The sequence below is a fragment of the Cyclobacterium qasimii M12-11B genome, assembly GCF_000427295.1.
In the GTDB taxonomy this organism is placed as follows: Bacteria; Bacteroidota; Bacteroidia; order Cytophagales; family Cyclobacteriaceae; genus Cyclobacterium; species Cyclobacterium qasimii.
In genome coordinates this window covers 1-57,671 of sequence record NZ_ATNM01000141.1, presented here as the reverse complement: position 1 = coordinate 57,671, position 57,671 = coordinate 1, and the positions used below count along the sequence as shown (strand labels likewise).

The 57,671-nt window shown below is 39.3% G+C and carries 41 protein-coding genes and 4 pseudogenes (1 of these 45 running past the window's edge); 18 read left to right on the top strand and 27 right to left on the bottom strand.

From position 1 onward, the window contains the following. The 8 genes and pseudogenes from ADICYQ_RS17970 to rpsT form a co-directional block, all read right to left on the bottom strand. Positions 1-192 (bottom strand): annotated as a pseudogene (locus ADICYQ_RS17970) (efflux RND transporter permease subunit) (it extends 2,909 nt beyond the left edge of the window). Positions 193-252: 60 nt separating this feature from the next. Beyond that, complete coding sequence (locus ADICYQ_RS17965; RefSeq protein WP_146947764.1) at positions 253-1,395, bottom strand: hypothetical protein; 1,143 nt, start codon at positions 1,393-1,395, stop codon at positions 253-255. Between the two features lie 382 nt (positions 1,396-1,777). Next, positions 1,778-3,342, bottom strand: a pseudogene (gene rny, locus ADICYQ_RS17960) (ribonuclease Y). Between the two features lie 71 nt (positions 3,343-3,413). Then, positions 3,414-3,698: a cell division protein ZapA gene (locus tag ADICYQ_RS17955; protein WP_040416997.1), complete on the bottom strand. Its 285-nt coding sequence runs from the start codon at positions 3,696-3,698 to the stop codon at positions 3,414-3,416. A 289-nt stretch (positions 3,699-3,987) separates the two neighbouring features. Next, entirely contained in the window at positions 3,988-6,399 is a 2,412-nt protein-coding gene (pheT, locus tag ADICYQ_RS17950; protein WP_020892771.1) for a phenylalanine--tRNA ligase subunit beta, read from the bottom strand. A gap of 54 nt (positions 6,400-6,453) precedes the next feature. After that, a complete protein-coding gene (locus tag ADICYQ_RS17945) occupies positions 6,454-7,071 on the bottom strand; it encodes a DUF1684 domain-containing protein (RefSeq protein WP_020892770.1) in 618 nt (205 codons plus the stop codon). A gap of 6 nt (positions 7,072-7,077) precedes the next feature. Continuing rightward, the gene (gene radC / locus ADICYQ_RS17940) at positions 7,078-7,773 is read right to left on the bottom strand and encodes a RadC family protein (protein ID WP_040417010.1); all 696 of its coding nucleotides are present in this window, start codon (positions 7,771-7,773) and stop codon (positions 7,078-7,080) included. Positions 7,774-7,948: 175 nt separating this feature from the next. Further along, on the bottom strand, positions 7,949-8,200 hold the full coding sequence (gene rpsT / locus ADICYQ_RS17935; RefSeq protein ID WP_020892768.1) for a 30S ribosomal protein S20: 252 nt from the start codon (positions 8,198-8,200) through the stop codon (positions 7,949-7,951). Positions 8,201-8,364: 164 nt separating this feature from the next. On the opposite strand from rpsT, the gene ADICYQ_RS17930 reads away from it, so the two are divergent. Then, positions 8,365-9,435 carry a zinc dependent phospholipase C family protein gene (locus ADICYQ_RS17930; protein WP_051160272.1) on the top strand — a complete coding sequence of 357 codons (1,071 nt, stop codon included), beginning with the start codon at positions 8,365-8,367 and terminating at the stop codon, positions 9,433-9,435. Here ADICYQ_RS17930 and ADICYQ_RS17925 read toward each other — a convergent pair. Both ADICYQ_RS17925 and ettA read right to left on the bottom strand, forming a co-directional pair. After that, on the bottom strand, positions 9,326-10,657 hold the full coding sequence (locus ADICYQ_RS17925) for a pyridoxal phosphate-dependent aminotransferase (RefSeq protein WP_020892767.1): 1,332 nt from the start codon (positions 10,655-10,657) through the stop codon (positions 9,326-9,328). The two genes, ADICYQ_RS17930 and ADICYQ_RS17925, sit on opposite strands and share 110 nt — an antisense overlap. Before the next feature lie 366 nt (positions 10,658-11,023). Continuing rightward, positions 11,024-12,702: pseudogene (ettA, locus tag ADICYQ_RS17920) on the bottom strand (energy-dependent translational throttle protein EttA). A 129-nt stretch (positions 12,703-12,831) separates the two neighbouring features. Here ettA and ADICYQ_RS17915 point away from each other — a divergent pair. Next, positions 12,832-14,082, top strand: coding sequence for a DUF349 domain-containing protein (locus tag ADICYQ_RS17915; protein ID WP_020892765.1), 1,251 nt, complete (start codon positions 12,832-12,834; stop codon positions 14,080-14,082). Positions 14,083-14,158: 76 nt separating this feature from the next. Further along, positions 14,159-14,380 carry a DUF2795 domain-containing protein gene (locus ADICYQ_RS17910; RefSeq protein ID WP_010855875.1) on the top strand — a complete coding sequence of 74 codons (222 nt, stop codon included), beginning with the start codon at positions 14,159-14,161 and terminating at the stop codon, positions 14,378-14,380. A 43-nt stretch (positions 14,381-14,423) separates the two neighbouring features. On the opposite strand, the gene ADICYQ_RS17905 is transcribed toward ADICYQ_RS17910, so the two are convergent. From ADICYQ_RS17905 to ADICYQ_RS17885, 5 genes are all read right to left on the bottom strand, one after another. Further along, on the bottom strand, positions 14,424-15,167 hold the full coding sequence (locus ADICYQ_RS17905; protein WP_020892764.1) for a LytR/AlgR family response regulator transcription factor: 744 nt from the start codon (positions 15,165-15,167) through the stop codon (positions 14,424-14,426). Further along, on the bottom strand, positions 15,164-16,207 hold the full coding sequence (locus ADICYQ_RS26245; RefSeq protein ID WP_020892763.1) for a sensor histidine kinase: 1,044 nt from the start codon (positions 16,205-16,207) through the stop codon (positions 15,164-15,166). Before ADICYQ_RS26245 ends, ADICYQ_RS17905 begins: the two co-directional genes overlap by 4 nt. Before the next feature lie 13 nt (positions 16,208-16,220). Continuing rightward, positions 16,221-16,958, bottom strand: coding sequence for a LiaF transmembrane domain-containing protein (locus ADICYQ_RS17895; protein WP_020892762.1), 738 nt, complete (start codon positions 16,956-16,958; stop codon positions 16,221-16,223). A 119-nt stretch (positions 16,959-17,077) separates the two neighbouring features. Further along, positions 17,078-17,764: a 2-C-methyl-D-erythritol 4-phosphate cytidylyltransferase gene (locus ADICYQ_RS17890; RefSeq protein WP_020892761.1), complete on the bottom strand. Its 687-nt coding sequence runs from the start codon at positions 17,762-17,764 to the stop codon at positions 17,078-17,080. 8 nt (positions 17,765-17,772) lie between these two features. After that, on the bottom strand, positions 17,773-18,423 hold the full coding sequence (locus ADICYQ_RS17885) for a metal-dependent transcriptional regulator (protein WP_020892760.1): 651 nt from the start codon (positions 18,421-18,423) through the stop codon (positions 17,773-17,775). A 203-nt stretch (positions 18,424-18,626) separates the two neighbouring features. On the opposite strand from ADICYQ_RS17885, the gene ADICYQ_RS17880 reads away from it, so the two are divergent. After that, positions 18,627-19,445 (top strand): ZIP family metal transporter, encoded by an 819-nt coding sequence (locus ADICYQ_RS17880; protein ID WP_020892759.1) that lies wholly within the window; start codon positions 18,627-18,629, stop codon positions 19,443-19,445. Between the two features lie 6 nt (positions 19,446-19,451). Here ADICYQ_RS17880 and ADICYQ_RS17875 read toward each other — a convergent pair whose 3' ends face one another. From ADICYQ_RS17875 to ADICYQ_RS17835, 9 genes and pseudogenes are all read right to left on the bottom strand, one after another. Next, positions 19,452-20,435: a 2-hydroxyacid dehydrogenase gene (locus ADICYQ_RS17875; RefSeq protein WP_020892758.1), complete on the bottom strand. Its 984-nt coding sequence runs from the start codon at positions 20,433-20,435 to the stop codon at positions 19,452-19,454. 76 nt (positions 20,436-20,511) lie between these two features. Further along, positions 20,512-21,579 carry a M42 family metallopeptidase gene (locus tag ADICYQ_RS17870; protein WP_020892757.1) on the bottom strand — a complete coding sequence of 356 codons (1,068 nt, stop codon included), beginning with the start codon at positions 21,577-21,579 and terminating at the stop codon, positions 20,512-20,514. A 227-nt stretch (positions 21,580-21,806) separates the two neighbouring features. Continuing rightward, entirely contained in the window at positions 21,807-22,676 is an 870-nt protein-coding gene (locus tag ADICYQ_RS17865; RefSeq protein ID WP_020892756.1) for a DUF2911 domain-containing protein, read from the bottom strand. Positions 22,677-22,761: 85 nt separating this feature from the next. After that, the gene (locus ADICYQ_RS17860; RefSeq protein ID WP_020892755.1) at positions 22,762-24,390 is read right to left on the bottom strand and encodes a long-chain fatty acid--CoA ligase; all 1,629 of its coding nucleotides are present in this window, start codon (positions 24,388-24,390) and stop codon (positions 22,762-22,764) included. A gap of 577 nt (positions 24,391-24,967) precedes the next feature. After that, positions 24,968-25,395, bottom strand: a pseudogene (locus tag ADICYQ_RS30400) (DUF3995 domain-containing protein). 44 nt (positions 25,396-25,439) lie between these two features. Then, positions 25,440-26,387 carry a polysaccharide deacetylase family protein gene (locus ADICYQ_RS17850; RefSeq protein WP_040416994.1) on the bottom strand — a complete coding sequence of 316 codons (948 nt, stop codon included), beginning with the start codon at positions 26,385-26,387 and terminating at the stop codon, positions 25,440-25,442. A gap of 142 nt (positions 26,388-26,529) precedes the next feature. Beyond that, positions 26,530-27,462: an alpha/beta fold hydrolase gene (locus ADICYQ_RS17845; RefSeq protein WP_020892750.1), complete on the bottom strand. Its 933-nt coding sequence runs from the start codon at positions 27,460-27,462 to the stop codon at positions 26,530-26,532. A gap of 27 nt (positions 27,463-27,489) precedes the next feature. Beyond that, complete coding sequence (locus tag ADICYQ_RS17840) at positions 27,490-28,353, bottom strand: SDR family oxidoreductase (RefSeq protein ID WP_020892749.1); 864 nt, start codon at positions 28,351-28,353, stop codon at positions 27,490-27,492. A 56-nt stretch (positions 28,354-28,409) separates the two neighbouring features. Beyond that, entirely contained in the window at positions 28,410-28,961 is a 552-nt protein-coding gene (locus ADICYQ_RS17835; protein WP_020892748.1) for a TetR/AcrR family transcriptional regulator, read from the bottom strand. A gap of 107 nt (positions 28,962-29,068) precedes the next feature. Here ADICYQ_RS17835 and ADICYQ_RS17830 point away from each other — a divergent pair, with 107 nt between their 5' ends. Then, a complete protein-coding gene (locus ADICYQ_RS17830; protein WP_146947756.1) occupies positions 29,069-30,142 on the top strand; it encodes a BF3164 family lipoprotein in 1,074 nt (357 codons plus the stop codon). 30 nt (positions 30,143-30,172) lie between these two features. On the opposite strand, the gene ADICYQ_RS17825 is transcribed toward ADICYQ_RS17830, so the two are convergent. From ADICYQ_RS17825 to ADICYQ_RS17810, 3 genes are all read right to left on the bottom strand, one after another. After that, complete coding sequence (locus tag ADICYQ_RS17825; protein ID WP_020892746.1) at positions 30,173-31,303, bottom strand: serine hydrolase domain-containing protein; 1,131 nt, start codon at positions 31,301-31,303, stop codon at positions 30,173-30,175. A gap of 797 nt (positions 31,304-32,100) precedes the next feature. Continuing rightward, entirely contained in the window at positions 32,101-32,406 is a 306-nt protein-coding gene (locus ADICYQ_RS17815) for an EthD family reductase (RefSeq protein WP_020892744.1), read from the bottom strand. 240 nt (positions 32,407-32,646) lie between these two features. Beyond that, positions 32,647-33,843: a glycoside hydrolase family 183 protein gene (locus ADICYQ_RS17810; RefSeq protein WP_020892743.1), complete on the bottom strand. Its 1,197-nt coding sequence runs from the start codon at positions 33,841-33,843 to the stop codon at positions 32,647-32,649. Between the two features lie 407 nt (positions 33,844-34,250). Between ADICYQ_RS17810 and ADICYQ_RS17805 the strand changes: the two genes are divergently transcribed. From ADICYQ_RS17805 to ADICYQ_RS17745, 13 genes are all read left to right on the top strand, one after another. Then, entirely contained in the window at positions 34,251-34,877 is a 627-nt protein-coding gene (locus ADICYQ_RS17805) for an RNA polymerase sigma factor (protein ID WP_040416991.1), read from the top strand. 37 nt (positions 34,878-34,914) lie between these two features. Further along, positions 34,915-35,238 (top strand): hypothetical protein, encoded by a 324-nt coding sequence (locus tag ADICYQ_RS17800; protein WP_040416990.1) that lies wholly within the window; start codon positions 34,915-34,917, stop codon positions 35,236-35,238. After that, complete coding sequence (locus ADICYQ_RS17795; RefSeq protein WP_020892740.1) at positions 35,238-35,954, top strand: FecR family protein; 717 nt, start codon at positions 35,238-35,240, stop codon at positions 35,952-35,954. The genes ADICYQ_RS17800 and ADICYQ_RS17795 overlap by 1 nt, the downstream gene beginning before the upstream one ends. A gap of 149 nt (positions 35,955-36,103) precedes the next feature. Beyond that, positions 36,104-38,392: a SusC/RagA family TonB-linked outer membrane protein gene (locus ADICYQ_RS17790; protein WP_081652389.1), complete on the top strand. Its 2,289-nt coding sequence runs from the start codon at positions 36,104-36,106 to the stop codon at positions 38,390-38,392. Positions 38,393-38,430: 38 nt separating this feature from the next. Then, complete coding sequence (locus ADICYQ_RS17785) at positions 38,431-39,648, top strand: SusC/RagA family TonB-linked outer membrane protein (RefSeq protein ID WP_040416989.1); 1,218 nt, start codon at positions 38,431-38,433, stop codon at positions 39,646-39,648. A gap of 18 nt (positions 39,649-39,666) precedes the next feature. Then, positions 39,667-41,448: a RagB/SusD family nutrient uptake outer membrane protein gene (locus ADICYQ_RS17780; protein ID WP_020892737.1), complete on the top strand. Its 1,782-nt coding sequence runs from the start codon at positions 39,667-39,669 to the stop codon at positions 41,446-41,448. A 37-nt stretch (positions 41,449-41,485) separates the two neighbouring features. Further along, positions 41,486-44,509 carry a SusC/RagA family TonB-linked outer membrane protein gene (locus ADICYQ_RS17775; RefSeq protein ID WP_161625616.1) on the top strand — a complete coding sequence of 1,008 codons (3,024 nt, stop codon included), beginning with the start codon at positions 41,486-41,488 and terminating at the stop codon, positions 44,507-44,509. Positions 44,510-44,527: 18 nt separating this feature from the next. Then, positions 44,528-46,234 (top strand): RagB/SusD family nutrient uptake outer membrane protein, encoded by a 1,707-nt coding sequence (locus ADICYQ_RS17770; protein WP_020892735.1) that lies wholly within the window; start codon positions 44,528-44,530, stop codon positions 46,232-46,234. 26 nt (positions 46,235-46,260) lie between these two features. Further along, positions 46,261-47,325, top strand: coding sequence for a BT_3987 domain-containing protein (locus ADICYQ_RS17765; protein WP_146947753.1), 1,065 nt, complete (start codon positions 46,261-46,263; stop codon positions 47,323-47,325). A 593-nt stretch (positions 47,326-47,918) separates the two neighbouring features. After that, positions 47,919-50,366: a BACON domain-containing protein gene (locus ADICYQ_RS17760; RefSeq protein WP_020892732.1), complete on the top strand. Its 2,448-nt coding sequence runs from the start codon at positions 47,919-47,921 to the stop codon at positions 50,364-50,366. Between the two features lie 212 nt (positions 50,367-50,578). Beyond that, positions 50,579-53,065: a right-handed parallel beta-helix repeat-containing protein gene (locus ADICYQ_RS17755; protein WP_020892731.1), complete on the top strand. Its 2,487-nt coding sequence runs from the start codon at positions 50,579-50,581 to the stop codon at positions 53,063-53,065. 92 nt (positions 53,066-53,157) lie between these two features. After that, complete coding sequence (locus ADICYQ_RS17750; protein WP_020892730.1) at positions 53,158-54,858, top strand: right-handed parallel beta-helix repeat-containing protein; 1,701 nt, start codon at positions 53,158-53,160, stop codon at positions 54,856-54,858. Between the two features lie 277 nt (positions 54,859-55,135). Continuing rightward, positions 55,136-57,532, top strand: a complete 2,397-nt coding sequence (locus ADICYQ_RS17745; protein ID WP_146947752.1) for an exo-rhamnogalacturonan lyase family protein — start codon at positions 55,136-55,138, stop codon at positions 57,530-57,532. Positions 57,533-57,671: the final 139 nt, after the last annotated feature.

Here is a 57,671-nt window from a genome sequence, read left to right as displayed (position 1 = left end):
GGTAAAAGCGCCCTCTAAAGGAGAAGTGCCCAATTTCTCCACCAGTTCAGGCGATGCATTACGAACACCATAACTGATATTTAATATGGGCTCCTTTTCTGGAGGATTGAGATCCACAGACAGTTTGGGTATCAATGCGATCCCTATGATTGAGGCCACAAAAAAGAGGATAACTAATCGAAAAGGTGTCATTTAAATCCTTTATGTAAAGTACCTATTAAATAAATATGCGCCATTTGGTCATGAATACTATTACCCAATTTCATAAAAATAATATACCACATGATCCTTTTCTACTTCAACTAGAGGTTGGTTAATGTCTCTATTAGCAAAAAGATAACCTCCTTTAAATCTAAAGCGGATGTTATTTTGCCCTTCCCATAATATTTTATTCCCTTTTAAAATTTGATAATAAGGGACCTTGTATTCTTTTACCAAGGCCATAAAATCCTCTCCACCCAATAAATTTTGCGGCAATGCATCTACTTTGTCCTGCGGTGCCGCCCCCAAATACCCAGTAAGCAAATAGCCGTTGGATGCTGAAAAGTGAAAATATTCAGATCCCGCCAAATCGTTGAAAACACCATTCCCTAAACCTTCCACTGGAAATGGCTTAACCTGAACATATTTATCAGAGGGTTTTAAAGCCACCTGACCAAGCAATTTTAACTCGGGAAAAGAATATTTGTAAATTTCAGGAGAATTGGAAAATAACAAATACAATTCATCTCCCATCACAATTGAATGAGGTGCCGGTTCCTTGTATTTGCCCGGATGCTGAATAATTTGTGATTCCTTAGGAATGTATTGTTCTGCTATTACTTCTTTCTTGTCGAGGTCATACACTGTAAGGAAAGGATGGCGAGCAAGGTAATCTTCATGTGCATAAAGATCTTCAGAAGCTTTTTCAGGGTACTTATTAGAAAATAATTTATCACCTACAAGATGTGTTGCCTGTCCACTTCCTAAAGAGTTGGTGAAAATATTAAATAGATCTTCTTTCCTTAATAGATTAAATTGTAAATCATAAGTATAAATACCACCAGAGTAGGGGAAAATCAAGAGTTTATCTTTACCATAGTAATTTGCGGCATAAAAATAATTGCCAAAACTATCTTTACCATCCGATGATAGATTTTTGCTTAGAATTATGTCACCATCTTTATTAATACGTAAGAATTCTTTTCTTTGGGGATCATACATCAAGTATTCAGACCTGTCCGGCTTGATATCCACAATGTTTAAGTTTCCGAGATAATCTACGACCAGACTATCTGTTACTATAAATGGCGGTACATCATTTTGTTCTACACTCTTCTCGTTACCTGAGGAGCAAGCCAACTGGGTACAGATCAGTAAAAGCAGCGTAAAATATAGAAGTATGAAATGTCTCATGATTATTGATCCTGAAGGGTTCATAAACTCCTAGACAATAGAATCAGGTCAAAAATGCTGACTGATCAAAGATTCCTTGCCTAGACAACCAAGTCTTGGCCCCCAAACTGTTGATTGGATAAGACTTTTGTCCAACAATATCATCCTAAGCCAAAATAGGTTAGGGTAATTCTATTAAAACTAAAAAATAATTTCAAAATCAAAAATAATAGCCTACTTATAAATATGAAATCTATTATAGGCGAAAAGCAACTTATAAAACTCCCCCTTCAAGCCGAAAGAGGCTGTTATGCTATTGGAACAATGAGGTCAAAAAAAAGGGCAATTATCCTAAACGAATAATTGCCCTTTAAACAATCTTAATTTTATTAATTATCAGCTATTACTTGGCGTAATTCACTGACCTCATTTCTCTAATTACAGTAATCTTTATTTGTCCAGGATACTGCATTTCTTTTTCGATTTTTTGAGATATCTCAAAAGACAAATTACCTGCAGTAGTGTCGCTTACATTGTCAGCATCTACCATTACGCGCAATTCTCTACCAGCCTGCATCGCAAAACACTTATTTACTCCTTCAAAACTTAAAGCAAGTTCTTCAAGGTCTTTAAGCCTTTTGATATAGCTATCCATAATTTCCCTACGTGCTCCAGGACGTGAACCAGATATAGCATCACAAGCCTGAACAATAGGCGATAACATAGACGTCATTTCTATCTCATCATGGTGAGCACCTATAGCATTGATAACTTCAGGATGCTCTTTGTATTTTTTCGCAAGCTCCATACCTAAAATTGCATGAGGCAATTCTGCTTCTTCAGGGTATACCTTGCCAATATCGTGAAGCAAACCTGCCCTTTTCGCCATCTTGGCATTAAAGCCCATTTCAGCAGCCATGGTAGCACACAACTTGGCCACTTCTCTGGAGTGTTGCAAAAGGTTCTGACCATAGGAAGACCTGAAACGCATCCTTCCAACCATCTTGATTAGTTCTGGGTGCAATCCATGGATACCAAGGTCAATACATGTTCTTTCTCCAATTTCGATGATTTCCTCATCAATATTCTTTTCGGTTTTTGCGACCACTTCTTCAATTCGTGCTGGATGGATCCTTCCATCTTGAACCAAACGATGTAGTGACAGTCTTGCGATTTCTCTTCTTACAGGGTCAAAACCAGAAATTATAATCGCTTCAGGTGTGTCATCAACGACAATTTCTACTCCTGTAGCAGCTTCTAGTGCTCTGATATTTCTTCCTTCTCTACCGATGATCTTACCTTTGACATCATCACTTTCAATATTAAACACAGACACACAGTTCTCTATTGCATGCTCAGTTGCTGTTCTCTGTATGGTATCCAAAACAATTTTCTTGGCTTGTTTGGTAGCACTTAGCTTGGCTTGATCCAGGATATCCTTGATATGTGATGAAGCCTTGGTTGCTGCTTCATCTTTAAGCATTTCTACCAACTGCTCTCTGGCTTCTTCTCTAGTGAGTAGCGCTACCTTCTCAAGGTCAGTTATGCGTTGGTGGGTTACCTTATCAAGCTCATCTTTACGCACTTGAACGGCATGCAATTGGGCATTGAGATTTTCTTTTTTACTGTCCAACTCAGCTTCTTTACGCTTGATTTGCTCCATTTCCTTGGAAAGGATCTGCTCACGTTGCTTAAGTTTATTCTCATTGGTAATAAGAATGTTTTCTTTTTCCCTACTTCCTCTTCAAAATCTGTTTTCAGCTTAAGGTATTTTTCTTTGGCCTCAAGTATCTTGTCTTTCTTTACGCCCTCTGCTGTTATCTCCGCTTCACGGACTAGGCTTCTGGCTTTTTCGCGAGCCTCATCCTCAATTTTCTTACTATTATTTTTAATAATTAATCCTGCCAGGACCGCCCCGATCAAAACGCCTAAAGCGCCGGATAATATAATGTATATTGAAATTCCCATAGATATATTTGAGTTTATCTACCGGATAGAATGGGTAACTGCGTTGTTGGGACGAAATAAACTACAATACATCAAAGCAATGACTCAAGATTTTGGTTGACATGTTGAAGCACTTGCTTTACATGTTCACTGCCTTCGGTATGGTCATCCTTTATTTCAAGGAATTCCACCATGCAATCGAAAGCCACCATTGCCAGTAAATCCTGGCGATCTTCCAGACCAAACTCCTCTCTGTACTTTTTTATCTTATCGTTAATTAACTTGCCTACCCGTCTGATTCGGGCTTCCTCATCGGTTTTCACTTTCATGGGATATTCTCTATCCCCAATCTTAATTCTTATAGAAAGTGTATCCATATTATTCAGACAGGTAAGTAATAATTTTATCGATTTCTTTTATATAGTCATCAATTCTCCCCTTCAATTCAGCAGACGCTTTATTTTCTACCGGTATGTTTCTTACAATTTTACTAATTTTAATTTGATTTTTAAAATCTTCGAGAGCTTCTTCCTGGTCGAATAGTTTCTTTTGATAGACTAATAGTTGATTTTTGAGGGCAGTATTTTCCTGTTCAAGTAATTTTACTTTTTTTCTACCTGTTCAGATAGGGTTTCTAATTTTTGAAGCTCCTCGTAAACCTTCATATTATTTCCTGATCAAAGCACCGGCATTTTTCTCAAAGGTGTGCATTAATTTCCCCATGGTTTTGTCTATAACCTTGTCTGTTAGCGTTTGTTGGTTGTCTTGAAGGTAAAAACTCAAAGCATACGCTTTCTTTCCTTCCTCCAATTTATCCCCTTTGTACATGTCAAAGACATTTATTCTTTTCAACAATTTACCACCAGCTTTTGTGGCCATTTGTCGGATCTGATCAAAAGTGATCTCCTGATCAATAACTAGAGACAAATCCCTTCTAACCTCAGGAAATTTTGATATTTCTTGAAATTTCCCCTGAGATTTGGCCAGTTTGCTGAGTCTTTCCCAATCAAGTTCCGCAAAATACACTTCTTGCTTCACATCAGCTAACTTACAAACGTCAGGAGCAAGAAGGCCTATGCTCCCTAAAGGCTTGTTATTTACCATTAATTCTAAGCCGAATGAATAAGGACTAGATTCCACAACGTTAACATCGGGCTGTGGAATATTTAGCTTCGTCAACAAACCCTCTACTATGGCATAAATATCTGTAAAGGTTACTGGCTTCACGGTACCCATCCAATTTTCACGGGTAGCATTTCCTGTTAGGAAGAAGGATAATCTTTTCCCTTCATCATAACCTTCGGAAGCTTTAGCATATACCGATCCAAACTCATACAATTTCAAATCCTTCTGCCTCCTATTGATATTGTGAGCCAAAACCTCCAGCCCCGTAAACAGTAAGCTTTGACGAAGTACTCCTAGATCCTCACTTAGCTTATTTAAAATAATGACATCCTTTTCTTTATCCAAAAACGATGCTTTTTCCGCATATTCTGATTTTGTTAGAGAGTTGGTCAATATTTCACTATAGCCTATGCCAGCAAGCATTTCTGAGACCCTGTATTGTAACTTATTGGTGTCTTTGTCAGGATGCTCAGCAAGGAAATCTGCCTGATAATTGTCTTTTAGAGGGATGGATTCAAACCCATAAATTCGCAGAATCTCCTCTATGATGTCTGCCTCTCTGGTCACATCTACCCTATAAGGCTTTACAATGGCGACAAAGCCAGAATCAGTCTCATTGGTTACCTTAATTTCTAAGGATTCGAGTATTTGTTTAATTCGCTCCTTACCAATTTCTTGTCCGATCAATCGATCGACATGTCGATAACTGACAGGGATTTCGAAATCTGCAACAGGCTCCGGATAGAGGTCAACAATCGGCGAACTAACAATAGCTCCTGTTAGCTCCTTGATGAGTAACGCAGCCATTTTCAATGCGAAAACAGGCATGTTTGGATCTGTTCCTCTTTCAAAGCGAAAGGAGGCATCTGTTTTAATCCCATGAAATTGAGCTCCCTTCCTGACTACATCAGTACCGAAACAAGCACTTTCCAGGAATATTGTAGTTGTTTGGTCACTTACCCCGGAATCAAGTCCTCCAAGTGTTCCAGCAATACAAAGCCCTTCCGAATTGTCGCAAATCATCAATTCTTCTCCAGACAGTGTTCTTTCTTTACCATCCAAAGTGACGAATTTCGTCCCCGCAGGCAATCTTTTAACCTGGATCTCATCTCCTTGAATCTTTGCGGCATCAAAGGCATGAAGTGGTTGACCAAGGTCATGTAGAATAAAATTCGTAATGTCTACCACATTATTGATGGGTTCCAATCCGATAGCTTTTATGTAATCCTGAAGCCATTTTGGTGATGGAGCTACTTTTACATTACTGAGAGTCAGCCCAGAGTACCTGGGACAATCTTGACTATCTGCTACGCTAACTTTAATTGTCCTGTCTGAGTTATCTACTTTAAAAGCCTCTACATCTGTCAGAACAAGGTCCTTGTTTAAAAGTGCCTTTAAATCTCTGGCTACTCCCAAATGCGATGCTGCGTCGGCACGGTTTGGAGTTAAACCAATCTCTAGTACTTCTATTTCTTTAATATCAAACAATTGAGCTACTCCACTTCCATTGGGAAGCTCGGTATCTAAAACCAAAATACCTTCATGACCTGTTCCAAGACCGAGTTCATCTTCGGCACAGATCATTCCTAGAGAAACCTCTCCTCTAATTTTGGCTTTTTTAATTTCAAATGATTCTCCAGATGAAGGATATAAAGTGGCACCTACTGTTGCCACGGGTACCTTTTGACCTTTAGCCACATTTGATGCCCCGCAAACAATAGGGACTATTTCAGTCCCTATATCCACTGTGGTAAGGCTAAGTTTATCTGCATTGGGATGAGGCTCACAGCTCAACACTTCCCCAACTACTATGCCCTTAAGGCTTCCTTTTACTGATTCGTATATCGATATTCCTTCTACTTCTAAGCCTCCTGCAGTAAGCAGGTCGCCAATTTCTTTAGTGGACTGATCGAATGGTATATAATCTTTGAGTCGATTGATCGAAATTTTCATTATTACGGTTTTGACTAAGATACAAATTTACAATAAATGACCTCTACTGAAAGATTATTTTTCGTAATTTTTCTCCCCTGCTCTAATGGGGATATCCAAAATATTTTCTCTAGGCGGGATGGGGCAGGCAAAATCGGGATTATAAGCACAATAAGGGTTATATGCGAGGTTAAAATCAATTGTAATAGAGGAAGACCCATCTTGGCGCAGATTGATATATCTACCACCACCATACGTTTCCTCAGTACTAGTCCCATCAGCAAATGCTAAAAAAAAGTTTCTCAAATCAACTTCATCCTCAGCTTGCAACAATAAAAGTTTGATCGTTTCACCATTGAATTCAAATTCTACAAAAGAATGTCTGATGTATCTTTCCAAGGTGCCGTCTGACATTGGAATTTCCACCATTCTTTTTCTAGGAACCGGCACAAGTCTCCCCCTCACTTTAAAAGAAGGATCGATCGGAAAAAAATCCAGTGAATCAAGTGCTTTCTTTTGCTCTTCCTCTAAAGGAGAATCAATATTAAACTTCAAAAACTTAAACTGACGCTCTCTTTCTGCAGCAATATTTTCAATATATAGTTCAGGATCGGTTGTACCAGTAAAGGTATACATCAGAGAACCAAGGACTACCGCCCCTACTAAGGCCAGCAATAGGTATTTTTTATTCATAGTAATTTAGATCATGCTTTCATCCGCAAAGCTAAAATAGCCAACATCTGTGAAAATCACATGATCTAATACCGGAAGCTCTAAATTTTTACCAACCAGGCAAAGTCTTTTAGTAAGACTTATATCAGCAGAAGAAGGCTTTAAATTCCCTGAAGGGTGATTATGCACCAAAATAATAGCGCTTGCTAAATATTCCATCCCAAATTTAAAAATCAATTTAGGATCTGCTATTGTGGCAGAGGTTCCACCTTGGCTAATCAATTGCTTTTTGATGACCACATTGCTACGGTTTAAAAATAAAACGTAGAAATACTCCACTGCCTCATCGAGCAATTCTGGTCGCATAAGCGCATATACATCTGCCGAAGAGGTGATTTTTGCTTTCTTCTGAGGTTCAGCTCCCTTCCTTCTTCTGCCAAGCTCTAAAGCACTTACTATGCTTATGGCCTTGGCTTCTCCTATGCCCTTAAATTTCTTTAAATCATTTACAGACAACCTGGCCAATTGAGCCAAATCATTGTTTACACTTTGTAAAATGTACTTAGAAAGGTCTACCGCACTGAGATTTCGGGAACCGGAACCTATCAAGATGGCGATTAATTCCGCATCTGTAAGCTGGGCTTTACCTCGTAACAATAATTTCTCTCGGGGTCGATCTTCCTCAGCTAGGGCAGATATCCTGATTGATCTGTAATCATCCATAGGCAAAAAACGAATAGATTCAGTTGACAAAAAAACTTCGAAATCGGAAATATTGGCAATCGTCAAACCCTAAACACTTGATTAAGTAGGGAGTACCACTAAAAATAAGAAAAAAATGGGCATAAAAAAAACCCTGCTAAAAAGCAGGGTTTAAATGTTTTATACAAACAGACTCTTATAGAGCGTTAACAAACTTGGTCAATTTAGACTTTTTGTTCGCAGCGTTGTTCTTGTGAAGAACGTTTTTCTTTGCCAGTCTGTCCAACATGGATGTAACCTGGTTTAAAAGTTCCTGAGCTTCCGCCTTGTCTTCAGTGTTTTTCAATCTTTTGATGAAAGTCCTGGTGGTTTTGGCCTGGTACCTGTTTCTTAACCTTTTGGCTTCATTTGCACGAATTCTCTTTAAAGCCGACTTGTGATTTGCCATATTATATATAATTAACTTTTCCTTTTTTGCTTCTATTGGATCGCAAATTTAGCTGATTTATTTTTAATTGCAAAACAATTAATCAAATATGCCCAAATAGAAGGTTTCGAAATCTACATTTTTTTCACTATTTTAAGTTTGTGTTAGTGCATTATTCATTGAAGATGAGACCAATACTATTTTTATTCCTTTTTCTAAGCAGTAGCTCCCATGAGCTTTCAGCCTGGGGTTTTTATGCCCACCGGTTGATCAACAAGCAGGCGGTCTACTCACTTCCTCCTGAATTAATGGTTTTTTTCAAACCACACCTGGGCTACCTTTCTGATAAGGCCGTCAACCCCGACAGGAGAAGGTATGCCGTCAAAGGCGAAGCTGAGAAACATTATATAGACTTAGACATCTATGGTGACAGTGCTGTCTACAAACTTCCCCGATTCTGGTCAGAAGCCAAAGCACTACATGGGGAAGACAGCTTGAGAAAACACGGAATTTCGCCTTGGAGCACTTACCAAACATTTCAAAACCTTATTTACGCCTTTGAAAGAAAAGATGCACAAGCAATTCTTAGATTAGCCGCGGACCTTGGCCATTATTTGGGAGACATCAATGTACCCCTTCACAGTACAAAAAATTACAATGGTCAATTTTCAGGTCAATATGGAATTCATGGTTTTTGGGAAAGCAGGCTTCCTGAATTGTATGCAAGCGAATATGATTTCTTTGTGGGCAAGGCGAATTACCTTGATTTCCCACAGAACGAAATTTGGAAGGCGATAGAAACTGCCCATTATGCGTTGGACTCGGTCTTTGGCTTCGAGGAGTCCCTGACAAGGGCGTTTCCTGAAGATAAAAAATACAGTTATGAAGACAGGGGAGGCATTACCACCAGGGTTTATTCCAGAGAATTCAGCAATGCTTATCACCAAAAGCTAGGCGGACAGGTAGAGCGTCAAATGAGAAATACAATAAAGCTGATTGCCGATTTTTGGTACAGTGCCTGGATTTTGGCAGGTCAACCAGCACTTGAAAACCTGGATCCCGACAGGATCCAGGTACCCAATGAAAAGGACAGTATCTACATCCCAAATGATTCTTTACAGCACATCAGGGAACACCGAACTTATTTTATTTTTCCAGAATCACTTTTTTGGAGGAATTCAGGTAAGCCTTTATACTTCTTGCAAGCCTTTCGAAAGTATTGCGAAAGACGTCCTCGTTTTCTTCCAGTAGGGTAACTCTAAACCCTCTCAAATCAGAGCAAAACGAACTTACAGGAACAACACAAATCTTCTCAGAGGCTAGCAAATTATAAACAAACCTTTTATCATTAGGCATATCCTTTTCTTCAAGCCACTTGGCAAGATGCACTTTTATCGCCTTGTCCTCCACAGGAAGGAATTGATCTTCGTCTAGTACACCCTCATCAAAAATGACGGTGTTGTAAAATGCACCTTTCGTTTTGTTGAATTTAATACCTTCAACATTTCCCAAAACCTCTTCCATAATCCTACTTCTGGTACCTATGGCGGCATTGGCTGTAACCCTGTATTCTTTATAGGCAGGGTGACTCATAATCTTAGGTATGGCCAGCTGAGGCAAAGTGGTGGAACACACCTCTATCATTTTGGCATTTTCCAGCGTGGTACATAACTTCGTAAATTCTTCGGAAGTATGTTTATTATAAAACTCCATCCAACCGCACCTCGAACCAGGCCATGGGAATTCTTTAGAAATCCCTTTCAATGAAATGCCTGGCAGGTCATCTCCGAGAATTTCAGCAAGACTAATGGCTTCATAGCCATTGTAAGTGATGTTTTGATAAATTTCGTCTGCAATCAGAAGTAGATTAAACTCTCTGGCAATCTCAACAAAACGATCCAATACTTCCCTAGGGTAAACCATCCCGGTAGGATTGTCCGGATTAATGATCAGGATACCCACTACGGAGGTATTGTATTTCACCTTGTTGTATAAATCTTCCATATCAGGATACCAGTTATTGTCTGGATCCAATTTATAGGTAAGTGGTGCAGAGTTGGCATGTGCCGCCTCAGCTGAACTGTGGGTAGAGTAAGCTGGTGAAGGACCAATGATCCTGGCTGTGGGGGTAAGAAACTGGTACAGCTTGGCAATACCATCTCCTAAGCCATTAAAGAACAAGATGTCTTCAGCACCAATCTTAACGCCGCCTTTCTCATTGTTTAAATCAGCAAGAAATCTCCGGGTGGCCGGCATGCCTTTGCTGTCGGCATAGCCATAGCTGTGGTCGTCCTGTACGAGTTCGGAAACGATTTCCTTCATCCAGGCTGGAATGGTATTGTTCTTCTGTATAGGATCCCCTATATTCTCCCAGGTAATGTCATACCCGAGTTCTTCGATCAGTCTTGCCTTTTTGACAATTCCTCTGATCTCGTAATTCAATTCTTCGGCGCCTGGGCGCAATAGCAATTGTCTCATCATATTCAAACGCGATGCTGGCTTTAAAACACAAATAAACAAAAAAGGGAAATAAACTGAACGATATTTCGAAAAAAGGAGGCCTTATAAGTTTAATCTTTTATTTGTAACTGAACATTGACTCCAAAACCCACCATTCAGCCAGTTGGTATTAAGCCATATCTACCCCTTAACTGCTTTCATACCCCTACTGACTAAAATCAAATTATAAAACCTCCCTACTCTTCTTTGTCGAAAATTAGGCATTCTACTTCTTAATAAAACAAATTCCTACCCTACATCTGATCCAATACCAACTGGGTGTAAACAAAAAAATCCCTTTGCCACGTTAAAACGCAACAAAGGGAAAAGACTAGTTAATGGTACTTATTTAAGTTTTTTGTATTTAATCCTTTTGGGCATTACATCACCTAAACGCTTTTTCTTGTTTTCTTCGTAATCCGAGAAATTCCCTTCAAACCAATAAACATTACTATCACCTTCAAATGCGAGGATATGCGTACAAATCCTATCCAGGAACCATCTGTCGTGAGAAATAACAACAGCACAACCCCCAAAATTCTCCAAGGCTTCTTCCAAGGCCCTAAGGGTATTGACATCCAAGTCATTGGTAGGTTCATCCAATAACAAAAGGTTTCCACCTTTTTCAAGGTCATGGCCAGGTGAACACGATTTCTTTCACCACCTGATAGTACACCAACTTTTTTCCCTTGGTCAGATCCTCCAAAATTAAAACGACTTACATAAGCCCTTGAATTCACTTCTTTGTTACCAAGTTGTACATATTCATTGCCTTCGGAAATGGTTTCATATACCGTTTTATCTGGCAACAGGGTATCATGCTCCTGATCCACGTAAGCGATCTCTACCGTTTCTCCAATTTCAAAATGACCAGCATCTGGTTTTTCCTCTCCAGTGATAAGATTGAAAAGTGTAGATTTACCTGCACCATTTGGCCCAATCACACCTACTATACCTCCTTGAGGCAGAGAAAAGGTAAGGTCGTCAAATAACAATTTGTCTCCAAAAGCTTTTGAAACACCTTTTACCTCAATCACTTTACTGCCCAATCTTGGACCTGGCGGAATGTACAATTCAAGTTTGGATTCCTTTTCTACGGCGTCTTGACCCACGAGTTTGTCATAGGCATTTAACCTTGCCTTGCCTTTAGATTGCTTGGCTTTAGGAGACATCCGGATCCATTCCAACTCTCTTTCAAGTGTCTTCTGTCTTTTAGATTCTGTCTTCTCTTCCTTCTTTAACCGGTCTTGTTTTTGTTCCAACCAGCTGGAATAATTCCCTTTCCAGGGAATTCCTTCTCCTCTATCCAATTCAAGGATCCATCCTGCAACATTATCCAAGAAATAACGATCGTGAGTTACTGCTATCACAGTACCTTTATAATTCTTAAGGTGTTCTTCCAGCCATAGTACTGATTCCGCATCCAGGTGATTGGTAGGCTCATCAAGCAACAATACATCTGGTTCCTGTAAGAGCAAACGGCAAAGTGCCACCCTTCTTTTTTCACCACCTGACAAGTTTTCTACCATTGCTTCAGCAGGAGGAAGACGTAAGGCATCCATGGCTTTTTCCAGCATGGTTTCCAATTCCCAAGCATTCGCGGCATCTAGTTTTTCCTGAACATCACCCTGCTTATCGATCAATTTTTGCATGGCATCTGGGTCATCCATTAGACCCGGGTCCATGAATTTCTCATTGATTTCCTCGAATTCTTTAAGCAAATTAACTGTTTCACTTACAGCCTCTTCGACAACTTCTTTCACTGTTTTGGTAGGATCCAATACTGGTTCTTGCTCCAACATCCCTACTGAATAGCCAGCGGACCATACTACCTCTCCCTGAAATTCAGTTTCCATTCCCGCAATAATTTTAAGCAAGGAACTTTTTCCTGAACCATTGAGTCCAAGCACACCGATTTTAGCACCATAAAAAAACGAAAGATAGATATCTTTAAGTACTCTTTTCTGCGGAGGGTACACTTTTGAAACTCCCGCCATAGAAAAAATTATTTTTTCATTACTCATGGTTTATTTCCGTTTAATTTAAGCGGTAAAGATGGTAAAAAATCAGCTTTCTTAGGATAAATGGAGCATATTTAATTAATTTGCAGAAATCCATACCACCACTAAATATTTACAACCAATCTTTTAATCATGACTGAGCATCCATTTGGATATATAATAGAAGGAAAAATTTATCTGAAAGGCTTTTTAGGCCAGGAAGACCGTGTGATAGGAGAGGTAAAAGAAGATGAAGCTTCCACCTTCCGTTATTTCGAAGATAGATTTGAGGCGGTAAAGCAAAAGGTAGAAAAACTTAAAAGCGACATTGAGGAAAACCAGAATAAAGGTTCTTTTCTAATGAAGCTTATTCACCTTAAGTCCTCCTTATTGACTTTTGATGGTTTAGGGGATTTTCCTGCCTTAATAAAAGAACTTGAAGGCCAGGAAGCAATTTTAGAAGAAATCATTCAATCCAACAGGCATAAAAACCTGGAGATAAAAAAAGAGCTCCTCGAAGAAGCGGAGACTTATAAAGAAAGTACCGACTGGAAAGAAACATCGGAGATTTTCAAGGAGCTAAAGCTTAAATGGTTAAAAACCGGGCCAGTAGAAAAAGAATTGGAAGAAGAGATTAACGAAAAATTCCAAGACATTCTAGACGTTTTCTACGGCAATCGTAAGAATTATTTTGATGGTTTGGCTTTGCAGGCAGAACAAAACATTAAAGTTTACGAAAACCTTTTAGAGCAAGCGAGAGAAGCGCACGACATGGCTGATGTAAAGACAGCCTTTGAAATCAGTAAGAAGATTCAAAAAGAATGGAAAGTTTCAGGCAGGGTTCCTGCTTCAAAACGCCAGCCCATTTGGGATGAATTCTCCAAACTAAATAATCGTATTTTTAGCAAATTCAAAAGAATGAGCCAAAGTATCCCGACCATTAGCCCGGGACTTATGATTAAAAAAATAGATAAATGGTCTGAAGAAATGAGGCAGATGTCAAAAGGTGAGGTTGATGAGTACAAAGTCAATCACGCTAAAAAGCTGCAAGCCGAATGGAAAAAACTTCCTCCAAAAAAACCGAGGAATGCACAACAAAGTATTGGCACTTTCGTATTCTTTTCAGAAATCATTTTCGAAAAATCATTTCTTGACAATCTCTGCCACTCTAAATATGAGGGATTCGCTGAAAAAACTGATTCTGAGCAGAATACTTTAAAAGTAAATTTATTAAAAGACCTTATCGCCAGGGATCAGCGAGAGCTTATTACTGTTACGGAAAATGCTGAAAACTTCAGAAGTCAGGAAGGGGAATTTGATCATATTATGCGAAAAAAGATCGGTGCCCACAAGAGAAAAGTTGATGTGAAAAACAGCATTTTAAAAGAACTTACAAACAATTAATCCGTAAATGTTTTAGTTTAAGAAAGTATTTCTATTTTTGCACCCCTTTAAGGGGATCTTTAAATTTGTGTAGATTATGTATTGGACTTTAGAACTTGCCTCCTATTTGGAAGACGCTCCGTGGCCAGCCACCAAGGATGAGTTAATTGATTTTGCTATTCGCTCTGGAGCACCTTTAGAGGTTGTCGAAAACCTCCAAGAGCTTGAAGATGATGGTGAACCTTACGAAAATATTGAGGAAATATGGCCTGACTACCCAACAAAAGACGATTTCTTCTTTAATGAAGACGAATATTAAGCACTAAGCCTTCTCTTTTAAAAGTGAAGGCTTTTTTCGCTACTTATATCCGTAAAGCCTTTTTTAGCTTCACCATTCCTTTTTTACTGACAGGTAATTGGGCACCATCTTTAAGAAAAATCAGATAGTTTTCTTTTTGATAGGGCTCTATTTTACTTATCGTTGAGATATTTACCAAATGAGACCGGTGAATGCGTATGAAAGCTTGCGGATCAAGCATTTTTTCGTAGTAAGCCATCGTTCCTAGTTTCAGGTAAGACTTCCCATCCGAATTGATCTTAACATAATCACCATCGGCGCTAAAGGAAGCTATATTAGAGGCATTTAACACTTCTATTTTATTCCCAGTCTTTACAACGACTCTTTTTAAAAACCCTTCCTTAGGAATGTCTTCTCTTACTTTCGACATTTTAGATTGGGTAACTGATCCATTATCCTCATCAATGCTCACCCGCTGAATGGCCTGAGCCAGCCTGTCTTTGGAAAATGGTTTTAACAAGTAGTCTATAGCCTGCAGCTCAAAAGCCTTTATGGCATAGGTATCATAGGCGGTGGTAAAGATTACTTTGGGAGGATTTTCCAATAGCTCCAATAACTCAAAGCCTGTGATTTTAGGCATTTCTATATCCAAAAATATCAGGTCAGGTTTAAGCTCCCCTATCCCCTTGAAGGCCTCAAACCCATCATTGAACTTACCCAATACCTCGATATCAGGAAAATCATTTAAATAATCCTGAAGTAAATCCTGGGCCAAAGGCTCATCATCAATAATCAAACAACGTATCATTGTGGTTGTGGTATCTTTAAAGTGGCTGTAAACTGCCCGTTAGTTTCCTGGTGTGTGAGTAAATCTTTCCTGCCAAAAATAAGAAATAACCTTCGCTGAAGACTTTCCAGACCAAAGCCAGTTCCAGATGCATTGCCTGAATTGTCATCACAAGGATTTAGCACGGTTATTAAAAGGTCATTGCCTTCCTGGCTGACATCAATTCGTATCAAGATATCTCCCGTCACCCCATAAAGCCCATGTTTTACCGCATTTTCCACCAGTGCTTGCACCATTAATGACGGTAATTTCAAGGTGGAAGCTTTCTCTGGTAAATTGATCTCATAATTTAAGCGGTGCCCAAACCTGATTTTCTCCAATTTCAGGTATTGACCAATAATCTTCATTTCTTTTTCAACGGGTTCCCATTTTTTAGGATCCATTTTGAGGTTATCTCTATAAAAATCCGCTAAGCCCTGAACCATCTCACGGGCTTTCTCTGGGTTTCTTACCAATAAGGCATTGATAGAGTTAAGGCTGTTGAAAAGAAAATGAGGCTGCATTTGTTGACGCAAGTAATGAAGTTCGGCATCAGTAGACAATTTCTGACGAGACTCCTCTTGCTGAAGCCTATTGAAATCTTTTGTACTGGACTTATTTGATAAAACAGTAAACCCTATCAAGTGAAACAACAAGGTAGCTACGGTCACCCTTATAAGCATAGAGGCCTTGAATAAGGCAAGCGCCTCAGGATAGTCCAACCAATTAGCTTCCCATAGCAGTTGATTGAGAAAGGTAAGTAGGCAAGCTATAATAAGTGCAAATAAAATCGTCGGCCAGCTTTTAATCTTTCCAACAGGATAATAATTCAACATTAGCTTGATTAGAATGGCCCCTATTCCAAAGGTAATCGTGCTCAAAATCGCATCAGCAATGCTCCATTCCATATTACCTTGCCAATAGAAAGTGCTTCCAAAGGCTCCTGCAAAAACCATGAAAAGAAAAATCACATGATCCCCCAAATTATCATTGATCATAAAGGATTCATGTGACTTTTCCATAGGGTCCTAAATTTTAGTAAGTAGAGATCTCTATCCCTCCAAATATTACTGATCCTGTAAGAATCAATCTCTTTTCGATATTTTGAACGCTTCCATGCTGGGTATATCTTTTGTCATCTATACCTGCTGCCAAATTACTCACTCCGATCTGAACATCCCAATGCGGGGGCACGATCAATTTCAACCCGCCAAAAGCTACAGACACCTTCAATACCGCCTGCCCTTGAATGTCGGCATGCATTAAATCTATATTTGAGCCGCCAAAAACAGTGGTTATTTCTCCACCTTTAAAGTCTTTTGACATCACCTTACGCTTTACTCCTGTAAGAAAAGCATCTACTTTGATATAATTGATACTGTCCTGACCAAAAACACCTGCACCATCTGCCATGCTTTTGTCAAAACCCTTTTCCCACCCTTCCATATTGAAGGCTTTGTTCCTGTTTTTCTTGACAATAATGTACAAACCTAATATAATTAAGCCTATGGGAAGCAACAAAGGTCCCATGTGAAAGGGTAGAAACATCATGTCTCTTAACAGAAAAAAACCTCCTATTAAAATCAAAACCACGGAACCTGTGTTCTGAAACCTGTTCTTATAACCTGTAAAAATCCCAATAGCAATTAAAATCATCGGCCAGGAGAAAATCCAGTACGGGATAAAAAAGCCCAATTGCTTTAACAATAGTAATGACCCAATGACTAAAATTATTACACCTAGTGCAAAATTTCCGTTTCTTTTTCCATTCATGGTATATGTATTTATTTGATGGATTAAAGGTAGGGTTACAGCTATTCAATAAATAGACCCGTTCGACTAATGAAAAAACTTTGCCGATAAACGACCTGATTTTCCTGTTAATCAGCTTTTCATTTACGATTTAATAGATAGTTGGCATAATCCAAGTCTTCCGGAGTTGTTAACTTGATGTTTTCCTGGTTTCCAGCAATCAAATGTACTTCCCAGCCCATGTTTTCATAAACTGTAGCATCATCAGTAAAAAAGGGTTCTTCATCAGATAGGAAAGCAGCTTTTATTTTTTTTAACTGAAAAGTCTGTGGCGTTTGTACAAGTCTGAATGCATCCCTGTTTTTAAACTGGGAGATTCCATTGGTATCCACCTTTCTAATGGAGTCTTTTAGTGGTACTACGGCAATGGCACTTCCGTAAAGGTCAGCTTCTGCAAAACTTTCCTGGATCACCTCCTCAGAAACAAAGGGGCGCACACCATCATGAATGGCCACCAAACCATTTTCTTCAGCAATGCTGTTGAGTCCATTTTTAACAGAGTTAAACCTACTAGAACCACCTTCTACCAACCTATGCGACACATTAAAAGCATGTTTTTCGCACAAGTCCTCCCAATACTTAAACTGGCTTTCTGGCAATACTAAAATCAGGTGTATTGCAGCGTCATGCGCTTTAAATTTATTCAAAGTATGCATCAATACGGGCAATCCACCGATGGGTAAAAATTGTTTGGGTATCTCTCCCCCCATCCTCACTCCTGCTCCTCCGGCTACTATAATGGCATATTTTTCATTTCGCTTTACCATAGTTGCTATCAACTTACCAAAAGTTTAGAACATACCAATGCAGACAGCACTTCCGTCTTGCCTCCATAGGCGACCTTCATGTTCTTGTCATACGCTTCAACTTTCAGAATTTCCACTTCCACCCCCAGCGCCAATCCTTTGCTGTTGAGGTACTTTAAAAATTCATCCGTCGTTTTGCTTAAAGCCTTTAAAGTCACCAATTCGTTTGGTTGGCAATCTGATAGCAACCTGAACTTCTGCGTAGCAAACTCCCCGCTACTATTTGGAATCGGTGAACCGTGAGGATCCCTCTCAGGAAAACCTAAAATCTCATCCATCCTATCAAAAAATGCAACAGATTGAATATGCTCCAATTGCTCCGCTATTTCATGTACCTCTTCCCATCCAAACCCCATCTTCTCAACCAAATACATTTCTGTAAGCCTGTGCTTTCTGATGATCATTGCCGCCATCTTCCTGCCTTTTGCTGTGATTTTAAGCGGTTTGTATTTTTCATACTCCAGTAAACCCATTCCGGCTAACTTCTTAACCATACTGTTTACCGACGGAAGGCTGACTTCTAGCGCCTGGGCTATACTTGTTGTATTAACGTCATCAGTCGCTATGGCTTGATTAAAAATCACTTTCAGGTAATTCTCTATAGATTGGCTATTGGTCATTGCTGTAGTATTTCATAACAAAGATAAAAAAATATTGAAATAAATTTGTTAGTCAAATCTAACTATTTAAATTTGCCATGGCTAAACAAAAACTGAACTAAACGAAACAAAATTAGTTATTAGTGATACCCATAAGGTTAAGGTATGATCAAGGACACAGTTAACCTGTTGCAGCCAAAAATCTTTTTAAAATAAAAAATATAATGTTTGATACCATTGTTGACTACTTAAGTAGTATTTCTCCAGCTTACGCTGCATTACTAGCAACCACATTTACCTGGTTTGTCACGGCTGTTGGTGCCGGATTCGTGTTTTTCTTCAAGAAAATAAACCGAACGGTAATGGATGTCATGATGGGTTTTACAGGTGGTGTGATGGTTGCCGCAAGCTTTTGGAGTCTTTTAGCTCCGGCCATCAATATGAGTGAGGGAGAGAATTTTGTCAAAGTAATGCCTGCAGCCCTTGGTTTTCTTGGCGGTGCAGTATTTATTTTTATTCTTGACAAGATTTTACCTCACCTCCATGTAAATTTCAAGAAAGTAGAGGGTATAAAAACGCCTTGGCAAAAAACAACGCTCCTGGTCCTTGCCATAACGATGCACAATATTCCCGAAGGACTGGCCATAGGCGTATTGTTTGGCGGTGCCGCCGCAGGCATGCCCGAAGCCTCCATCGCAGGAGCAGTGATCCTGGCGATAGGTATAGGCTTACAAAATCTTCCTGAAGGAGTTGCAGTGGCTGTACCACTCAGGAGAATGGGGATGAGCAGGAGAAAGAGCTTTATGTTGGGACAATCTTCTGCCTTGGTGGAGCCAATTGCAGGTGTCCTCGGTGCTGTAGCCGTCACTATTTTCACCCCTATTTTGCCCTACGCTTTGGCCTTCGCTGCCGGGGCCATGATCTTCGTAGTAATAGAAGAAGTGGTGCCTGAATCTCAGCAAGGAGGCAACACCGATTTGGCCACTATGGGCTTCATCGGTGGCTTTATCATCATGATGGTTTTGGACGTAGCCCTCGGTTAAACCTGACTATTTGCCTTGCCGCACCTCTGGGTTAACTGGATATGGCAAAGGATCTCCTTTCAGTCCTGCAATGATATTTTCAACTGCACAGGTAGACATCTTGTCCCTTGTTTCCTTTGTTGCAGAGCCAATATGTGGAAAGACAACTGCATTCTCCATTTCCAACAAGGGGTTATCTTTGGACATCGGCTCAGGATTTGTCACATCCAATCCTGCTCCCCAAATGATTTGTTGTTGTAAGGCTTCGATAAGTTCATCTTCCTTGTGTACGCCTCCACGGGCAGTATTGATAAATATAGCTGAAGGTTTCATTTTTTTAAACTGCTCCATTCCAAACATGCCTTTTGTTTCGGAAGTAAGGGCTGTATGGACAGAGACCACATCACTCCCGGCCAAAAGCTCATCCATGCTTACCTTCTTTGCTCCAAGTTCCTTCTCCGCTTCAGCATTGGTGGTTCTGTTGTGGTAGAGAATTTTCATGCCCCAAGACTGGGTTACTATTTTTGCAAGCTCTGTCCCTATCCTTCCCAATCCAACAATTCCGAGGGTTTTCCCTGCCAAATCAATTCCCAAGTCTTGGGTAGGTTGTTGGGAAGCACCCCATTCCCCTTGTTTTATTTTATTATGAAGATAAAGTGCTTTTCTGGCTACAGTTAACATCAATAACAAAGCCGTTTCAGCGGTAGCCTTATTTAAAACATTTGGCGTATTCCCCACAGGAACGCCATTCTCTGTGGCAGCTTTTATATCGATACCATCAAAGCCTACAGAATGAAGTGCTACTACTTTAAGGTGTTTACATTCTCTAAAAAAATCAGCATCCAGACCTGCCTGACCTACACTTAAAAAAGCATCATGTCCTTTGCAAAACTGAATGGCTTGGCCCCTATCCAGTATCGGTTTTTCCTTCCACACAGTATAGGCAATACCTGCCTCATCAAGCAATTTAAAACCTATTTCTGGGATAACTTTATTTATAAAAACTTTCATAAATTTTATTTTTGGCACCTTAATAAGGTGTACGTAAAATTAATAATGGCAGGACAATGCCCGCCATTATTGGTCATTATTTAATATACCTAAAGTCAAATTTCTGGTCAAAATCCTTTAAAAAGGCAAGCATTAAGCCAATCACATTTTCGATATCTTCCTTACTAGCCGTTTCTACAGTAGTATGCATGTATTTTAGCGGTAAAGAGATCAAGGCCGCTGGTACACCACCATTAGAGTATGCAAAGGCATCTGTATCAGTACCAGTACTTCTTGAAGAAGCTGATCTTTGAAAAGGTATTTCTTCTTTTCTGGCACTGGCAATGATTAAATCCAATAATTTTTTATGTACCGCAGCACCACACGTTAAAACAGGACCTTTTCCAGCAGTGTAATCACCACTGGCGATTTTACTGTACATGGGAGCAGTAGTATCATGGCAAACGTCTGTAATAATGGCTACGTCAGGTTTGATTCGGGCAGCTATCATTTCTGCACCCCTTAAGCCTATTTCTTCCTGCACAGCATTGACGATATAAAGGCCAAATGGCAATTTGACATTCTCTTCCTTCAACATCCTGGCAACTTCTGCAATCATATAACCCCCAATGCGGTTATCAAGGGCACGACCAGAATAAAACTTTTTATTCAATTCGGTCAACTCATCCTGAAACGTAATGACACAACCTACATGAACACCCATTTCGAGTACTTCATCCTTTGATCTAGCCCCTATATCAATGAATATATTATCCATTTTAGGCGTTTCTTCCTTTGCCTTGTCCCTAACATGAATGGCTGGCCAGCCAAAAACGCCTGGCACTACTCCTTTGTCTGTATGGATATTGACACGCATAGAGGGGGCGATCATATGATCTGACCCACCATTCCTAATCACATAAATGTATCCTTCGGGGGTAATGTAGTTGACAAACCAACTGATTTCATCCGCATGTGCTTCTATAACAACCTTGAATTCTGCTTCCGGATTGATGACACCAACAGCTGATCCATAAGGATCCGTGAAATAATCATCGACAAAAGGCTTGATGTAATCCAACCAAATCTGCTGACCTGATGCTTCAAAGCCTGTTGGTGATGCATTGTTAAGGTATTTGTAAAGAAATTTCTCGTTAGTATCCATATCTAGATTAAATTGTATTGCATTCTTAGTCACAAAATGGCTGCCAATAAAGCCTTTACTGAACATAATTCAGACAAAGCCATTTAGCAGCTTGCATTGGGATAAAGTTACAAACAAGATTGTTAGGGTAAAAATGGTACTCGCATCAATCTTAAGTAGAAGGTCAATATTTCTTTCATAATGTCCGATATGCTATTCACAAACTATTTGACAATAGATTGTTGTGATCAGTTGCCGCTCAATTCCTTTACACGTAAATATTCTGTTTCCATTTGATTTATTTCATTGAACCTATCCTCTTTCCTTTTTAGAAGTGCTATTGCCTGGCTAATTTCTTCTAATGCAAGGTCATAAAGTTTAAGGCTTTCGTAAACACCTATCTTTATACTACTAAACCATTCACTTTCTTTATCAAGATCCTTGGCTTTTTCTGCCAGTTTCAAGGCATCGCCTAAATCTATTCCCCGATAAGCCAAATAAGCAGCAGCACCAGCGTAATTGTCAGCCACTTTATTTTTCCCCGTCAGTAACTCCTCCTGGATCAATTTATAAATAATGGCATTGGTAGTTGTTTCAATAGTGAAGCTGATTTGTGTATTAGCCCATGAAAGGTACAGCGCTGCATCATGTTGGTTCAATTCCATATCGAAATTTAAAGTCTCATAAAAACGACTCGTTTCATTGGGGATTACCACAAATCTGGCAACATCCTGATTGTAGTCATAGTCAAAACTCCCATAAAGCGTGGTGTCTGAATTGATTATCACTACCCATTCATCTGGGTTGGGAATGGTTAAAATAGCGTAATGCCCTGGAGCTACTTTTTGACCTCCAATTTTAACCTCTTTGTCAAACCTGATTTTCGTGGCATTCCCTGCTCCGGTTCGCCAGACCTGATCCCAAGGAACCAAGCCTCCAAAAATTTCTCGTTTTCTGACTGAAGGTCTTTCGTATTCAATTGCTATCCGTGTGTTTCCCACCACTTGAGAAATGCTTCCTTTGGGGCTAAAGGATGGGAAATTAAAATCTACACCTTGCCCTCTTACTTGAAAGCCAGCAAAAATCAGTAATGTCGCAACAATAATATTTCGCATCATTTTGGGGATTGATTGTAAATAAAAGTGAAGGCTATTGGCTGTACTGATTTTGAATTGATTCCATCACAAATTGCATCCAATGGGTTTAAGCAAGTTTTCCTTCAGCAAAAAGCCTTCTGATTTCTTTCTTGTCAAACTTCCCTGTGCTGGTTTTTGGCACTTCATTGATAAAAACAAATGCTTTAGGAATCTGGTACTTCACAAAGTCCCTTGATAAAAACGCAATTAATTCTTCCTCCAAAACCTTATCATTCTCGTCCATCAAAACGATAGCAGCCAATGGTACTTCAACCCATTTATCGTCTGGAATCCCTATAACCGCGGCTTCCCTAATTTTAGGATGTGCCATTATTGCTGATTCTAGTGCCACGCTGGAGATCCATTCTCCTCCACTTTTTATCAGGTCTTTGATTCTATCCTTAATTTCCATGTACCCACCTTCATTAATAGTGCTCACATCGCCTGTTTTAAACCAGCCATCTCTTGTGAAGTTTTCATGGTTATTTGTTTTAAAATAAGCGCTAACGATCCAAGCGCCTCTTGTTTGTAGCTCCCCAATGGAATTACCATCATTTGGAGCAACTTCCCCATCCTCTGCAACCACCCTTAACTCAACACCAGGAAGTGGGATTCCCTGATTGGCTCGAACGGCAACTTTTTCTTCGTAAGATAAAAAGTCATGTTTTGGCTGAAGCCGACTGACTGTTGCCAATGGAGAGGTCTCGGTCATTCCCCAGACTTGAACGCCTTTTATTCCGAAATCTTTATCAAATGCCTTAATAAGACTTTTTGTTAGTGCAGATCCACCAACAAGGTATTCCTCGAGTGCTAATTTTTCTTTCGGCGGATTCATTTTCAAAGCATGATAAACCCCTAACCAAATGGTAGGAACCCCATTGGCCTTATTTACTTTTTCCTCCAAAAGGATAGCAATGATTTCTTCAGGTTTTAGATTAGATGAAGGCATCACCATATCTGAGCCAGACAACAAACAGCTGTAAGGCAAACCCCAGGCCATCACATGAAATTGAGGTATAATTAGTAAGACAATGTCTCTACTGCTGAAATTAAAAGCATTAGGTGCCGTAATAGCAGATGCGTGGAGATAGGTGGACCTATGCGAATACAAAACCCCTTTTGGCAAACCTGTGGTGCCACTTGTATAACAAATGCAGCAAGCGTCATTTTCATTGATTTCAGGCCATTCAATATCCTGGGATTGCTCTGCTAACAAATCCTCGTAATGCAAGGTATTTGGCAAGGTTGTCTTAAAATCTTCAGGTGCATTTAATAGGACATAGCATTCTACTGTTTCGAGTAATGGTGCTATTGTCTCTAGTAAATGGGCCAGTGTTGCATCCACAAAAATCACCTTGTCTTCAGAGTTATTGATAATGTACTCCGTTTGGTTGTCAGACAATCGAATGTTTATTGGATGGCAAATCGCTCCTATTCCAGATATCCCATAATACAACTCTACATGTGCGCCATGATTCCATGCAAAGGTACCTACCATATCCCCTTTTGTGATTCCTAATTTATGAATCAAGGCATTGGCTAACTGTTTACTCCTATCGTACATGTCACCGAAAAGGTATTCATGACGTGCTCCATCTGGTAAATAAGAGATTATTTTTTTATGTCTATAGACACTGTTTCCGTACTCAAGAATAGTATTTGTCGTGAGTGGATAATTCATCATTAAGCCTTCCATTCTTAAATATTTTGGGTTTTATGTTATTAACTATTCTACTTTTTAACGAATATTCCCATAGCTTCCCGCTGAAACCTACTCAAAAGAAGCGAACCGAATCTCCACCACTATGCATTGGTAATAATGGGCTTTGGATGGATCGAGTTGTATCTGCCTCACTTTTGAAAAAATACGCAATCCAATAAATGGCATATATGAGTGAAATACCATAGGAGCTTTGGTACGGGAACGCAATAAATTCACTACGTTTCAAAATTATTTGGGTTAAAGTTAAAATCTATTTTAGGCATCTTGCATCAAACACTTAATCCTAAGGATCAATATAGTTGTACTTTCAGCCTAACATCTTCAATACTAATCTACTGATTTTTTGAAGGGCACAAAATCATTTGAGGATACATGGCATTAAAAACACCTAATATGGCAAGTTGGTTATCCAAATAGCATCACTGCCCTTAGGGCAAAACTACGCCGGAATGGTTTACAACTTAACTACTTTTGAATTAACCCGATAAAGGCATTTGGTTTTCACTTATAAAAACACTTCTTCAACATCGAAAATTTGAGGTGAAAAATATTAGCGAGTCATCCATTGTAGGAAAACTCCCACAGCTCCAATAAACAAACATAGGGGAGAGAAAAAGTTGAGGTCCAATTTTCCAAATGCGGTGTTTTTAATTTTTTTGAAAAACCCCACATATTTGAAATCGCCTATTGCTCTTAAAATAAATATCCCCGGAATGATCCATCCCCCGTAGGTCAATACCCAATTAGGAACTGAAGTTGTACGAATCCAGATTTCAATAAATAAAAAAATCCAAAAAAGCTTAAGCCAAGCCCAACAATTGCACTGTCAATTGTTTTCGGATTCAATACCTTTTCTCCACTTTCAGTGGTTGGCAAGGTTTTCTCAAAACCCCATGTCCCACCAAAAGCCCAGGAAAAATGAATAATCCCAAGAACTGTAAGAATAGCAAATAGTACTATTGAGCCTATTGAATACATGCATTTACAAATTAAATCTACTTACAAAGTTTCGGTATTAGCTTTTACTTGTCTTTCTGCTCTAATATCTCATTATAAAGCTTTGTAATGCTTTCGGTGGAAGGTTCTTTTCTCATATTTCCCACCTGTTCTTCGTGCGTAGCCTGCCACCGGTACAACCAGGAGGCACCCCATTTTTTATAATAATTTTCCTTTTGCTGGTAAACCTTATCCGTCATTGCTTCTTCCAGACTTATGAATTCATACCCTCTCTTTTTTAACTCATTTATTAATTGAGGAAGGTAATCTGCATTCAGTTTAGTGTCGTGGCATAAATAGATTTGATTGACAGTACGCTGATAGTCCTTAAAAGCCAGGTCCTCAAAAAATTCAAAATAAGCCAAGGTTGTCCTCAAATACTCCTCTCCGATCTCTTTTGCTTTTTCAACCTCACCTTTGTTTAGGAAATCTTCATAAACAAAATTGAACATCCAGTCCACGCTCTCAACTGTATAGGGAGTAATGGTGTACCCATTACCTTTTAAGAAGTTTCTTACTTGCACATGTTGGACGGAATCTTCGCCTAAATCATTGAATGGAAACCTAAAGTATTGAAGGCTCTTATTGTGTTTTTTAACAAGTTGTCGTGTGATGGCTTCCCCATTCATAATTTCACTAGCGTAGGCATCTACCCCCGTGGTGGAATACCGGGAATGACTAAATGAATGATTGCCTAAGGTTATGTATTCCTTTTGGGCCCAATCGTTTAGCAGTCCAAAATTCCTGGTTATGGAATCTGTTGAATATACACGTGCCTCGTTAATAAAAATGGCAATGGGTATTTCTAGGGAATCCAATTTTTGCATGAGAACAGATTGGAAGCCATCTTTTTCGAACCTGCGGGTGTTTGGTACATCATCAATGGTGATAGAAACCTTTTTTTGACAATTCGCCAACTGGCAAATCATCAAAAAACCCGTTAACAATAAGTATCTCAAATTCAATTTATCCATCCATTTTAGTTACATGCTAAGTTCTTATTAATTTATTAGAATTAGGCCATTTCAATAAGGCTTTGATTTATTTTTTTTAATGAATGTTCTCATGGTCACTTTCCTTTCCATAAGTAGTTCTCTATAAATCACGTTCAACGGACTAAATACCATTCTCTGAATTTATGAACTTTAAGACTTCATTGGCGACTGTCTCCGGCACTTCAAGTTGAGGAGAATGGGAAGCATTTTCTATTAATTTCAGTTCTGATTTTGGAATGCTGTCCCTGTAGTATTCGGCAACGTTAAATTTGACCACCCCATCATGTTTTCCCCATAAAACCAATGTATTGGCTTTTATAGTCTGAACCTCATTTTTCAAATCAAAATACTTCCCACTCTTAATTGAAGGAATTAAAGTACCATCCACAAAATCCTTACTGTTGTTTATCTGTTCTATCATGTAATTTGCTATTGGTCCAGGAATTTCAGGAACCTGATAAAACACACGGCTAAGGACGGCATTTAATTCATCTATACTCTCAATTTCTTTTCCAAAGCCTCCATAAACGATGTGTTCATCTAAGGTAATACCTGCAGCATTCAACAAAATCAAGTTGCTCACATCCTCCGGATACTTAACAGCATAAGCAGCTGCCGTATGTCCGCCCATAGAGTTACCTATAAGATTGAAGTTAGAAACGCCTATTTCTTCTAAAAACGATCTTAAGAAGGTAGCTTGACCGTCTATTGAATAGTCAAGCCCTTGTTGTCTTTCATTTTCGCCATGCCCCGCTAAGTCGGGCAAAATCAAATGATAGTCATCGGTCAAGAACTTTGCAGTTTGCAAGAAACTGCTTTTGTCATCTCCCATCCCATGAAGCAAAACCAAATCTGGTTTATTGCCGGCCTCGTTCTCGTAATAGTATACCGTATAGCCATTTACCTCTACCGTTTTCTTTTCCAGGTTGGCTGAATTGGCATAACTTGCGTTCGTTTGATCCACCAGAATTTCTGGAAAAAAGAAAAATACTATTGCCCCAGATGCAAATATCAAAAGCACTACTACAGCGATTATTTTAAAGATCTTTTTCATGATTAGTCCTTGTTTAAGTTCCTTTTGTTATAAAAAGTATTCTTTTACCTGTTTCACCAATTTACCCCCATCAGGGTCTGCTTGCGTTTTTAATTGGCACAAATTTTCAGCCCATTCAGAAGTCCGTATGCGCAATGGCGGATTGTCAGAAGTAGCTACCTGCAATATTATCCTCGCAACTTCCACACTTTCCTGGAAAAGAGGTAAACTTTCACTTTTTGATCGATTTTGTGAACCCTCTATGTATTTTTTAAAAATAGGAGCATATTCGCCAGAAGCCATTTCTCCCTTTTCATTGGTTGTTTTAACAATGGCATTATTCATAAATTCAGTCGAGATTCCACCCGGCTCAACTAGCGAAAACTTTATATTAAAAGGGTCTGAAAGATAGGAAGCTAGCGCTTCGGTAAAACCTTCAACTGCAAACTTGGCACCACAATACAGTTCGTTGAATGGCTGACCAACAAGTCCTCCCACGGAGGTTATGTTTATTATATGGCCTGACCTTTTCTCTCTCATTATGGGCAATACAGCTTTGGTCACTCTGATCACTCCTGTATAATTAACATCTGTTACCCAATCAATTTCCTCTTGAGAAGTCGCTTCCAAAGTTTTGGCAAATCCTGCCCCTGCATTGTTTATTAACACATCTATTTGCCCGTCTTTTTTTACGATATACTTTATAGCTTGGTCTATAGAATCCATATCTGAAACATCAAGCTGCAGTAACTCTACATCTAAATTGCCTTTTTCCACTCTTTCCTTTAACGCATCTGCTTTCGCCAGATTTCTCATTGTAGCATATACCTTAAAACCTTGTTCTGCAAATAAGATAGCAGTATCTAAACCTACTCCTGTTGAAGTTCCTGTAATTAATACGTCCTTTTTCATTGTTATAATTATTTAACTGGAATGAATATTCATTCCAAATCTTTGATAAAAAAATTTTATTCTTTTATGGCGTCCCAAACCATGCGCATTTGATTGCTAAGGGAAGCGTTTATTTTTCCAGATTGAGCAAAATACCATCTTAGATAAGACATTATCGCTCCACCTATGAAAATAAAGATTTCATCTATTTCAATTTGTTTAATGATTCGCTCTTTTTGCCCTTTAACCACCAATTCATAGACCGCTTTATAGGAATTCTCCCCTGTGATCTTACTTTCGTTAGTAATGATAGGAGAGGCTTGCAATTGTTCCATAAACCTAAAGTAGATGGGCTTTTCTAAGAAAAATTGGATAATTGCTGAAAAGTAATTTTCAAATTGTGTCTTAATTGGCTGATCATTGTCAAAAGGTGCAAACACCGACTTTTCCTCCCCCTTGATCTTCACATATATCTCATTTATTAAAATTTCTTTGTTAGGGAAATAGTTATAAATTGTGCCCATCCCTGTCCCTGCCGCTTTGGCAATTGCTGACATAGGTGTATTGTGAACTCCTTTTTCTGTAAGTAGCTTTAACGCTGATGACAATATGGCCTCTTTTTTATTCACTGTACAAATGTAAGCAATTTGGAATGAATATTCCAAATTGCTTACCTGTTTTTATTAATCCCCCAGATTATTTTTTTAAAATTAAGGTAAAAACTATATATTTAGGCATGAACAGAATTATTCTATTCCCATTTCTATTGGTATTAAGTTCTTGTGAGACAGAAACAAAGAACCTTTCCTACAGAATTATCCAAGAGAAGGATTTCAAAGTAATTCCCATTACTTCAGAAAAATATTATTTCGAAGAAATCATCAATCCTTCTAATATTGGCTTAGTTGACAACAAGATTCTGATCTCTGAAGCATGGAGAGTTCCTGAGGAACATCCCCGAATCCATATTATCAATTCCAAAGATTGGACTTATGATAAACCAAAGGGGAAACATGGTGAAGGTCCTTTAGAATTGATTGATGCTAGCTTGTTTTATAAAGGAGAAAATGCTGATACTTTTTGGACCTATTCGATGAATAGAAGGAAATTGGTCGAATATTCGATGTCAGACCCTACACTTCTTGGGAAAAGTGAATGGAAAATGACTGAGCCAATGATGGATCTTATGTTTTTTACACAGGCTTCTGACAGCAGTTTTCTAGGAATATCGGAAGCGAATAAAAACAGAATTCTGGAATTTGATAAAGATGGAAATAAAATCGGAGGATATGGAGATTGGGAGAAGGTAAAGGATAGACCTGATCTGAATGATCATCAATTGGCAGAATTAAACGGTAGTTTTTTTAAAGGAAATGCTGATGAAGGACTTTTTATTAGAGTGGGAATATACAGGGATAGGCTTATAATTTTTGACAACCGGGACAAATCCTTTATCATCATAGATGGGCCAGATCTAGAGTTTCCACCGTTTGAACTAGTTGACGCAGGTGGCTTTGAGCGGTTGTACCTAGGCTGGGATCGCCTTTATCGCTATAGAGATGCTGTTGTCACTAAAAGCTACATTTTTGCATTGTACGGCGGAGTAAGCCAATCTGAATACAACAAAACGTCGGTTATGGCTGAGCAAATATGGGTTTTTGATCACAGGGGACAGCCACTCTGGAATTTAAAGCTGGATAGATCACTCATCAATTTTGTTATTAATGAAGATACGAATGAAATTTATGGATTGACTACTGATGAAGATCCTGGTATTGCGGTTTTTAATATCCCTAATGATTTGTTGTAACACAAAAAACAGCTAAAAGGGCTGTCCAACCTATTTCCTATTACTTACTGGAGCAGACTCATCTACTCCAATGGTATTCATTAAACCTGGGGCCAAGCTTATGACATTGTTGATGAATTCGCCCAAGGCAGAAATATTAGAAAGAATGACTACCCCATTTTTAGCTTTCACATCTATAATCATGGAAGAAGTATAGCCACCCGTTCCTCCATTGTGTCGATTCCATACATCTCCCGACTCCATCTGAAAGACACTCCAACCTAAAGCCATAGAATAATTCTCATTTACCTCAAAAAAAGCAGTTCTTGAAAGGGCCAATTCTTGGTTTACACTGTCAAATTGTGCTAGTGCAAATTTTGATAAATCATTGGCGGTGGATAAAACGCCACCGGCCCCCATAAGCACAGACATGTCCCAATTGGACACCTCTTCCCCTTTATCATTAAGTCCTTTCACCAACTTATCCTCCACCTTGCTCCTGATTGTAGTTGAAGCATTCATCCCGTATTTAGAAAAAATTTCCTTTTGTAGCATCTCCTCGTAAGTCATTTGTGCTTTATTGCTGAGCACATAGCCGAGCAAACCAACGCCAAGATTTGAGTAGTCAGAAACCTCACCAGGTTTATGCTTCATTATTAATTCCTGGGTCAGGTAGTTTTTAAGTTCCTTTTCCCCAAAATCCTTGTACGGGTTTTCTAAACTCAGCGCCTCTAAACTCGCGGGCACCCTGGGAAGCCCGGAAGTATGGGTTGCCAATTGTTTAAGCGTTATTTTAACATCGCCTTTCAATGAATAATTTAAATAGTCATCAATTTGATCCTCCAAATTTACTTTTTTATCAACCACATATTTCGCAAGCAAAGTACTCGTAAAAACCTTTGTGATGGACCCAATTTCGAAAACCCGTTCCTGATTTTGAATTAGCACTGTAGAATCCTGTTCGCGTTTGACCCCGACAAAATTAACCTTCCCGTTTTCAATAATGGCAATAGCAAGCTCAGCTTGATTTGGCAATGCCTTCACCTTGTCAAAAATCAATTCATATTGCGCTTCAGTCACTGTTCCTACTTCTTCAACCAGAGCTTTGGATTCCTTGGTTGGAGGATTTCCACAGGCATATACAATTAATATTAGAGATAGAATTAAAAGATACTTATTCATTTATTTTTGAGTTAATCACCAGCAATATTAGGTGTCGATAGGGGATTGAAAGCAATGGGGTATTCAGAACAAGTGATTCTAGCACTCAATTTACATAGCCATTTCGCTATCCTTTTTTAACAATGATAATACATAGAATTGTTGAAACCAAAGTCAAAAGCGTTCCAAGAATTAACTCTAATAAGCTTTCCGAAAAAAGATTACCAATGGTATTTAATCCAAAAAAAGCTGCAAAAACCCAAATGAGTGCATTTATAACTTTATTCTCTTTTTTCCTTATTAACAATTTGCGTTTTATCTGCAGTATGGTCAAAAGGAATACATTTAAAAAGATTGAGACCGTTTCAAACTTTCTCATTTCCTCCACAGACTTGAGCCTACCTGCCCAAACTTTATCGTAGGGAATAAATTCAAAAAAAACAGAAAAGTGAAATACTAAAACTACTCCAAGTAACCAAAACATGATCACTAACGCTTTCCTCTTACCCATTAACCAATATTTTCAATTTATTAAAAACGTTTACCAAACTATAAACCTTATTACTATTATTCATAAATGAGCCATACTGGAAAAATCTAATATTAAATCTTAAGCAAACAAAAACCCAAAAAGAACGAATTTTCAAGGATCACCTCTTCTCGCCTAGCCCAAAGCATAATCTGTTATATTTTGGCGGCATAGATGCACAAAAACAACAATGCCGCCAAAACATAAGATAACTCGCATATTTCCTCCCCTTTCACTTTGGAAGGATTTATACCTTATGGTTTTTACTAATTCATGAATTTATTTCCGATTAGCTTTGAACCTCTCCAATCATAACATCAACGCCACCGCTTGCGAAGTGGGGGATGTCATTGACTGCCGCTTGGCCTTCAGGCGAACCCATTTGTTTTTGTAATTCTTCAATGGTCTCAAAATACAATTCTGCCATCCTATATTGTGAAGGTTTTCCACCATCTGGTGTCCCAACGAATTTCGTAAACTCAACACGGCTTAAACCTTTAATTTTAGAGGCGATTGGAAGGTGCGTTTCAGAATAGTAAGCCTCAAAGGCTGCAGGATCTACTGGATGGCCATACATTACAACTAATTTTACCATGATTTTTATTTTTATTATTGTGGTTATTTTTTTATAATTATACTTCTTAATATTTCATCAGAAAAAACATTCCAAGAACATGTCATGCGAAAATATTCTTTTCAAGATAAGAATATTTCACTTAGTGAATGTCTGAACACTAATAAAACGCTCACCGTTCACAATTCTTCTTCCTTGACCAATTGAACCTATATTGACACACACCAGGACTCCCCCTCTTATTGATTTCATTTATTTCAATCAATCAGTTACTATTTCAATTTCCATTTGGTTCCATTTGTAATAGGTACTGTGGTTGTTTCCCGCATCAGACCAGATCAAAACCATCTTTTTACCATCTTTACTGATCCATTTTGGACTTAACTTCATGCCATAAGTACGGTTTTCCTCGTCGTCGGGATAAAAAGTATCTTTATAGTAAAACTGATCCCATGGTCCCCAAGGATTTTCTGAATACCAAAAACCAATGCTTCCTGGAAGCGGGCAGTCCCTACACCAGCCGTCCCAATATTCCTTCGTTGGATCCTTAATTCCATAACTGGTCATAATATATAAATCCAGGCCAGCATTGTAAACAACGCTAGGAAACCAGCTAGACCACATCCATTGTTCACCTTCACCCGCTTCAGGATACTGAATCGTAGCCCCTCTCTGACTCATGTCTGAAGTCCAAATAGGTTGATTGTTATTGATTCCCTGAAAATATTCATAAGCTGCTTTTTCCAATATCTTGTCCTTATGCACCCTTGCCAAAGCCAGGTTCCTCGGATCATGCTGTTCGGGAGAATACATGTAAATAAACTCATCCTTAGCCGCTGAATTGGCTTTCCCATTTTGCAAAAATGCAATCCAATTGAAAGCATAAGCCTCTTTCCCCTCTTTAGGCCTCGGATCTTCCTTATGGAAGAAAAAAGCTGTTGAATCCAACTCTTGATAAGACTTATAGTTTTCCAAGGTCCCATCCCAACGGTAAACTGTTTTTCCAAAATCTTTTGTATACAAAAGCCTGTTAGCGGTGGCCCTTCTATACCAGGTATCGGTTTCACTTCTCCAAAGCCACATGTAAATAGTACTATCTACGGCCAAAGTTCCGTAACCATACAATGGAGAGTCTACTAAACTAACGGGCCATCCCGGCATTTTTTTCACTTCAGTGTCAGAAAAGTTTTGATCCCCTGAAATTTGTAAGAACATAGACCCTTCCCAATCTGCCAAACTATTTAATTTCTCTGAGCTTCCCCACCACCCATTTCCATCGTCCAAAATGGTATAAACATTGTCATCAATGGCCCAGGTCTGACACCAGTTGTCACCAAAATTACCTTTTCGTTGCAGAGTTGAAGAATCAAACCTTACACCTATTGGCTTTGTCTGAGAAAAGACTGTAATAGTGGCGGTTAAGAGCAAAATAAGTGTTAAAAATTTTCTTGGTTTCATAGTGCAATAATCAGTAGTGAAACATGTGCAATTGATGGTGAAAGGTTATTGGTACTGCGCCATCCTTTCTGTAGCCACAGGTCGACAATTGTAAAACTATTCTTCAGCAAAATTACTATTTACGGCAAAATACATAAAAATTACTAACGGCTCAAAACAGCACGAAATCAACTAATTCCTTAAATTGGAATTGGTAAATGTATAAGGCTTGGATTTGTCATATTTGCTTTAGGTTGTAAAGCCTTATTAATTGTTAACGAAATAATTCTTTTATGAAAAAACTCGCCATTTGAGCATAAAAATCAATAAAATATTAACTTTCTAAAAAATAATAAAACTTTATGGGGTCATTCTACTCATTGACTTCCTCTTTATATTATACAGCCTCAAAACCACTAATATCAACAATGCAGAATCCACTACTTACCAAAGATGCCTCAATATCCCCCTTAAAGCATTCTAAGTCTGTCAAGCAGTACGAAAGCAGGACAGATATGGATATTTGGAGTGCTTTTAACAAAGGAAATGAAACAGCATTCAATTACATCTATCGGATTTATGCCCCTGCATTGTTTCAATATGGTGGGCAGTTTTCTAAAGATGAAGCGATGCTGCAGGACTGTATTCAGAATATATTCATCGAATTGAGACGTAAAAGAGGCCATTTGGCAGAGGTGAACAATATAAGGGCCTATTTATACAAGACCATGCAAAGAGAAGTGGTCCGATGCATTAACCGTGAAAAACGTACTTCTTACACTACATGTGAGCTTGATGAAGGAATTTTCCCGATAGAAATTTGCCATGAAACCAAACTCATCCAACAGGAATATGAAATGGAGAGGAAAGAAATGATTGTAGCGGCCATGAACCAATTAAGTGCCCGACAGCGTCAAGCCATCTTACTACTGTACGAAGAGGGTATGAATTTCAAGGAAATTACTGAAGTGATGGAATTTAGCGAAGTCAAGTCTGCTCGAAAAATCATCTACAGGGCTTTGGCTTCTTTAAAAGTCCTGATAAAGAACAAATAGTAGAACGAACTAATCAGTGGTCATTTATCCACTTTATATGAAATACGAAGATTATACTATTGACAATTTCTTAATGGATGATTTTTTCATCCATTGGGTAAAGTATCCAAATGAAAACAATCGTCATTTTTGGGAAAAATGGCTAGGGCAACATCCCGAAAAGCGAGAAATAGTGATGCAAGCTGTAATGATCATAAGTTCTGTTCATTACCAGTCTAAGACAGTTATGGATGATCGGCGTTACGTTGAAGCATTCGAAAACATCTTAAAAGCTGACAATGAGTCTGATCTAAAAAAACAGAAAAGAAGGGTAAGCGAAGGGCTTTTAATTTCCCCTGGCGAGGAATTGCTGCCGGAGTAATGATTCTTTTTTGCTTGGGGATCAGCTATAAACTTATCATTAATCCATCTAAAGTCGACCTTTCTGAAGGCAGTACGGTGACAATGATCAAAAGAGTCAATCCTGCTGGCAGGAAATCAATCCTAACCCTATCTGATGGAACAAGGATATTTCTCAATTCAGGAAGTGAAATCAGCTATTCCTCAGACTTTAGTGACAGCTTAAGGCTGGTCAGTCTTAAAGGTGAAGCTTTTTTTGAAGTCCAAAAGGAGAAGCGGCCTTTTGTGGTAGAAACAGGCCAGACCAAAATAAAGGTATTAGGCACCACCTTCAATGTCAACCAAAAGCAAAATGGTGCGCTAACGGTTGCCCTTGTAACTGGCAAGGTGCTTATCAATGATCAGAAAGGAAACGAGATGCAACTTGAACCTTCTGAGATGATGGTAAGAGGCGAAGACGGAGCATTTCATAAAACCGGATTTGATCCTTTGACCCTTACAGGGTGGAAAGACAAAATACTGGTTTTTAGAGAAAATTCTTTTGTTGAGGTCAAGGAAAAAATTGAAAACTGGTTTGGAGTAACCTTACTCCTTGAGGGAAATATTGATGCTAACATGACTTATTCAGGCACTTATAAAGAAGAGAGTCTGGAGAATGTTTTGAGAGGAATGCTTTTCACCTCCGGGTTAGCCTATGAAATTGAAGATAAAATGGTGACAATAAAAAATACTAAATAACATGAAAAATCAAAAAACTAATCACAGCTAAATCAAAAGGCAACACTCATTCCGTGGGGGAACGAGTATTGCCAAATTCAGGCCATTGATTCTTCTCAAAATTAACAATGACCAACATTCAAGTCGTATAACTTAAACTAAACAATAGTATGAATAAAAATGTACTTAGACAATTAATAATGCTGTCAAAAAGATTATTATACGCTTTTCTGGTGCAGTTATTTATGTGCACTGTTTTATTGGCCAACACTGGGAATGCCCAGCGAAATTCAATTGAGGATGTGAAGCTTACGCTACATATCGATGGGAAAAGCCTCGCGAAATTCTTCCGCCAAGTGGAGAACAAAACTGAGTTTAAATTTACTTATAACCATTTTCTAGTAGACCTTGATCAAAAGGTCACTGTGGTGGACACTAATACTGTTTACAAGGTATTGGAATCCATTTCTCAACAGACCCAATTGAGCTTTGTACAGGTGAATGAGAACATTCATGTAAAGCCAGCCACAAGCAAATCAGATAAAGGGGTGGGAATTACCCAGCTGGCCGATGTAACCATTTCCGGTACAATTAAGGACGCTATGGGTGAGCCGATACCTGGTGTGGCCATTTCAATACCGGGAGCCGCAGTGGGCACTGTAACTGACCTGGAAGGCAGGTACAGTTTAACTATTCCCGAAGAATCCACTTTGGTGTTTTCTTTTATAGGCTATGAAACCCAGAGTATACCAATTGGCGGTAGAAGCGTGATTAATGTGACCCTAAAGGAAGACATAGCTTCTTTGGATGAGGTAGTAGTCGTAGGTTATGGAACTCAAAAGAAGGAAAGCCTTGTAGGTGCTATTTCCAAAGTTGAAGGGGACAGAGTAAGATTAGGTGTTCAAGGGGCTGATCTCGGAACATCCCTTAGAGGGTCTACTCCTGGATTGACAAGTATGATTTCAACCGGTGTACCGGGAGGAGTAGATTATTCGGGAAGGAATGGTGAGAATGCCCAGTTATTAATACGTGGACAAAGCACCTGGAACAATTCTTCGCCGCTTGTTTTAGTGGACGGAATAGAGCGTGATATATTGAATGTAGATCCAAATGCAGTAGAATCTATTTCTGTATTGAAGGATGCTTCTGCTACAGCTGTTTTTGGTGTTAAAGGTGCTAATGGAGTTATTCTTATTACTACCAAAAGAGGAAATGAAGGAAGAGCTGTTGTGACTTTCGATACCAAAACAACATTTAAAAACATATCAAGAATGCAAGACGGACAGCGGCCTGCAGATTCTTATCCCGCTGTGCAGACAATGAATAATGCGATTTTAAATGAAGTACAACTCAGACCAAACAGTTGGGATTATATTTACCCTCAGGAATGGGTGGAACATTTCAAAACAAATGACTATCCCTATTATTTCCCGAATGTTAACTGGAGGGATGAAAACTTAAAAGATTATACGATTGATCAGACGTATAACCTAAGCGCGTCAGGGGGAACAAAATTCGTTAAATATTTTACTACTGTTTCCTACCTGAATGAAACAGATATGCTTAAAACGTTGAATGTTGATCCAAACTCAACTATAGAAAATGATTTTAAGCGCCTAAACATCAGAAGTAATCTGGATTTTCAACTTACACCTACTACGATGTTCAGGGTTGGTTTAGCAGGATACTTCTTTGACCAGGGAGTTAGAGGCGGCGGCGATAGTGCCTGGAGAGGTGTATGGGAATCTTCTCCTGAAATCTTTCCAGTACAATATCCTGACGGAACTTATGCTCGGGATGAAGGTGCTTACCTTATGACTAATTCAGTCTATGATTTTGGTTATTCAAGTGGGCAACACTGGGGAGGAACAGGTCTAAATACTGATTTTACACTCGCACAGGATCTAGGTTTTATTTTAAAAGGACTTTCTGTTGAAGCTAAATTGGGATATGATAACTCATCCCGTACTAGTGGGAAAACCACCTATCTGGATGGCCCATTAACTAAATATATTTCGAAGTCAATTGTTGATGACCCAAGGTTTAGCTCAGATCTAAGCGGTTCTGCATTAAGTAACTTGGAAGAGGAATATACTACATGGAACATTGCAAGTAGAACTCCTGGCGCTGACGGATATGATTGGACTCCGTATCCTACGCGTACTTTTTCTCAAAGTATCTTGACAAATAGTACTGTACGCTCAATTTTATATCAATTTCAAGCAAACTATCACGCTGATTTTGGCAAGCACAATGTCACTGGCTTGGGATTAGTAAGCAGAGCAGAAAGAACAATCGGATCTGTTTTCCCCACTTTCCGTGAAGATTGGGTTGGACGAGTAACTTATGGGTTTGATGATCGATATTTATTAGAAGCAAATGCAGCATATAATGGTTCAGAAAAATTCGCTCCAGAATATCGCTTTGGTTTTTCCCTTCAGCAGCTGTTGGATGGATAGTTTCTAACGAAGATTTTTTCGAACCGATCTTACCAATCATGAATACGCTTAAATTTCGTTATTCTAACGGTAAAGTGGGTAGTGATGCAAGTATTGATCGGTGGTTGTACACCAATAGTTATATTGTTAATCCAGCAGGTGGCACTGGCATGGAATTCGGCGCACCTTATACTGTATCTTCACCATACCCATACCGGTATGAAGGAACGATAGCAAATCCAGACATTCAATGGGAAACTTCTCATAAAATTGATTATGGTATTGAAGCTGCTTTTTTTGACAATAGACTTCTTTTTACCTATGACTATTTTACCGAACACCGAAGTAATATTTTCTTATCCGGTGGAGACAGGGTTTTACCCGCATATTACGGTGCTGACCCTGTTGCTGCAAATGTGGGTGAAGTTGATATAAAAGGCTGGGAAATAGAAACGGAATTCAGAAATCAGGCTTCAAGAAGTTTTGGCTACTGGTTTAAATTTGGTGCTTCGTATGTCATTGACAATGTGATTTTCAAGGGTGATCCTGAATTAAGGCCTGATTATCAAAAACAGGAAGGATTCCCGATGGATATAGTCAGGGCTACTTTAAATCAAGGAGAGCATAGTTTTTACAGTTCCTGGAATGATATTTATAATTCTGTGGGAACAGAAAACAATAGTGACTTACTCCCCGGTGATTTTAAGACGCTTGATTACAATGCTGATGGAATTATTAACGCTGACGACAATGTACCAGCTGATTATCCAATTAGACCACAGCACACCTACTCACCTTCTGCTGGGCTATCCTACAAGAATTTTAGTGCGAGTGTAAGTTTTTACGGTGTGTACAATCTTTCTTCTGGTCTAAACTGGAGATATTCTGGATCAAGTTTTGGTTCCAGTGTTGCAAGGATCGCAAACCACTATGTAGACAATATTTGGTCACCTGAGAATGAAAGATTCGGCGAAGATGCGATGAATGCCTCCAGCAGATTTTCGAGTAGAGGAAGACAGGGATTTATCAATTATCCCCGCTATTACTTAAGATTAGAAAATGCTGAAATAAGTTATAACATCACCGGACAGAATGCTCAACTGTTAGAAAAACTTAACATTTCTAATGCCCGGATTTCTCTATCTGGAAATAACTTGCTCATGTTCTCACCTGTCTATCTTGATATGGATAAAGTAAGTCAGCTTTCAAACGTATCAAACAGGCACATGTATCCCGTGCTAAGAAGAGTCAATTTGGGAATGCATTTAGAATTTTAAATAAAAAACTCAAGTTTTATGAAAACAATTTTAAAACCTCATTGGATTCTTTCAATTATTCTTCCATTCCTATTTATTTCTTGTGAAGATTACCTTGATAGAACACCTGAAGCGGATATAACTGAGGAAGATATATTTGGAACGTTTGAATCCTATATGGGATACGCAGATTATAATTATGCAGAAGTAGTGGATCTCTTAGGTCAATATGCTCCCTATGTCCCCTACTGGGGAGGAGAAGGACTTTTTATCTTTAGTGACAAAGTTACTGCTGCTAACAAAGGAGAATATTGGACTTTAATAGGCCGAGGCCTTGTCAACTATTATTGGGTTAATAATCGCCCAAGAATTGGAGATTGGGATAATTTCGGGGAAGGTGGTATCTGGTATGGTGGATGGAGAGGAATACGAAGATCCAATACAGCTTTACTGAACATTGACATGCTACAAGGATCTGAAGAACAGAAAGACATAATCAAAGGTCAGTCCTATTTTTTCAGAGCATATTTTCACCAGCAGATTATTGAAGGGTTTGGAGGGATGCCTTACGCAGATGTTATCTTTGAAGGCACGGATGTCCCCAAACTGCCACGTCTTTCTTACCAGGAAACTGCAGAGAAAATTGACGCTGACATGGACAAAGCAATTGCTCTTCTTCCTGTCGATTGGGACAACTCAATTCTTGGTCAAAACAGCCAGGGAACCAATACCGGTAGGATAACGAAAGGAGCCGCAATGGCTTTAAAAGGGAGATTTTTGCTTTATGCTGCTAGCCCACTTATGAATGGCTTTTCGAATAATGACTTCAGTTATAACGAAGACTTCAGCAAAAGATCTGCCGCAGCTAGCTGGGAAGTGATTAAAATGGCTAACGAGGGTGTATATTCATTGGTGCCCTGGGAAGATTACGGTAGCCTATTTCATAATAATAACGATGGTACAAATGTTTGGACAACTGAAACACTTTGGCTTAAGCCAACTAAGGAGATTGGTTCGCTAATGTGGTCGACGGCAAGATTGCATTGGCACCCCAACTATTTAGGAGCTGAAGGAGGAATGACTACTGCCTCTCAAAATTTTGTTGATCGTTTCGAGATGGCAGATGGGAGCCGATATAAAGTTGAATATGACCAAGACAATAATAAACGTTGGGAAAATAGAGACCCTCGTTTCAAGGCCAATATAGCGGTCGACAGAGATAAAGTAGGTGACAATGTAAATTCAGTCTGGCATGGATATGTTGGAGACGAACCTTCAGCCCGACCAAATAACCAGGCGGCAAGCACCTACCTTATTAACAAATTCATACCCTATGGAATGAATACTTTTGATAATGAGTGGAGGAATTATCAATTCAGACCTTCCCTTATCCGGTTGGCAGAGGTATACCTTAATTATGCTGAGGCAGTTACTGCTGCATACGGTCCATTGGGCACAGCTCCCGGGGCTAGTCTTACAGCTGTGGATGCCATAAATATTATCCGCGAACGGGCTGGAATGCCTCTTGTAACTGAGGCAGCTACAGGCTACGATAGTTTCATGGATCTTGTTCGAAATGAAAGAAGTGTTGAATTGGCTTTCGAAGGCAATGGCTACTGGGTGGATATCCGCAGGTGGTATATAGGCCACCTTCAGGAAAACAAGCCACTTTACACTTTAGATTTTGATAAAGATTGGACGTTTTTTAACAGGAACCTTCATACGCTAAGAGTATTCGATAATCCAAAACATTACTGGTTGCCAATTTACCGTGAGCAAGTTCAATTGTATCCTGAATTTGAACAAAATCCTGGTTGGTAATTCCAAATCAAAACATTACATGAAAAAAATATTAGATATGAAGAATATATCAAGGGTTATTTTCTTAGCGTTTTCCTTAATTTTAATTTTTCAGGTTGTTTCATTTGCCCAAGTGCAAAGAAAAATGATTGTTAAGGACAATGAAGGAAATCCTATTTCAGGCGCTACCGTTACTTACGGTGAAAACAATGAAACAGTTACAACTAATGATAGTGGGGAATTCTCTATAGCATCCACCCCAAATATTCAGATTTTTGTTGAGGCTGAAGGTTACAATGATGGTTACTTTAATTATTCATTGGATGAGGACGCACTTATTTTAACAAAAGGACTTTTTCAAGCAGGTGAAAACGACCTTGTGAATGTCCCCTTTGACATTTTAACCAAACGCCAGATTCCTGGAGCTGTTGGAACAATTAATGTCCCTGACATACTTGATTACAGCCAGGAAAATAGTGTAAGCGATCTAATTAGAGGCAGGGTGTCAGGATTGCTTTCATCGTATAATATTAGAGGTATGGGAGATCCATTAATTGTTATTAATGGTATTCCAATCGACAATGTTTACCCTGGTTGGAGTAATTTGGGTAATGATGAGATTTTTGCGCAGGAAATTGAGGATATAACAGTGATAAAAGATTTATCATCTGCACTATTGTATGGCGCAAAAGCAAAGAATGGTGTAATCCTTATTACCACTAAAAGAGGTACTCCGAATAAAAAGGTTCTTGATTTCAATTTACAAACGGGTGTTAATAAGCCAATCTCTTATCCTGAGTATCTTTCATCATCAGATTACATGGAGCTTTACAATGAGGCTTCTGTTAATGATGGACTTGCCCCAAGGTATTCACAAGAAGAAATAAGTGGAACAAGATTAGGAAATAATCCGCTACGCTATCCGGACCAGGATTATTATAATTCGACTTTTCTTAAGAACATGTCATCCTACCAAAATTTTAATGCGAATATCGCCAACGGAAATGACGTAGGACAGTTTGCTGTAAATATTGGGTGGAGACGGAATAATGGATTAATAAATGTCGGAGAAGGAGAAAAAAGCGACAGGTTTAATTTAAGAACTGCTGTTGACTATGAAATTACCGATATTATAAAGCTAAAGTTCAATAGTTCGTTTATCCTTAATAATTCCAACGCTCCTCGGTATTCCGGTAATTTTTGGTCAAGAAGTGACTTTTGGGGGGTTTCATCAACATATCTCCCCAATTTATATCCCCTCTTGATCCCTGCAAGTGCAGCAAGTGAATATCCAGAGTTAGTAGCAGGTGCAAATTTGGTCGACGGTCAGTATTTATTGGGTGGCACAAATAACTATCAAAACAATATTTATGGAGACTTACTATTCAATGGCACAAGCAAACAATTTAGCTGGTTAATGGACATTAACACAGGTCTTGAGTTTGACCTTAAAGGTATCACTCAAGGGTTAAAAGCTTCTGCTCTAGTTAGTTTCAATAATTATAGTTTCAGTTGGGAAGAGATGCAAAATAACTATGCAACCTATTCCCCCTCTTTTATAGAAGGCAGTAATAACCTATCAAGCATAACCAAGCTTGGTAATGATGTTAGAGTAACGGATCAAACCGTTATCGATGGTTATTTCTATAAAGGCTATGCTTTTTATGGCAATCTTGACTACTCAAGGACTTTTAACGAAGTTCATAAGTTTAATGCAAATGCCATGATTTTCTCACAGGTTAATACCCGTGAGTCACTTTGGACACCTAGCAGATCTGGACATATTGGCTTTCGAGCAAATTACATGTACTCAAATAAGTACGTTGCCGAGCTTACTGGAGCCTATGCAGGATCGCAAATATACTTCGGTACCAATGATAATAAGTATGCATTTTCTCCTGGGATTGGTTTAGGCTGGGTGGTTTCAGAAGAAGATTTCATCAAGAACAATGGTTCAATTAATTATTTAAAATTGAATGCCAACTGGAGTATCCTAAATACGGATGTAAATGTAACAGATGATAAAATAACTTATGATTATTATCGAGCTCAAAGCACTTTTCGTTATGCAAATGGGCAAGGTTCAAATGCAAGTCAAAGAATTTATCCAGGAAATCCCAATCTACTATGGGAGAAAATGATGAATTATAACATTGGATTTGAATCCATGCTCTTAAATTATCGATTAGGTATCCAAGCTTCCTACTTTTATTATAAAAATTATGATTTTGTGGTTCAAAGAGCCAATACACTCCCCGACCTTATAGGTGTTATTCCATATAGCAACTATGGTAGTCAGCAAACTCAGGGCGTTGAACTTGGATTAAATCATTCTTCGAAAATAGGAGGTCTAAAATTAAATATTGGTGCAAATGTGGTTTATTCGGTACCTAAGATTCTTACTATTGATGAACCTTTTTATGCAGATGAGTATCGTATGAGGGCAGATAAACCTATGGATGCAAGATTTGGATATGTTGCGTTGGGTTTATTTAAGGATCAGCAAGACATTGATAACCATGTTGACCAGTCATTTGGTGAAGTACGCCCAGGAGACATTAAATACAAGGATCTTAACAATGATGGAATAATTGATGTAAATGACCAACAGATGATTGGAAATTACACATCAAGAGTTGAGATGGGTTTACATGTAAGATTAAGCTACAAGTCCTTTGAATTATTTGCACTTGGAAGAGGGCAATTTGGGGCAGATGGCTCCTACTCAGGCTCTTACTATTGGGTAAGGGGAGATGATAAATATTCAAACTTTGTATTAGATCGATGGACTGCTGACTCGCCTGACGATGCAAAATACCCAAGACTAACTACAACTACAGGCTCAAATAATTTCAGAAATTCTACCTACTGGCAATACAATACCGATAGGTTTTCATTACAAACCGTCCAGTTGAACTATACCTTTTCAGACATGAGTTTTATTGGTTTAGATCAGGCACGTTTTTTCCTCAGAGGAGACAACTTAGTTATGCTTTCTGGAATGAGCGATGTATTAAATTTAAGGATAGGAAGTGCTCCAAACATGAGATCATTTTCTACCGGAGTTAATTTACAGTTTTGATAGGTGAAAATTAATAAGATGAACAAACTAAACTATTTTATATTGTATCTGGCATGTATAGGCTTGATTTCTTGTGATGACTATTTTCTTCCTGAACCAGACAATACCTATACTGATGAGATTTTGTTGACAAGGCCAAGCTTTGTTGAAGGGCTGTTAATGCAGGGTTATACGGGCTTACCTAATGGCTATAGCTTTAACTCTGAGACCGCTACCGATGATGCGGTTACCAATGACCTAACCTCTGGTTACTTGCGTTTGGCAACTGGTGAATGGTCTTCCCAATATGGGGCTTTAGGTTCATGGAGTGAGGATTATACTAAAATATATTACCTTAATAAATTCCTGGATATTTATGAATCAGCGGATTACGCTGTGGATATCTCAAGACCGGCTGCTGATAATGACATCAGGAACGCCCTTTATTTAAAAAGGTTAAAAGGAGAAGCCTATGGCCTAAGAGCCTGGTATAAATTTGAACTCTTAAGGGCTTATGGTGGAAAAAGTGCGGATGGAGAACTTTTGGGATTCCCAATAGTTGACGAAACACTTTTACCGGAAGACAATTTAGAATTACCTCGAAATACCTACGCCGAATCCGTTGCTAGTATTTTATCGGATATAGATGTAGCTATTGCCAATTTGCCCGATGTATATGTGAATACAGGTGATGCTAATTTCGATGCTGTTATGGGAAGTAAACTTGATGGCCGAATGAATGGAAAAGCGGCGAAAGCTTTGAGATCTAGAGTAGTTTTGCAGGCGGCCAGCCCAGCCTTTTCGGAATCAAGTGACGTAAACTGGGAGCAGGCAGCAAAAACATCAGGTGATTTTTTATCTGAATTGGGCGATTTGTACCAAGGAGGAATAGAATTTTACTCCACTTTAGACAATAAGGAACTGATTTGGAATCAATCAAGACAATTAACACTTGGATGGGAGACACAGAATTTCCCTCCATCACTTTTTGGTTTTGCAAGAACAAATCCATCTCAAAACCTTGTTGATGCATTTCCAATGAACAATGGATATCCTATAAGCCATGAACTAAGCGGTTATGATCCTGACAACCCTTATAACAACAGGGATTCAAGGTTAAGTGCCTATATTTTATACAATGGATCTGAATTTAGGAACAGTACAATCTCCACGTATGAAGGCCAACCTCTAGACGGGATTCGGGCTCAGGAAAATTCTACTCGTACAGGTTATTACCTGAAAAAACTAATGGATGAAAACGTAAGTCTTCGCCCAGGTAATCAGGTTTCAACGAATCACATATATACCCTCTTTCGTGAAACAGAAATACATCTGAATTTCGCAGAAGCAGCTAATGAAGCATGGGGACCCGATGGGGACCCCAATGGCTACGGATTTACAGCGAGATCCATAATGCGAGGTCTACGCGATCGTGCAGGCATACCATCTAATGACAGCTATTTGAATGGAATTAATTCCATCGAAGAAATGCGGATGCTTATCCGAAATGAAAGACGTCTGGAATTGTGTTTCGAGGACTTCAGGTTTTGGGACATACGCAGGTGGAATGATGTGACGACCATGCAGGAACCTGTTAAAGGTGTATATATTACGAATTCTGCAGATGCGTATTCCTATGATTACAGGGAAATAGAAAACCGTATCTATGAGCCTTTTATGATATATGGCCCCATACCATATAATGAAACGCTTAAATACAATTTAAAACAAAATAACGGGTGGTAAGAAATAATTCACTAATCGGCTATAGCATGAAAAAGATAATGATTTATTTGATTTTAGTCATTGGAACAATGGCTTGTAAAGATCAGGAGTTCGGATTTTATGATTACGATCATACTGCCGTTTATTTCCCTATACAGCTCCCACTAAGGACGCTATCTGTAGGAGAAGACAGGATTGATAATACCTTGGATAAAAACCTTCAATTCGACATTGGCGTGTCGATTGGGGGCTTGTATGGCTCAAATGACCACGACTGGACTGTAGATTTCGAAGTTGATAATTCCCTTACAGATAACGTTTATATTGTTGTCAACGATGAAGATCAGAAGGTTCTACCGTTACCTGAAGAATATTATACTTTAAACTCCACATCATTGATCACCATACCCAAAGGTTCGTTTAATGGAATGCTTGGAGTTCAGCTGACCAATGCCTTTTTCGATGATCCAATAGCCATAACCGGCGCTTATGTCTTGCCATTACGCATAACGAAGACCTCAGCTGACAGCATTTTAGTCGGTGCTCCTGCAAATGACGACATACTAAGCCCGGACAAAAGAGACCCTAATGACTGGGAGGCTGGAAAGAGTCCTAAAGACTGGGTGCTATATGGTATCAAGTATATTAACGGTTATCATGGATCCTATTTGCAAAGAGGCCGAACCATTGTTTATTCAGGCACTACTCCTATTGACACAGTTATCTATAGGGATATACATGTTGAAAGAGACAATATTGTTTTTCTTAAAACATCAGGAAAGACTACAGCTACCACTAATTTTATAGGTCAAAACACAAGCGCAACTGGAGGATACGCAATGAACCTGGAATTTCCCAACATGTGGGGAACCCCGGGTGGGGATATTGTCATAACTCCTAGTGAGGGATCTTTATACGCTGTTACCGGAAACGGACAATTTATGGACAAAGAAACCAGCACAGAATCCATTATTGGGTTAGACATGCAATCGATGCATTTGAATTATACTTATGAGGCTGATGGGAATACTTATGTAGCTTCAGACACATTGGTATTTAGAGATAGAGATTTGAAATTTGAGGAGAATTCCATCCTAATCTCCGAAGATTAATTCAACTCTTTTAAGTATAAAATCCAGAAGGAATTCTCTTCACCAATTGGTAATAATAATTCCGTATTTTGTTAAATACGGAATTATTATTTACTCTTCATTACAATCATTGATGTGAGCTAGTAAATTATACCAATCCCTCCAAAAGTTGATTTTTGGAGGGATATATCGATTTAAAATCACCTAAATAAACAATTATACGCCTTGATATTACAACATTTTAGTCGCTTATCTAAAGATAAAACACCTATACGCTCAGTGTTAGCTTTGGTCAGCTTCCACTGATCACGGAACAAAACCCCTTAAAATTTTCTGGATGTGTAGCTAAGTGAATTTAGTGCATCTTTACCCCGATAGACAGTCTATTACGTGATGAAATCGCTTTAAAATCAACTACTTCTTTGCTGCTTTCAATTCTACCTGACGGAAAGGCAAGTTCACCATTGCTCTGCCACGATAAAATCTCGAAACAGCCTGATTTTATGGCAATTGCAACACTTCCCGATGAATTAGGAAATTCTATTGCCTGATCCGGGCTTGATTAATTTTTATGACGTTTTAGGTCATGAATTAAAAATTTAAATTACAATGAAATGAAGAATGCTTTTTTGTCATTTATAATGATATTTTTTTCATTGGCTCTACACGCACAGAGCCCTGAAATTGATTTGGTATTGAACAAGGGTGATATTGAAATCAAACCCAGTTTTAACAACAGCAGTTACTATTTTTATCCTAAAGGGGTTTCAGAGAAGGAATATATCGTTGATTATCGTCGTAAAGGGACACAAATTTGGCGACCTACTTTCAAAACAATCAGTGACCTTCCTCTTGGGGTTTGGAAAGGAAGTATTTTTGGATTGGAAGAAGATACCGAATGGCAATTACGCGTGCGCTCCTCACTAGATAGCAGCCAAATTATCTTTCAAGAAGATTTCCGTACCTGGACGAGTAATCCTCCCATTGCTAAAGTAATCGACTTGAGTAAACTTACAGCGAATAGTAAAGGCGGAATCGTAATTTCCGACGAGGGTAAACCGGATGGATGGATCAAATATACGGCACCAACAGGATGGGTATTGAAGCGGGAATATATCGATAAGGATGCTCAAACTGCAGCCGTCCTGTTTAAAAATGCTAAGTATGTGATTCTCGAAAATGTGACAATTGAAGGAGGGTACAACCATGGGATTGAAGTATTTGAATCGGAATACATACGCATCATCAACTGTGACATTTCCGGATGGGGTCGCCTTGGTAAACAGGTATTTACGAGCAAGAGTTTACGAGGGAATAACACCATTGGTAGATACCTGGACTCGAATGGAAAAGTAATAAATTATGACGCCGGAGTAAAGATTATGAATAGCCTAGGCACGGTAGTAGAAAGATCTTATATACACGATCCACGTCTCAGGGCCAATTCCTGGATGTTCTCGCATCCTACTGGACCTAGTGCGGTATATGTATGGAATTCACGAGGTAGTAATGTAATTCGGTACAATGACATGATAGGCAGTGATGAGCATCGATGGAACGATGTCATCGAATCTTCTGAAAATGGCTCCATCCGGGGAGGTTTTTACAGGGATAGTGATATATATGGCAATTACTTGGCTTTCGGTAATGATGACAGTGCAGAACTAGAGGGTGGCGGTATGAACAATCGTTTTTACCAGAATAAAGTAGAAGGAACCTTAATGGGAGTCAGTACAGGAGCCACTATTCTAGGGCCACAATTTGTATTTGGAAACCTACTGACTAACCTAGGGGATGAAAGCGGTTTAACATTTAACTACTTTAAAAATGGCCATGGAAAACCTCAAGGCGGTAAAAGGTATTATTTAAACAATACGCTTTACGGGTTTAATACAGCACCCTACCACAATTATCATAACCCAATCCCGCACCGGCAACTTGGTTTTATGCGCAATAATATCTTTTCCTCAGCTAATCAACGTCCACCCGATTGGGCCAAATGGGACGATTTTGACAATGATCTATTTTGGATTGAAAATAACCTTCAGCTCTCCAAGGAGCTTTTATCGACCTATCACGAGAATGGTCTGGAAATGAATGGCATGGTGGGTGATCCTCAATTGATAGACCCACTTAAGGGTAATTATCAGTTAGCCACCAATAGTATTGCTAAGGCTAAATCAGTTCCTCTTGCCAACATCACTCCTGAAGGAGAAGACATGGGCGCATTTATAAATGGAATAAACGTTTTACCATTTCGCCCATTTGCTTTAACCGCCTATCCTCAGGAGTTGCAATTTTCTGTTCCTGTTCAGAAAACAATAAAGGAGGTGACACTAAGCTTACCTGCTTCGGAAAAACAGTCAGTCAAATTTGACATTCGACAGAACAAGGTTTCAAACTGGTTTAAAGTAAGTCCTTCTTCAGGGGAAATAAATCCCGGGGAATCCATTAAACTCACCGTCACACTTGATGAAGGCAAACTACGTGGTCGCCCGTTATTTAGAGGGGCTTTTATTATCAAAACGCCGGATGGACTATCACGTCCTATCTCACTTTATGCGAAGGGTAAATTTAAAGAAGACCTAAAACCTTCCGCTGCACCCAATACGGTTTATATCGAGGCTGCTGATCTTCCCGACATGGCAGAGATCACCAGAAAATCCAATGATCCGACGGTTTCTAAAGGCAAATACATTGAGCTAAATGAGGACTCAAAAGAAACATCGATTGAAGCCCAATTTAATATTAAAAAGCCTGGGAGGTATTTTTTACTCATGCGGATGGCTATAAAAATCAATTCAAGACCCCGTAAATTCCAGTTGATCTTAGATGATAATCCAGAAGAAACTTTTCAATATCAACCAGGCTATCGGTGGAGTGTGGCAGATGAAAATGACTTTAGAGTCATGTTTTTGCAAGAATTAGGAGATGAGCTACAAGCTGGGAAACATCAGATATTTATAAAAGATATCGATGGAAATATTAATCTAAATCAGGTGATTATTACAGATAATCCAGGAGTATTCTTTGAACAATATTGGAATCGGGAGCGAGAATAAACAGCAAGCGCAAAGCTCTCGATAGTCTCAAGTCTGAGCTCGCGAAAATAGGTCTATCGCTCCCTTTGATCAACTATACAAGGCAGTTATTGGGTTTGTAACGGACTTATTTTGGTTGATTTAGGACAGTAGCACCTTGATCCTGCTTCTGGTGTATTTGAAATTCAGTTGCCTTTATTAATGACTTATCAATTTGAAGATAAATATAAATTATGAAAAAGATTTTTATTGCAATTGAATTGGTGTTCTGTCTTACTTTGCTTTTCAATATTGAGGGGAAAAGCCAGGGAACATCTGATACTAATTCGTTTGTAGTTAGCTTGAATGATCGAGATTTATCCACCTATGAAACGATCAGTCCTAAGGTGGTAAATTTAAAACAAAACCCAGAGCCAAGACTTCCTAGCCCTTACGTCGTCCCTCCTGCTACTATGTATGTTTCCCCTAGCGGAAATGACAGCAATGATGGCCGAAGTGTCAAAACTCCTTTTAAAACCATTACCAAGGCAGCGGCCAGTGTGCAACCCGGTGATGTGGTTTATATGCGTGGCGGAATTTACCCAATAAAAGTGACCTTCAAAATTTCGGGGACTTCTTCCCAAAAAATTGTCTGGGCTTCCTATCCAGGAGAGTGGGCTATTCTTGACGGATCTGACCTACCCAAATTACCCAAGAGCAAGGATTTCCCAGCAGTGTCTGCTAACCACAATGTTTTCGCTAATTTTACTACTAGAAATGGCCCCCACCGGGGCTTCATAGTATTCGGATCTGACAACCTAATAACTGGATTGGTAGCTCATGGACATAACTTCACTGGAATACAAAACTACAAGGGTAACAACAATATTTACGAGTGGTGTGTGGCTTACGACAACTACGACATAGTTCCGATGTCAGGGGATCCCACTAAGGCGGGAAATAACGCGGATGGTATAGGCATCACAAATGGAAGTGGCAATATTGTTAGATGGAATTTGGTTTATAATAACTCAGATGATGGAATAGACGTTTGGGAAGGATATAATTCACTTGTTGAAAACAATGTTGCATTCGACAATGGCTATGGGCCGGAAGGCAATGGAAACGGTTTCAAAGGGGGTGGACCTATCGGTGGTAATAATGTCTTCCAAAACAACGTGGCTTTTCACAATAAGAAGAGAGGATTCACAGATAACAATGGATCAAATGTTTCCTTTATAAACAATACCGCATTTAACAATAATAGAGGCGATAACACCGGCAAGGCCAAATATGGCGCAAGCTTCCAGGGTACCCAAACAGCAGGCAATGTTTTTAAGAACAATCTTACCATTCCTGGCCCTGGAAATACCGTAGACATCAGCTCTAATTCCTCTCAGGAAAAGAACAGTTGGAACCTGGACATCACTGCACCGCTATTCAAAAGTACGTACCGTAACAATCCCAATTTCCTTCGTCTATCGCCTGCTAGTCCTGCAATTGGTGTAGGCGTGGGCAATGTGAACCTTGGAAGTGACGAATCAACCCTTGATCTTCTCCAGCGACTTGAAGGAGCAAGGATATCGGCAGCAAATAGTCCTGGTCCACAGGAGGTAGTGCAAACCGCTCTCGGTGCTGGCCAGCGCAATCTTTTCGTATCACCAACAGGAAGCGGATCTAGTTGTTCACAGGAAAACCCTTGTAATCTCAGGACCGGAATTAGCCAGTCACAAGCTGGAGATGTCGTATTCTTGAGGGGTGGGCAATACGACTTGCCTGTTGGAAATATTCGATTTAATCAATCGGGAACAGAAAGCAATCCCATAATTTACGAGAGCTATCCCGGTGAGCTTGCTATTTTTGATGGGACCGGTCATGCAAAAGCAGCAAAGGTTCGCATTCAATTAACTGGAAGTTGGATAGTGTTGCGACGAATTGAAGTAAGAAACATGCCACAAACTGGTCTTCGCATAACCGGGAATCACAATTTAATGGATGGAATACATTCACATCATAACTCAGGGACCGGAATTCACATTTTTAGTGATTACGAAGCGTATCCATACGGAGCTGAGGGGTCGTTTAATACCGTTAAAAACTCAATAATTCATGACAACTCGGATGCCGGTCTAACTTATGCAGTTGATAACTGGGGGAACGACGGTGGAGATGCTGACGGCATAAGCATTTCTTCAGGTGATGGGAATAGCGCATTCAATAACCTTGTGTACCACAATTCAGACGATGGTGTGGATTCATGGAGATCTACAAATACAGAATTCGCATACAACATCATCCACTCCAATGGCATTGCTAATGGCAATGGAAACGGAATAAAGGCTGGAGGAGCTAATCAAAGCTTCAACACCTATGTACATCACAATATTTCGTATAACAATAGGGCTACAGGAATTGACTTTAATAGTGGTGTGGATGTCTTGTTTTATAACAACGTCTCTTACAACAACAACTCGGGTTATACTCTTGGCAAAACGACGACTACGGTTAACAATATTGAATTTAGCAATAAAGTCCCGAGTTACCGGAGTGGATTACATCACCATAACAGTTGGAATTTGTCGGATTATACGGTTTCTGCCAGTGATTTTGTAAGTTTGGAACCTAGTTCACCGGATTTCCTGCGATTGAAAGCCGGGTCAGGACTTGTGAATGTTGGATCTGACCTTGGATTCCCATTCAATGAAACTGCTCCGGACCTGGGGGTTTATGAGCAATTCTAAATCCAAACAAATCGCATAGCTTGTTAGGCGGATTTCGGCAATATTGGATTAAAAATTACACCTAATTGATTTAAATTAACTTGAAAATTTTTATGAGACCTTTCAACTTGATCATTGTATTCACTGCCTTATTAATTTGGCATGATGGGTATAGTCAAACTCCAGGTAAGGATGTTACCAATCCTTACGCTGTATCTACCTATGAATGTACTGGCTTGTATTGGACCACACCTGAGTCTGGAACTTGCACAGTGAAATACAAAAAGCCATCAGATTCAGATTGGACAATAGGACTTAATCTGGTGTATGATGACAGAGATGGCCAATATCGAGGGAGTATTATCGGTCTTGACCCTAATACAGACTATCAAGTCGAACTATCAAGTGATCAGGCTAAAACAGCCATGAATTTCACTACTCGATCTGATCAATTCCCAATTGGAAAGACAACATACCTGCCGGAAGGTGAATCGACTGACCCCATCATTATTACAGAATCGGGGACGCCAGAAGCCTACCATCTAATCACTGTACCTGAAAATACCCGCTCCGTAATTAATATGGGCAATGTAGGCAATGAGGGAATACAAATTGATGCTGACTATGTAATCGTTCGGGGAATAGAAGTCCGTAATGCGAAGACAGATGGTATTCGCATCAAGAAAGACAGACATGATATTGTTATCGAACAGTGTTATATCACTTTTTGGGGTAGAATAGGCGGCCCCATCACCTACGGGAATTTAGAAGGTAGTACGGATAGTGGAATTAATGCAGAAAATGGCACCTGGAATTTGACCATCCAACGAAACCTGATTGAAGATCCAAGAGGAGCCTCAAATGATTGGGAAACGGGTCACCCGGCAGGCCCTCAAGGCATTACAATTAGAGAAAGTCTGGGTGGGAATGTAATACGTTATAATGATATTCTTTCCACTGAAGATCATGGATTCAATGATGCTATCGGCGGTGGCTCAAATTACTCCAATGTGGGCAATATGAACCGGGATTCGGATATTTATGGCAATCTGATCCGTAGTGTATGGGATGATGCCATCGAAGTCGAAGGAGCCAATATGAACGTAAGAGTATTTGGCAATTATGCCCATCAGTTTTTCAATGGTATTGCTACGGCTTCTACTACGAAAGGACCAATATACATTTATAGAAATGTAGTTGGAGAAAGCAGAGTAGGACATCGTAACTCCAGTGGAGGGGCTTTTATCAAAACCGGAGAACGAGAACCGTTTGCCGGAGGTAGGAGATATGTTTTTCATAATACGATAGTACAACCTATGGGTGTTACTCATGCATTCTCGGGGCATGGTATTTCTAACACAGTCACAAGGAATAATATCTTTGATGCGCCAGGAAGACTTGCCTCTGATCGTGAAACAGTTGACAATAGCGATTACGACTACGATTATTTTTCAGGTCTATCATCGGGGGTTGCCAAGGAGCAAAATGGTATAAAATTCGGTACCACACCTTCTGGAACCAGACTCTATAGGACTTCGTATTCCCTGGAATATTTTCCCCGATCCAGGATCAATTCTATCGTCTGGGGACGAAAGCCCTATCAGTTCGGTGATGTCAAAAGAAATATTACCGATCCTGTCGTGCAAATCCCTAATCCATTGATTGATGGTGGCATCGAAATTCCAGGATTCAATGCTGATTTCAAAGGGAATGCTCCAGACTTGGGTGCTTTTGAGGTAGGCTCCCGCCCACTGGAATTTGGAAGACGGGCCTATTTGGCCCATGATGAAGGCTGGTCTGCCTGGGAGAGGTAGTAATTGGCATTGGTTTAAGTCAAAACTATTTTTTAGTAACAATTTTTATAAATGAGACTGCTTTCTGAAAAGTATGGCTAGGGATATTTGACCTAGGAAATGATTTAAATCACCAACCTGATTGTATAGAGTAAATATTTATAATGCATGTTAATCTATTAGACAAATAAATCAAATGAATTTCCTACCTACTAATAAGTTCACATCTGAAAGAATCCATTTCTCCTATGGATTATATAAAATATTTTTATCAAGGATTTTGGTTAGATTTTTTTTGATGGGATTGTATCTAACATATATGCCTCTAGCACATGGTCAGTCTTTCATGGACATTAGCGTGAAGGAGTTGGCTGGATTGGATATTCAGCGTGCCGTTACAGGTGGAATACCTATTGAAAAAGGCTCGGCGCCTAAGGGAAGTCATTTTGTTTTATTTGATCAAAATGACAATCCAGTTCCCTGCCAAAATGAGATTTTAGCTACCTGGGAAGATGGTAGCGCCAGATGGGTACTTCTGGATTTTCAGGCCAAACCTCATGCTAAAAAGGCCAGCCATTTCCGACTGAAATGGGGAACCGGTGTGCAGAAAGCGCAGCCATCTACTGGCGTAAGGGTTTCCAAAAATCAGGGGATAGCTATCTCCTCCGGCAATGTAAAATTAGCCACTACTCCAGAAGCTTTGTTGCGAATTTCTGATCGATTTGACGTCAAGCTTGTCATGAAAAACAAATCAAAAGAGCGATGCGAAGCAACAGTCACTTCCTCTAAAGTGGAAACCAATGGAGAAATGCGTTCTACAATGATATTGTCCGGATCCTTTAATGATCCGGCTGGAAAACGTATGGTAGATTTTCGACTTCGAGCCTCCGTCTTTGCCGGCTTGGAACAGTTTTATATTGAACCACAGTTGTTAGTAAATGCAGACACGGGAATTATAGCATATATTGATGATTTGAGTTTTGAAATTGTGCCACTTAATCCCCTACTTAAGGCCACTATTGGAGGTGACCCGGGATGGGTGGGAAAACCTACTGAAAACCAAACGGCTAAACTGTTTCAGGTGGATGATGAAAAATACACTATTGAAGGTAGCTCAGGAAAGGGAAGTAAGGCTCCGGGGTGGATGGAGATTAGCGACCGAAAAGGGACATTGTCTTTTGCACTAAAAGATTTTTGGCAACAATGGCCGAAGAGCCTTGAGGTGAACAATAAGGTAGCTAAACTGGGCTTGCTTCCGGAATTTGAGGAAGGTGCCTTTGCTCATATGGTTCCTTGGTACAAGTATGATTATCTTTTTGAAGAAGACTCCTATCGACTAAGAGTGGGGCAAGCCCGCCGTTGGCAGATTTGGCTTGACCTCTCAGGTGATGGGGCTTCACTAGCAAAGTCTGCAAACCAAAGATTAATACCAATACCTGATCCTACACAGGCTATCAATACGGGAGAATGGGGATTTATTGCTGCTGCTGGCAGCGAAGGAATGGCAACATATGACGATTGGGCGGAAAATCAATTTGAAGGATATCGCCAGTCTATTCAAGAACAACGGGATTATGGTGCAATGAATTGGGGAGATTGGTGGGGCGAGCGAGGAGTTAATTGGGGAAACCATGAGTACGACACCCCATTACATATACTGACTCAGTTTGTTCGAACGGGTGACCCAAAATATTTTTATGTGGCTGAAGAATCTGCCCGTCATTTGAGCGAGGTAGATGTGGTCCATTTTGTGAATGATGATTTGAAAGAATATTTTTCTAAATGGGAATCAAAATCCTATCCCTCAAGACCGGGAATGGTTCACGAACACAGTATAGGCCATGTTGGTGGGTTCCACCCTGTTGAAAAAGTGAAGGAACTCTATGTAGACTTGGACATTGGCAAAGGAAACCCTAATCCTTACCTGTGTCTGGACCCATTTAATCTAGGCCACATATTTACCCTTGGAATGTCCTATTATTATTTACTAACCGGAGATCCATGGATGAAAGAAACAGTGAACCGAATTGGGGATAATTTAATAAAATTGGCGGAAGACAGGACATATAAATTCAAAGGTGGTAGTCATTCCGGCCGGATAAATGGTTGGACCATGCTTGCCTTGGCTGGTGAATACAACATAAACCCTACAAAGCGTTGTTTGAATGCCATGAAACATCTGGCAGACGATGCACTTGCTGAACAAAATGCACATAGTGGTGGCTGGTTGTACAGCCTTCCTTGGGGTCATTGCAATTGCGTTTCCATTGAGGACCGGAAGAAGGGGGTTCCTTCTCACGTGGGAGAAGCTGGTTTTATAAGTTCTATCAGGTTAAACGGTTTGAGTTATTATTATCGACTTACAGGTGATGAACGCATACCGCAAAGTCTTCTCAGGGGAGTAAACCACCTAAACAATGACACTTGGGTGGAGGAAATTAGTCAATGGAGATATACCTCCTGCCCCGCTTCTAATCCTATTGGCCAAATGGGTGTCACTATCATGACCTTAGTTAATAGCGTTAATATCAATAAAGACCCTGAGCAATTGAGAATTTTGAAGAAAGCATGGGAAGCTAAGTTTGAGCGTAACTTGAAAAATTCTGGTAACAGACCGGGAATGGGGAAATCCTACGGCATTAGAATGTATGGTTCTCCTGAAGCAATGAATTTGTTTGTCAATGGAACCCAATAAATCTGATGGTTCAAACCCTGTTTAATAAAATGGGACTGGGAGCATTTATAAAATAAAATTATCGGGGTAGAATGTTTAAGATCAGCTTAATACCATATCCATATAGGATTCCAACAAATTTATTGTCGTTTATTTAACG

Bases quoted from the DNA above. Each gene is read 5' to 3' on its own strand.
- ADICYQ_RS17965 (WP_146947764.1), bottom strand. From the start codon at position 1,395: ATGAGACATTTCATACTTCTATATTTTACGCTGCTTTTACTGATCTGT.
- ADICYQ_RS17955 (WP_040416997.1), bottom strand. From the start codon at position 3,698: ATGGATACACTTTCTATAAGAATTAAGATTGGGGATAGAGAATATCCC.
- pheT (WP_020892771.1), bottom strand. From the start codon at position 6,399: ATGAAAATTTCGATCAATCGACTCAAAGATTATATACCATTCGATCAG.
- ADICYQ_RS17945 (WP_020892770.1), bottom strand. From the start codon at position 7,071: ATGAATAAAAAATACCTATTGCTGGCCTTAGTAGGGGCGGTAGTCCTT.
- radC (WP_040417010.1), bottom strand. From the start codon at position 7,773: ATGGATGATTACAGATCAATCAGGATATCTGCCCTAGCTGAGGAAGAT.
- rpsT (WP_020892768.1), bottom strand. From the start codon at position 8,200: ATGGCAAATCACAAGTCGGCTTTAAAGAGAATTCGTGCAAATGAAGCC.
- ADICYQ_RS17930 (WP_051160272.1), top strand. From the start codon at position 8,365: ATGAGACCAATACTATTTTTATTCCTTTTTCTAAGCAGTAGCTCCCAT.
- ADICYQ_RS17925 (WP_020892767.1), bottom strand. From the start codon at position 10,657: ATGAGACAATTGCTATTGCGCCCAGGCGCCGAAGAATTGAATTACGAG.
- ADICYQ_RS17915 (WP_020892765.1), top strand. From the start codon at position 12,832: ATGACTGAGCATCCATTTGGATATATAATAGAAGGAAAAATTTATCTG.
- ADICYQ_RS17910 (WP_010855875.1), top strand. From the start codon at position 14,159: ATGTATTGGACTTTAGAACTTGCCTCCTATTTGGAAGACGCTCCGTGG.
- ADICYQ_RS17905 (WP_020892764.1), bottom strand. From the start codon at position 15,167: ATGATACGTTGTTTGATTATTGATGATGAGCCTTTGGCCCAGGATTTA.
- ADICYQ_RS26245 (WP_020892763.1), bottom strand. From the start codon at position 16,207: ATGGAAAAGTCACATGAATCCTTTATGATCAATGATAATTTGGGGGAT.
- ADICYQ_RS17895 (WP_020892762.1), bottom strand. From the start codon at position 16,958: ATGAATGGAAAAAGAAACGGAAATTTTGCACTAGGTGTAATAATTTTA.
- ADICYQ_RS17890 (WP_020892761.1), bottom strand. From the start codon at position 17,764: ATGGTAAAGCGAAATGAAAAATATGCCATTATAGTAGCCGGAGGAGCA.
- ADICYQ_RS17885 (WP_020892760.1), bottom strand. From the start codon at position 18,423: ATGACCAATAGCCAATCTATAGAGAATTACCTGAAAGTGATTTTTAAT.
- ADICYQ_RS17880 (WP_020892759.1), top strand. From the start codon at position 18,627: ATGTTTGATACCATTGTTGACTACTTAAGTAGTATTTCTCCAGCTTAC.
- ADICYQ_RS17875 (WP_020892758.1), bottom strand. From the start codon at position 20,435: ATGAAAGTTTTTATAAATAAAGTTATCCCAGAAATAGGTTTTAAATTG.
- ADICYQ_RS17870 (WP_020892757.1), bottom strand. From the start codon at position 21,579: ATGGATACTAACGAGAAATTTCTTTACAAATACCTTAACAATGCATCA.
- ADICYQ_RS17865 (WP_020892756.1), bottom strand. From the start codon at position 22,676: ATGATGCGAAATATTATTGTTGCGACATTACTGATTTTTGCTGGCTTT.
- ADICYQ_RS17860 (WP_020892755.1), bottom strand. From the start codon at position 24,390: ATGGAAGGCTTAATGATGAATTATCCACTCACGACAAATACTATTCTT.
- ADICYQ_RS17850 (WP_040416994.1), bottom strand. From the start codon at position 26,387: ATGGATAAATTGAATTTGAGATACTTATTGTTAACGGGTTTTTTGATG.
- ADICYQ_RS17845 (WP_020892750.1), bottom strand. From the start codon at position 27,462: ATGAAAAAGATCTTTAAAATAATCGCTGTAGTAGTGCTTTTGATATTT.
- ADICYQ_RS17840 (WP_020892749.1), bottom strand. From the start codon at position 28,353: ATGAAAAAGGACGTATTAATTACAGGAACTTCAACAGGAGTAGGTTTA.
- ADICYQ_RS17830 (WP_146947756.1), top strand. From the start codon at position 29,069: ATGAACAGAATTATTCTATTCCCATTTCTATTGGTATTAAGTTCTTGT.
- ADICYQ_RS17825 (WP_020892746.1), bottom strand. From the start codon at position 31,303: ATGAATAAGTATCTTTTAATTCTATCTCTAATATTAATTGTATATGCC.
- ADICYQ_RS17815 (WP_020892744.1), bottom strand. From the start codon at position 32,406: ATGGTAAAATTAGTTGTAATGTATGGCCATCCAGTAGATCCTGCAGCC.
- ADICYQ_RS17810 (WP_020892743.1), bottom strand. From the start codon at position 33,843: ATGAAACCAAGAAAATTTTTAACACTTATTTTGCTCTTAACCGCCACT.
- ADICYQ_RS17805 (WP_040416991.1), top strand. From the start codon at position 34,251: ATGCAGAATCCACTACTTACCAAAGATGCCTCAATATCCCCCTTAAAG.
- ADICYQ_RS17800 (WP_040416990.1), top strand. From the start codon at position 34,915: ATGAAATACGAAGATTATACTATTGACAATTTCTTAATGGATGATTTT.
- ADICYQ_RS17795 (WP_020892740.1), top strand. From the start codon at position 35,238: ATGATTCTTTTTTGCTTGGGGATCAGCTATAAACTTATCATTAATCCA.
- ADICYQ_RS17790 (WP_081652389.1), top strand. From the start codon at position 36,104: ATGAATAAAAATGTACTTAGACAATTAATAATGCTGTCAAAAAGATTA.
- ADICYQ_RS17785 (WP_040416989.1), top strand. From the start codon at position 38,431: ATGAATACGCTTAAATTTCGTTATTCTAACGGTAAAGTGGGTAGTGAT.
- ADICYQ_RS17780 (WP_020892737.1), top strand. From the start codon at position 39,667: ATGAAAACAATTTTAAAACCTCATTGGATTCTTTCAATTATTCTTCCA.
- ADICYQ_RS17775 (WP_161625616.1), top strand. From the start codon at position 41,486: ATGAAGAATATATCAAGGGTTATTTTCTTAGCGTTTTCCTTAATTTTA.
- ADICYQ_RS17770 (WP_020892735.1), top strand. From the start codon at position 44,528: ATGAACAAACTAAACTATTTTATATTGTATCTGGCATGTATAGGCTTG.
- ADICYQ_RS17765 (WP_146947753.1), top strand. From the start codon at position 46,261: ATGAAAAAGATAATGATTTATTTGATTTTAGTCATTGGAACAATGGCT.
- ADICYQ_RS17760 (WP_020892732.1), top strand. From the start codon at position 47,919: ATGAAGAATGCTTTTTTGTCATTTATAATGATATTTTTTTCATTGGCT.
- ADICYQ_RS17755 (WP_020892731.1), top strand. From the start codon at position 50,579: ATGAAAAAGATTTTTATTGCAATTGAATTGGTGTTCTGTCTTACTTTG.
- ADICYQ_RS17750 (WP_020892730.1), top strand. From the start codon at position 53,158: ATGAGACCTTTCAACTTGATCATTGTATTCACTGCCTTATTAATTTGG.
- ADICYQ_RS17745 (WP_146947752.1), top strand. From the start codon at position 55,136: ATGGGATTGTATCTAACATATATGCCTCTAGCACATGGTCAGTCTTTC.